Below are 57,671 nucleotides of genomic sequence, written 5' to 3' on the forward strand. Positions count from 1 at the left end.
CGGTACGTTTGGATATGACCCTGTCAAGAAACAGAGTACCCTCAAGATGGTCGGTTTCGTGCTGAAGAAGAACAGCTTCGAAATCTTCCGCCTCGATAACCTTCTGCTCAAGATTCTCGTCCTGATAGCGCAGGAGAATCTTTTTTGCCCTATTCACGTTTCCGGTGTAGTCCGGCACGCTCATACAGCCCTCACGGAACTGTATCATGCCCTCCCACTGGATTATCTCCGGATTTATGAGAACAAGCCTTCCGTGGTTCTTTTCGCATTTCGGGTTCTTTGATGCGTCCGCCAGAACGATACGGACGTTCTCGCCTATCTGGGTTGCGGCGATACCTGTGGAGTGGCCGGAGGCCTCCATTGTGTCGGTCAGGTCTGTGATAACCTGTTTTATATAATCATCAATTACTTCAACATCTTCCGCCATCTCTTTAAGACGGGGATCGGGGTATTTCAAAACTTCTCTGATTGCCATATATTAAAACTCGTATGTTTCAATCTGTCTGATATTAACGTCTGTGCCCATATCTCTTGATATTTTTTTCAGGTCGTCTTCCCATCCGGTTCCCATCATTTTGGGATCGATGATGACCTCAAGCACCATAAGATATATAGGGCTTTTTTCCGAACCTGCAACCTTTGTCTGCAGGTCTAAAATATTTATTTCCCTGTTGGCCAGATACTCAGCCACACGGTTCACTATTCCGGGCTTGTCCGAACCATAGACCGAAATGATGTAATGCTCGCCGATGGGTTTTATTCCGGCCTCGCTCATTTCCTGAACGTTTATATCTATGTTCATGGTTTTTTCCAGATGCGAGAACATTTTTTTAACAGCCTCAGTGTCCACTCCCTCTTTGCTTACAATGAATATCGCAGAGAAGAAGCCCTGAAGCAGGGTTGAGCTGGAGTCCTCTATGTTGAAACTGTTCTCATAGAAAATCTTTGACACCGCAGCAACTATTCCGGGTCGGTCGGCGGCGATAAGTGTTACGGCAAAAAGGTTTTTCTGGTTCATAAATCACTCCGGATATGAGCTATTTTAAGTATTATTGTGTTTACGGGGCGGCATGTCAACTCAATTTTTTCCGCAGAGCAATAAGCATGAATATATTCATGTTTTTCAAGATTCACCTTGATAAACCCGTCCCTCAGAATATAATAAATGTATGCCACTCAAAATCCGTACGTCACCAAGTCACGGATAATTAAAAGATTATAAACCAAGGTTGAAATATATGTTTGAACTATTTACTGACCGTGCAAGACGGGTAATTCTTTTCGCAAGGGAAGCATCGGAAAGACTGATGCAGTCGTCCATCGACACAGAGCATATTCTTATGGGTCTGCTCAGGGAGCGTTCGGGCATCGCAGCGGAGATATTCACCAAGCGGGGTATCGACGTGACCATGCTGATGAACGATGTTAAAAGCGTCAGCGAAAAGGGACATAACCTGATGATAAAAGGCAGTCTGCCTTTCAGCCCGTCGGGCAAGAACGTTCTGGACTATGCGGTGGACGAGGCGAAGATCCTCAACACCAAATACGTCAACACCGAGCACATCCTTCTGGGGCTTCTGAAAGAGAAGAAGGGCAAAGCCTCGATGCTCCTTTCAAAGCTGGGCTTCGAGCTTCTGCCCCTGCGTGACGAGATAGCGGGACTTATCCGCACCTACAGCAAAAAGCAGGGACAGGCCGCAACACCCACCATTGACGAGTTCGGCAGAGACATGACTGCTCAGGCCAGAGAGGGCAAACTGGATCCTGTCATCGGCAGGGGAAAAGAGATCGAAAGGCTTGTTCAGATACTCGGCCGCAGAATAAAGAACAATGCAGTGATAATCGGCGAACCGGGCGTGGGCAAAACAGCTATAGTTGAAGGTCTTGCTCTGCGCATGATAGCCGAGGATATCCCCGATTTCCTGAAAAACAAAAGACTCATCTCGCTGGAACTGGGCAACGTTGTTGCCGGAACTAAATATCGTGGCCAGTTTGAAGAGCGGATGAAAAACCTCATAAAAGAGATTGAGACCGACGGCAATATCATAATCTTCATAGACGAAATACACACCATGGTCGGCGCAGGTGCGGCGGAAGGCTCCATCGACGCATCGAACATGCTTAAGCCCGCCCTCGCAAGGGGTGTTTTCCAGTGTATCGGTGCAACAACCCTGAACGAGTTCCGCAAGAATTTTGAAAAGGACGGAGCCCTGAACAGACGCTTCCAGACGATCCCTGTGGAACAGCCATCTGTTCCCGCAACGGTGGAGATTCTGGAAGGCATCAAACGCTACTACGAGGACTTCCACAAGGTGCTCATAGGTCACGATGTTCTGGAAGAGATCGCAAAACTCACCGACAGATACATCACCGACAAGTTCCAGCCGGACAAGAGCATCGACGTTCTGGACGAGGCCTGTTCAAGGCTGAAACTGGCAGTCCGCCAGACCCCCGAAGCACTGCTTAAGCTCAGACAGAAGCTGAACGAGGCAAAAGCGGCGAGGGATGAAAAACTCAGGATTGCCGACTACGACGACATACAGAAGTTTTCAAAGGATGTGGAGCGTTTAGCCAAAAAGGTTGCCGAATCTGAAAAGACATGGCAGCAGGAGCTTGAGGACAACTGGCCGACACTCCATGTTGACCATATAAGCGAAGTTGTTGCCCATATGACGGGAATACCCGTCCAGAAGCTACAGCTCGACGACATGGCAAGAATAGTCGGCATCGACAAAGAGATAAAGAAACATGTCATAGGACAGGACGAAGCGGTGGACGCTCTGGCAAAAGCAGTCAAGCGGAGTTTCGCAGGGCTTTCGAACCCCAACAGACCCCTTGGCTCCTTCATCTTCATGGGTCCCACAGGAGTGGGCAAAACAGAAGTTGCCAAAAAACTGGCCGAACTGGTTTTCGGTTCGGAATCGTCACTCATCCGTATCGACATGACGGAATACATGGAACGGTTCAACGCATCCAAACTTATCGGTGCGCCCCCCGGCTACGTAGGCTATGAAGAGGGCGGAAAACTTACAGAACTGGTACGCAGAAAACCTTACAGCGTTGTGCTGTTTGACGAGATAGAAAAAGCTCACCCCGAAGTGCTGAATATTCTGCTTCAGATACTGGACGACGGACACATCTCCGACAGTCTGGGGCACAAGGTGAACTTCAAGAACACAATAGTGATAATGACATCGAACCTCGGCACAAAACATACCCTCACCAGAAAGGCCATGGGATTTGAAACTGCCGAAAAGCCCAACTCAATAGACTACGGCACATTCAGCTCCAACGCAAACCGTGAGCTGAAAGACCAGTTCCCGCCGGAGTTCATAAACAGGGTGGACAAACTGATAGTGTTCAAACCTCTAGGAAAAGAGGAGCTTTACCGGATCATCGACCTGCAAGTGGACGAGCTGAACAGACGGCTTGCCGATATAGGCAAGTCCATAACCATAGACGACGAGGTCAAGGAGCATATCTTAAACTCCGACTACGACTTCACATACGGCGCACGCCCCATCAGACGCATTCTCCAGTCCCTCATTGAGGATCCGCTGAGTGATCTGCTTCTGGGAAGCAGGCTCGGAAAACGGAAGAATCTGAAAGCTAAAATGATGGAGAAGGAAATTGTTTTCAAATAAGCGGATACTTATTGCGGGCGCAGGAGCTATAGGCAGTTTTTACGGCGGACTTATGTCCCGTGCGGGATACGATGTGGAACTTATGGCCAGAGGAAAGCACCTCAGAGTCATGCAGGAGAGCGGAGTTCTCACCATTAAAAGCTGGAAATACGGTGAACCGGTTATTCCGGTGAAAGCCGTTTCCGAACCCTCCGGCAGATACGGAGTGATAATTCTTTGTGTTAAATCTCAGGATACCGATACGGCCTGTGTTCAGCTGAAAGACCATCTGGCGGAGGACGGGTGCATACTCTCATTTCAGAACGGAGTGGAAAATCCCGACGTTGTGGCAAAGCACTTCGGCGCAGACCGCACTCTGGGTGCGAGCCTTTTTGTGGGGCTCTGGATCGACCCGGCAGGCACTGTCAACCATACCAGCACGGGTGAATGCGTTTTCGGCGGCTGGAATAAAAAAGCTCAGAAATTCGAACAGCCTTTAAAGGAAATTTTTGACAGAAGCGAGATATTTTCAACTGTCTCTGATGATATAAAATATACCCTGTGGAGCAAACTGGTATGGAATGTGGCCTATAACCCCCTTTCAGCACTCCTTGAGAGCACCTGCGGGCCTATGATGAAAACTCCCCTCATCTTCGAGCTTATAGAGAAGATGGTGCGGGAAACTGTGGCCGCCGCAAAACTTGAGGGTGTAACCATTCCCGAAGAGGAATGGCGTGACAAAATAAAATACCGTGAACAGCTTGAAAAATACAAAACGAGCATGCTTCAGGACATAGAAAAACTCAAGAACCCCGAAATAGACGGCATTCTGGGACCCGTTATCCGTACTCTTGAGAAGCACGGACTCTCTGCCCCCTACTGCGAAACGGTTTTCAGAACCGTTCAGTTCAAATACGGCGGACACTACCTCTACACACCGAAACTCACAGCAGACGTTATCGCCAGAAAGGGCAACTCCATTCTTCTGATAGAAAGGATGAACGAACCCTTCGGCTGGGCTATTCCCGGCGGATTTGTGGACTACGGTGAAAAGGTCGAGGATGCCGCTGTCCGTGAGCTTTTTGAGGAAACAGGGATAAAAACGGACAGTATCGAGCTTTTGGGCATATACTCCGATCCGAAAAGGGACAAAAGAGGCCACACAGCCACAGCTGTCTATTTTACCGATACAGAACAGGAACCAAAAGCAGGGGACGATGCGAAGAATGCGGCTTTTTTTCCTCTGGATTCTCTGCCGGACAATTTAGCATTCGACCATAAACAGATAATTTCTGACTATATTAAAAAAGTTTATATATGATAGCATTTTTCATGTAATTTTTCCCTTGATTTATCATCAGAAATGACGATGATAGTTTCAGAGGGACAACATGAGCCACCTACCAAATAAAGTAGTTAACAGACGCGAACACATAAGAGTTCGTGTCGAACTTGATTTTTGTGTAACCAACGTAAGAAGACCCGACACCCCTGAGGCCGAGACCGAAAAGATATGTTTCCGCACAAAATCTCTGGATATCAGTGCAGGCGGTATATGTTTCGGTCAGAAGAACGTTCTTCAGGTCGGTGATATTGTTGAAATGCGCACAAAAAACAGCCTCACCCACTCCATGTGCCTTCGGTGCGACAGCGCATATTTCATGAGCACCGAAATAGAGCTGCAGCCAATGGAGGGCGTTGTAGTCTGGGCAACAGACAGCATCGCAGGGGTTAAATTCTCAAACCTCTCTCTGCGCAACGAGAACATCATCAATAAGATAGTCTGGGAAAACCACCTGAAGGATGTAAGGAACTCCAAGAAAAAACCGTCAATCTTTTAATTTGACTTCCGTGTTCCACAGGCTATAATTTTCACATGAATAAATATTTAATGCTCATTCTCACTGCGTTCCTTTTTTCCGGCTGTTTCAGCACCATCGACGCCCGCAGAACCATGCAGGCAGGCGTAATGGCTACGCCCGAAGATGCCTTCAGCGGTGTTTACAAAGGCGAAGGAATGCGGGTGGACATGTTCGGAAATACTAAAAGCACCTTCAATGCGACCCTGAAAGCATACAGCGAAAACGGCACAATATACATGCAGGAAACCCTTGAAGACAACACAGGTACACAGCGCAGGTTTACCTACAGAATAACAAAATCCGCAGACCAGACCGGATATGCATGTGTGGATATCGACTCTGTCCGCAGTTGCTCTGTTTCCCGTGCGGGGGATTCCATAGTGCTTAAGTCATGGCTGATGAGCCGATTCAGAGACAGTTTTGACGTTTCAATGCAGAGCGTATACCGTATATTGCCGGACGGAAAAATCTTAAAACGTTCATCTCTCAACAGATTTCTGTTCTTTTTCTCCGAAGAGGAGATAACATCATATAAGAAAGAGTTATAATTATCTGACATTAAAGAGACAATTTTAATCTCATTTTTACTATTGACAACTCCGGAAAAAAAGAATACAAATAATAAAAATTATCTGTAACTCAAATTTAACGGAGGTAATTCAATATGAGCCTGGTAACAAAACAAGCACCCGCTTTCTCCGAGGCAGCAGTCCTCAACAAACAGTTCAAAAACGTTAGCCTGGAAGACTACAAAGGAAAATGGGTAGTTCTTTTCTTCTATCCTCTGGACTTCACATTCGTTTGCCCCACAGAGATAACAGCTCTCTCTGATGCCAACGAAGAATTCGCAAAAAGAGACGCTCAGATAATCGGCGTTTCCACCGACAGCAAATTCAGCCACCTTGCATGGGTAAACACTCCCAGATCAGAAGGCGGCCTTGGCGATATCGCATATCCCCTTGTGGCAGACTTCACAAAGTCAATCTCCACAGACTACGGTGTTCTGCTTGACGGCGGAATGGCTCTTCGTGCAACTTTCATAATCGATCCCGAAGGCAAGGTTCAGTTTGAACTGGTACACGACCTCGGCATCGGCAGAAACGTTACCGAAATTCTCAGAAACCTTGACGCACTCCAGTTCGTCCGCAAACACGGCGAAGTTTGCCCCGCCGGCTGGACACCCGGAAAGGACACTATGAAACCCGACCCCGAAAAGAGCAAAGACTACTACAAAAACAATCCGGAAGGATGGCAGAAATAACACAAAAGGCGGCTCAAACGAGCCGCCTTTTTTTATTTATGAGTTGTCTGATGGCTATTTTATAAGCCCTGATATCTCTTTGAAACCTTCTCTGCCTGCGCCGCCCACAAGCTGGAACAGAACAGTCTCGGTAACGGTGATGACGGCTCCCGCCTTCTCCATGAAACCAAGCCCCGTGTGCCAGTTGAACTTAGCCCTTGAACAGACCGCATCAGCCGCCACATGAACGGTGTATCCGGCCTCAAGAAGGTCTATGGCAGTCTGGAGAACGCAGACGTGGGTCTCCATTCCGGCAAGGACTACGGTCTTGATCCCTGAGGTTTTAAGCTGATCAACAAAGCTCAGCTCGCCGCAGCAGGAGAAAGATGTCTTTTCAATGGCCTCGCATTTAAGATGTTCCGCAAGTTCAGGGATGGTTGCTCCCAGCCCCTTGGTATACTGCTGAGTGACAAGTGTCTTGACCCCCAGAATATTGGCTCCTTTGATGAGTCTTGCAGTGTTGTCGGTAACTTTTTTCAGTACATCAGGATCCATAGCTTTGACCAGCCTCTCCTGAATATCGATAACCACAAACGCTGTCGTCGCTTTTTCAAGTCTGAACATGCATAGTCCTCCTTAGATACTAATAATCGTTTCTATCTCTCTGATGCCATCTGCGGCATCCTTAAACAGCACTGTATTCAGTCCGCATGCCTTCGCACGGCCGATATGTCCCTCGTTGTCGTCAACAAACAGAGCCTCCGCAGGCTCAATGCCCATTTCTGCGCAGACCATGGGGAATATCTCCGGATGTTTTTTACCTATACCCAGACGGTATGAGTTGTACACCTTTTCGAACAGTCCGAAAAATCCGTACATATCGTTGAACTCGTCCAGCCAGTTCACCTGATCGCTCAGTATCGCAGTCCGTAAACCGGCTTCGTTAACCCTCTTTATAAGCTCAATGACCTGTGGACGGATGGCGAACCTGTCAAAGATGACCCTGCGCATTTCATCCCTTGTCATTTTAAATTCGTATCTCTCGGCGAACAGACGCCAGAAGGTGTCTTCATCCGCCCTGCCGTACATGTATCCCGTGCTCCAGAGCACGTCGCATGCATCCTCAAAGAATTTTCCGGGATCAAACCCGTGGATTCCGGCTATCTCAGTTAAACCTTTTTCCCAGCCTTCGTCCGCAATAACTCCTCCGAAATCGAAGAAAACCACTTTAATCATTATAACCTCTCACAATTCTATTAACATACTATAAAAACGGAATAAGTCAAATATCCGCTGTTGAAAAAACCGCTCCGGTGAACTATCTTACTCCATACCACAAACACGGAGCGTCATTTGAAAACAAAGGTTTTAGTGGCCATGAGCGGCGGGGTCGACAGCACCCTCACGGCACATATGATGAAGGAACAGGGATACGAGGTTCAGGGCGTCACTATAAAGTTCTTCGAGGGGCAGGAGCAGGCTCTGGCCGACGGAGAAAAGGCGGCGAAGGAACTCGGAATCCCATGGTATGCGGCCGACTACACACAGTTTTTTAAAGATGACGTTATCTCTTATTTCATAAGAACATATAAACTCGGCAAAACTCCCAACCCCTGCGCATGGTGCAACAGGAACGCAAAGCTGAACTATCTTTTCAGGGAGATGAAATCCAACTGCTGTGAAAAGATAGTAACAGGTCACTACGCCCGCAAAATTCCCTTCGGTGAAGGATTCCGCATTGCAAAGGGGACAGACAGCTCCAAGGACCAGTCTTATTACCTGTCGCTGCTGAAGGCCTGTCAGATAGAGGTTGTTGAGTTCCCCCTCGGCGGGATGGTCAAAACCGATGTTAAGGCAAAAGCGGCGGAGCTTGGTCTCTCGGTTGCCGAGAAGGCTGAGAGTCAGGACATCTGTTTCCTGATGGGCGAGGACTACGGCGATTTCCTCGACAGGCACATCGCACCTGAAACCGTTAAAAAGGGCTGGTTCATCCTGAACGGCAAACGCCTGAAAGAGCATAAAGGCATAATCTACTACACCGTGGGTCAGCGCAGAGGACTGGACATAGGCTATCACGAGCCGCTGTTCGTTAAGTCAATTGATGCCAGAAGCGGCGATATCATCCTTTCGGACAAGGAATCCGTCACAGGCAGAGGGGTTAAACTTGTGGAATGCGAGTTTCCCTCCGACCACGACAGAATATTCCGTGCCGAGGTGAAGGTGCGCTATCGTATGGCTCCCGTCGGCTGTCTGGTGGAGATCCAGCCGTCGCAGACCGCCACAGTTCTGTTCGACAGACCGGAATTTGCTCCCACGCCCGGTCAGGTGGCCTGTATTTATAAAGATGATTCGGTTATCGGAGGAGGATTCATTGGAGACGTATTTTAATAAATTTGACAAGGTTTTCGTAGCCTTAAGTGGCGGCGCGGACAGTGCGGCGGTGCTTATGATGGCTGTTGAATATCTCGGCGCAGACAGGGTAACTGCCTTCACATGCACCGGCAGCCACGTTTTCGGGCATGAAATAGAAACTGCGAAAGAGATTTCCGCAAAGCTCGGAGTTAAGCACGTATGCATGGTTGTTGACATGCCTGAGCAGTTCTACGAGAACGCACCCGACAGATGCTATCACTGCAAAAAAGCAACGCTGGCAAAGATAGTGGAGATGGCAAAAGGCGACACCATCTTTGACGGCACGAATATAGACGACGACCCCAGAAACCGTCCCGGATTCAGAGCTTTGCAGGAGACGGGGATAATCTCTCCCCTGCGTGATCTTGGGCTGGGCAAATCCTTTACTCTGGACAAGGTGAAACCGCTGGACATAGATTTCCACGACGAATCATGCAAGGCGACCCGACTGACACTGCCCATCGACGAAGAGCGCATGGACAGGGTTGAGCGGGTGGAAAGCCTGCTTCGTGACAGATTCAGAGGTCTTCGCTACCGTCTGGACGACAACCGAATAGAATTTAAAAAGCCGGTACGCCTTTCGGCGTCCGACTTTGAAAATATAGTTAACGCTGTCGGGATGATATCCTAGGTCAGCTCTTTTACCTCGCTGGGGATAACGATGCGGAACTTTACGCCCGCCGTGTCCCCGTTCGAGGCGGATATCTCCGCCCCCATGGCCTCTGCAAGAACGGCGCAAACCGCAAGCCCAAGCCCTGAACCGTCGGACTTGGTCGTATAATACGGCAGAAACAGCTTATCCATATCAGCATCCCCGAACCCCGTGCCGTCGTCCTCATAAACCGCTTCTATCCCCTTCTTAACCACCGAAAGGGTTATCACAGCGTTCTTGGCTCCCGCATCCAGCGAGTTGGTCTGCAGTATGGCTATTATCTTCCCGAATTTTGTCTTATCAATACTGACGCTGACATCCTCCGGACAGTGTACGGCGGTTATCAGATTTTTGCGGATATATCTGGCGGATTTCGCACGGATAAAATCAGCAAGCTCCGAAAGGGTCATTTCTGAGATAGCAACCTTTACAGGCATGGAGTACTCCACAAACTCCCCTATCCTCTCCGCCAGCTTAAAGGTCTCGCTGCGGATGGACATTATCTCCTGATTTCTGACACCCTGCCGCTCCAGAGTGTCCGTCAGGCGGTTTATCTCCTCAATAGGCTCCGCAAGCTCCTGCGCAAGACCAAAGGTCAGGTTCTCCATTCTGGTCTCGTGCTTCTGCTTGTTCTCCTCCTGCAGCTTTGAAAAATCCGCTATGGGCTTCGTCATCCTCTGGCTGAGATATACTCCTGTCAGAAGTCCCGCCACTATAATGAGCAGGTTCAGAAGCGCAAGTGCGCTGATATTTTTGACAATGCCTGCTACAATGGACGTTCTGCTGACAAAAAACTCCATAGTGCCGAGGTGTTCGCCTGCGGCATCGACAATTGGCATGCGGAAAACGATATTCGAACTGTCAGGGGTGATGGTGTCCCGCTCAACCCTGCCGTCGGCCATGTAAAGACCTTTAGAATTGTAAACGGCGATATTGTCCAGATGGGGCACAGCACTGGTAAGACGTGTTATTAAAGTAAAGATTCCGAAAGAATTGTCATCGTCCAGATATTTTATCACATCCGACGATATTATCTTCTGCTGTGCTTCCAGAAAGTGCTTTGTGGAACGCACCTCTGCGATATACTGAATATAAACGAACAGGACAATGTTCACCATTACAGCTGTGATCGCCAGAAAACCAATAAGCAGAATGGGTCTGCGTTTCAGACGTTTTACGAGACGCTCAGCTTTTTCACTTGGTGAGTGCATATTCTCCTCCCGTCATATTATACCCCATGATTTAAATTCGGCAACAGTTCAAGGTTAATCCGTTCTTAACGTTTTTTTCATTATTAACGTGGCTATTGACATAATTTTCTGATATCAAAAGAATATGCTAAATATACAAGATTTTATGCTCATTATTTCAGGCACTTTCGCATGGTTCACAGGCATTCTGTCTGCGGGCAGCGGCGGCCTTATTTTCCTGCCGGTCTCTGCTCTTTTTCTCCAGACGGGAATAATAACTCCCGTAACCGCAATAGCTTCGCTCCTTTCTGATTCGGAAAAGATGCTGAGATACGGCAACAACGCCTGCCCTGTGGTTCTGAAAGCCTCCATTCCCTTCACCATCGTCGGTGCGGGGCTGGGAGTTTTTCTGTTCTCCGTTTCCGATCTGCGGGTTTATGCAGTTTTCCTCTTTCTCTTTTATCTCGCCAACTCAGTCTACTCGCACAAATTCTACGGCCTCGGACGCATTCCGGTGTTTTTCGGGTCTGTCATTTCCGGCTATCTCGGAGTAACGGCGCTTAACACCTCAATGACCAGAGAGGAGGAGGGCAGCTTCTTCGTCCTCTGCTTTATGCGTGGAATTACAATGCTCAGCGCATATCTTATGTTCGGGGTACTCACAGCCGATGTCCTGATATACGGGATAATGGCAGGAATTGGTGCTCTTGCTGGCGGGTATCTGGGCAGACGCTACTTCAGCGGCTTTCAGGATCGTTTCCTCCGCTTTTTCGTAAAAGCATCTCTTATTGCCTGCATTGTCATCATCCTCGCCGGACAGCTCTGATCTTTTTTTAATGTTATGTTATTGGTTGTTCCAAGGTTACCGCATTATGAATGTGTGAGACTGCCGCAGCCCTTGCAGGGCTTCGCAGTGACGTGTGCGTGTCTTTCTCTTTGATTTTTAGATACAAGCAGTACAAGGAAGGTTTTTTGAGAGGGCGGCGAGCGTACATACGGGTACGTGAGCTGTTCCGAAAAAAAGCTGACACCGTAATGCGCCGTATATAAAGATCAAAAAAAAAGGCCTGCTCGAAAGCAGGCCTTGTAACATTAACGTTTGGAGAACTGAGAAGACTTTCTCGCCTTCGGTTTACCGGGTTTCTTACGCTCGACTGCTCTGGAGTCTCTGGTAAGGAAACCTTCCTTTTTAAGTGCGGGACGGTTAGCTGCGTCGAATTCGCACAGTGCTCTTGCAAGACCGTGACGAACAGCACCAGCCTGTCCGCTTTTGCCGCCGCCTTTAACAGTGATGTAAAGGTCGAACTTGCCCTCTGCGGCTATTGTTGAGAGGGGCTGCAGGCTTATCATTGTGAGAGTGGGTCTCTCAAAATATGCTTCAGGCTCTTTGCCGTTGATAGTGACAAGACCTTTGCCGGGTTTGATGAAAACTCTGGCACAGGATGTTTTTCTTCTGCCAGTTCCGTATGTATAGTCAGCCATCAATAGTCTCCTTATATCTCAAAAACTTCGGGGTTCTGAGCAGCATGAGGATGCTCTGAGCCGGTGTAGATTTTCAGTTTGCTGATCATAGCTCTGCCCATTCTTGTTTTGGGGAGCATGTTTTTAACAGCCAGTCTGATTACATCTTCGGGTTTTTTCTCAAGCTGTTCTTTAAGAGTTCTCTCTTTAAGACCGCCGAGGTGGCCGGAGTGTCTGTAGTACATTTTGTCGTCCATCTTGGAACCTGTAACTACGAACTTGTCAGCGTTGATAACGATAACGAAGTCGCCGGTGTCGATGGAGGGAGTGTAGATCGGCTTCTTTTTGCCCATAAGGGTCATAGCGATCTCAGTAGCCATACGTCCGAGAACTTTGCCTTTGGCGTCCAGAACGTACCATTTTTTTTCTATTTCGTCGGGTTTTGCCCAATAGCTTTTCATTTGTAAACCTCGTCAAAAATGTGAGCTTTTTAATTTATTTAATCTGCGTGAACGTGTCAAGCGGATTTTAAATTAAAGCCCTTTCCTTCTTTCTTTAATTCTCGCAGCTTTACCGCGCAGGTCTCTCATGTAGAACAGCCTAGCCTGACGTACTTTACCGCTTCTGATAAGCTCTACCTTATCAATACGGGGTGAGCAGTAGGGGAAAGTTCTTTCCACGCCTATGTCGCCAACCATCTTTCTAACGGTGAAAGTTGAGTTGGTAGCGTTTCTGTGGATCTTCATAACAAGACCTTCATATGCCTGAATACGCTCTTTGTTTCCTTCAACAATGCGGAAGTAAACTCTGACTGTATCTCCGGAACGGAAAGCAGGCATTTCTTTTTCAGTTTTAAACATCGCCTCAACGGAAGCGATAAGTTTATTTTTCATGGATGAGCCTCCTAAAAACTATGTATCCTATCCATTATAATGGCCACGGCACTTCTGACCGAAAGGTGGTTGAACTGGCCAACGCCCTTTATGGGTTTAAGCACCCTGTCCGACATTTTAAAAACATCTTCGGTGAAGCCCCAGCCCGTCCCGAAAATTATCAGGCACGGTTTCTGTTCGGCGAGCCTCGCCGTCTCTTCGAAATCGATGTTCGCTCTGGAATCCCTTGCCGTGGTGGCTATCACCACAGGCCTTTCGCCCTCAAGCCTTTCGATCTCTGCTATAACATCAAGAAGTCCCTCTGCGAGCTGTGTACGCTCGAAGGCCTCCTTGCGGTTGACATTGTAAGTTGCGCCGTATCCGTGAAGCCAGTGGTTGATGACCCTCTCAGCGATCCCCCGCTGAGCCTGAAGCGGCGTAACAACGAAATACTTGCGTACGTCGTATGTTGTACAGCTTCTGGATATGTCGTGCAGATCCATGTTGGTAATGGATGTTGCGACATTGATCTTCTCTTTGTCCTTCATCGGATAGTGCAAAAGAGCGACGTATATTTTCTTCTTTAATGCGACGGTGTCAAGATATTTTTTATCTTCGGCACTTAAATTCGCATTTTTCAGTAAATCAGGTCTGTTTTTCGCAGTGATTTCTATGGATTGTTGCCTTCTCCATTTCTCGATCTCTGCGTGGTGTCCCGACAGAAGGATTTCGGGAACCTTCACACCTTCATATTCATAGGGTCTTGTGTAGTGGGGATATTCAAGCATTCCGGAGGTGTGAGAGTCCTCCAGAGGCGAGTTTTCGTCTCCCAGCACACCGGGAAGAAGCCTTGCTATGGAATCTATCATCACCATCGAGGCCAGTTCGCCTCCTGTCAGTACAAAATCGCCCAGTGAGAGCGACTCGTCCACACAAAGACCGACTACCCGTTCATCAACTCCTTCGTATCGGCCGCAGATGAATGTGAGGCTATCATATTCACGGAGCCTTTCGGCGTCCTTCTGGGTGAATTTCTTCCCCCTCGGGTCCATGAGTATGACGTGGGTATCGCCATCCTTTTGTTTCAGATCCCTGACAGCGGTGACTATAGGTTCGGGCTTCATCACAAGTCCCTGTCCGCCGCCGTACTGATAATCGTCCGTGAGTCTGTGTTTGTCTGTGGTGTAGCTTCTTATATCAACGGGGTTTACGGTAAAGAAGCCGGACTCCGCAGCCTTGGACAGAACACCCTGAGAGAAGGGAGCAGTGAACATGTCCGGAAATATCGTAAGGATATTAAACGTCTTCACTTATCAGACCCTCTCTGTTGATCACCAGTTTTTTCTCTTTCACGTTTATCTCTGTAACGTGATCCTTATTGTTGGAGATGAGCCATGTCTCCTTTTCGCCCTGAATGCGGAAAACCTCTGAGGCTCCCGCTTCCATGTAGTCGATAAGGGTTCCGACAAAATCTCCGTTCGTGTCTAACACCTGACACCCCTCAAGCTCATGCCAGTATATCTCGTCATCAAGCTGAGGCAGCATCTCTTCGGGGACAACAACGTCCATCCCCTTATATTTAAGGGCGGAATCAACATCCTCCAGCCCTTTGAAGCCTACGAGGAGCATGCCCTTGTAGTCCTTCATATACTCGATTTCCAGAGATGCCTTCACTTTGCCCTCTTTCGAAAGCATCATATACTGCATCTCTTCCAGAATTTCCGGACTCTCAGTGGTCACCTGCATCAGCAGGAGCCCGTCCAGTCCGTGTGTGTTAACAAGTTTTCCAATCTTTATAAACTTCATGAACCATGCCGCAGGGAATCGTTAAATCTCCTCTGCTCCTTTTCGAAAATCAATCCAGTATCTCAAGAATGACTTTCTTTCCGTTTTTAACGCCGGCCGCATTTATCACTGTTCTGATAGCTTTGGCTGTGCGTCCCTGCTTGCCGATCACCTTTCCGAGATCTGCAGAGTCGACCCTAAGTTCGAGGATTGCGGCCTTTTCGCCCTCAACCTCTTTCAGGCTCACTGCCTCGGGTTTGTCTACCAGAGACTTTACGATGAATTCAACAAGCTCTTTCATGGTTCACCTCATTCCCAGCCGGCTTACTTGGAAGCTGCGTACTGAGCTATAATGCCTTGTTTGGACAGAAGGTTCTTAACTGTGTCTGAGGGCTGTGCACCTTTGTTCAGCCAGTCGAGAGCCTTTTCAGCATCGATCTTCACTTCTGCCTCAGCGGGCATAGGGTTGTAGTAACCGAGAATTTCGATGAAGTTACCGTTGCGTCTTTCCTGTGCGTTGCAAACAACGATTCTGTAGAAGGGTCTTTTTTTACGTCCGAGTCTTACAAGTCTGATTCTGGTAGCCACTTAAATGTACCTCTCTTATTTGTACTGATATATTATATCTGTTATCTCATTTTGAGAAAATCTCTCATCATGGCAGGGTTCAGCTTATTGGAGCCGCCCAGTTTCTTTTTCATCTGCTTCATCATCTTGTTCATCTGATTCAGCTGATTTACCAGTCTATTAACATCGGCAACAGAAGTTCCGCTGCCTCTTGCTATCCTTTTTCTTCTGCCGGAGTTAAGAATTTTTGCGTTCTTACGCTCCTGACGTGTCATTGAGAAGATGATGGCCTCAATCTTTTTGAACTGTTTCTCGTCCATGTCGCCCATGGAGATGTTGTTCAGACCGGGTATCATTCGCATGATGCTCTCAAGGGAGCCCATCTTCTTTATCATTTTGAACTGTTTGAGCATATCGTCGAAGTCGAGGCCGTGTTTTGCCATCTTTTCGGCCATGTCTTCCGCATCGCCGTCTTCGATGGATTCCTGCGCACGCTCAACCAGAGTGACGATATCGCCCATTCCGAGAATTCTGGAAGCCATCCTGTCGGGATAAAAGGCTTCGAACTCGCCCATTTTTTCGCCCGTACCGATGAACTTAAGGGGTTTGCCTGTCACTTCTTTAATAGAGAGTGCGGCACCGCCTCTTGCATCGCCGTCCATTTTGGTAAGGATGATACCGGTTGCTTCAAGGCTTTCGTTGAAGGCCTTTGCAACGTTCACCGCATCCTGACCTGTCATTGCATCGGCAACGAACAGTATCTCGTCGGGGTTAACGGCTTCTTTCGTACGGACAATCTCCGCCATAAGCTCTTCATCGATATGAAGACGTCCGGCGGTATCTATAATAACCACATCTTTTGCGGTCTTTTTTGCATATTCAAGAGCATCCTTTGCGATCTTAACCGCATCTCTGGAGTCTCTGTCGGAGTAAACGTCGCATCCGAGCTGTTTACCCAGTGTTTCAAGCTGGTCTATGGCCGCAGGGCGATAGATGTCGCCTGCAACAAGCAGAACGTTTCTTTTCTGCTTCATCAGCAGTCCGGCAAGTTTACCGGATGATGTTGTTTTACCCGAACCCTGAAGACCCGCCATCATGATAACGGTGGGGGGCTGTGAGTTCAGCCTTATCTTGCCCTCGTCATAATCCTTTCCGCCGAGGATCTCAACAAGCTCGTCGTGCACTATCTTGATGAATACCTGATCGGGTGTGAGGCTTTTGAGAACCTCTTCGCCCATGGCCTTTGCCTGAACGCTGCCTATAAAGTTTTTGACGACCTTATAGTTTACGTCGGCCTCAAGAAGAGCCATGCGCACCATTTTAAGTGCTTCTGTTATATTGCTTTCATCAAGGCGTACCTGTTTTTTCAGTCTCTTAAATACGCCGTTGAGCTTGTCATTCAGAGTCGCAAACATTTTTAAACGCACCTCTAGGACGGTATAAGGGTGAACTAAAGTTTATAGGTTAAAGTGGTAGGTCTGTCAATAAATATTTCCAAAAAGACTCAATGCGGCTGCTCTTCGGTGCCCAGCCTGCTCAGAGCCTCGTCGGTTCTGCGCAGACGGCCGCAGAGAGCTGTTATTATCCGGCGGGAGAGCACCGGACTGTCCTTAAGTATCTCGTCAAATTCATAGGGCGAGAGAGCCAGCAGTTTTGTATCGGATTCGGCCTGAAGGGTTGCCGTTCTCTTCTCTCCGGTGATGTGCGCCATCTCTCCGAAGATCTCCCCTTCGCCGACACTGCCAACCTGCTTGCCGTCAATTATTATACGCATCCTGCCGTCCTGAACATAATATATGTCACAGCCTTCGTCGCCCTGTCTGAAAAGAACCTCGCCGCTTTTCAGCCTTTTGGCGAATCTGTCCAGAAGGCGGCCGTTCATCCGCATGAAAAGGGCAGAAGGCCTCTCCGCACTGAACAGCATGTTAAGAATGAGGATATCCGCACGGTAGCAGACGAAAACGAACTGGGCGCAGTATAGGTACAGCATGAAAACCACATATGCCCAGACCAGAACAACGATGATAGACCCCACGATGCCGTATGCCGTGCTGACGCTGAACATGTTGAACATGCCGAACGCCGCAAACTTGACTGCGGAATAAAGCAGAATGAAAAGCACGGCCCCTTTGGCGGCGCTCTTCGAATCGGGCTTCTTGACAGGGATGTATCTGAAACTCATAAACACCAGCATAAAGCTGAGCAGAGCCGAAATTACAACAGAAGCTATGGATATGGAGTGGATCACAAGGATCCCGGTCATATTAAAGAATGTAAGGTATTGTATGATAAGCCCTTTAACGGCACTGAAAACGGTGAGCATGAGCACGAGCGCAAAGACCACAGGGAGAATTATAAATGCTATTCCATTCTCCATAAAGAAGTTGCGCTTATTCTCAGAGGGGAATATGACGAAAAACGCCCGCTGGATTGACACCAGAATAAGGCGGCTGGACCACACAAGGTTCAGAAGACCGAATATCCCCAGTGCACTTCCCGCACTGCCTGAAATGCCCAGATCCTTGAACATCTGCGGGGAAATGTTCTCGTTGAAGGTTGAGAGCAGATAGAAAAGCTCCTCGGAAAAGTTGGGGTACTTAGCCAGAAAAGTATCAAATATATAAAACAGAAAGAGCACCAGCGGAATGAGTGACAGAAGCATGTAATACGCCGCCGCCGCCGCATGGTTTCTCAGTTCGTTGCTTATAAAATAGCTGTAGCTTATGGTGAGACGCTGAAAAAACTCAAGGACGTATCTTTCAGCCTGCCTGTAGAACCTCATTTCAGACCACTTTTACATGCCACGGTTCAAACCGCACGCCGTAGGGGTTCTTTTCGTCATATCGGATCCGCATGTATCCGCCTTCGATGAGGCTTGCATACTCTTTTGTGGTGGCGAACCTGTCGGTGAAGTTGTCCGCACCCCAGCCTCTGATGCCCACATCAAAATCGCCTATGCCATGAAACGAATAGCCCACGGGAGCGAGGGAGCGGGAGGCCATTGAAAGGTTGCCTCTGGTCTGAACAGCCTTGTTCAGAAAAAGATAGAGCTGTTTTACGGTTCCCCTGATGCCGGATGTCAGCGTGAGGCTTTTCATGTCCTTCATTATCTTGTCGTGTGTGGAAACCGCATCCTTATATATATAATGTCCGGTACGGGGTATTCTGACTATATCATTGCGCCTGATGTTGTCTGTTAGCGAGGTCATTACCTTTTCGCCGAAAAACCCGTAGTCGGCGGCATCTCTGGCAAAAATCTCCTCAATATAATCCAGTTCCTTCTGGTCGAACCTGCGGAGTGAGGAATACTGCTTCATAGCCCTGAGAAGGTCGTCGTAGTTTATCACGTTGAAGTTGACATAGCCCACGTGGTTCATCACCGAGCGTATCTTCGCCGATACGGAGCGGATGAGAACAAACTCTTCGGGTGTTGCCATGTAGTCGTCGGGGAAACTGCGGTCGAATTCCTTTATCTTGCGGAAGTAGTCCTTGTTGAAAAACAGGCTGTCCTTAACTTCGGGTTCGTTGTCGAATCTATGCAGAATCTCCCCGAAAGATTCGGGGGCGGCAAGCGAGATGGAGGCTATGCAGGATAATCTTAAAAAATCCCTTCTGGACAGCATATTGGTTTAAGTCTCCGTCGTTCATTTTGACGAATATAATAGCGGAATTACCGTTCAAAGAAAAGAGGAAATACCCGATTCACTGCGTTCGCAGAGACGCTGTGCATTTATATTCATTTGCTTTTCAGATGCGAGCAGTTCAAGGCGGAGGGCAAAAAATAGGCGCAGTGTACGTATGTGTACATGAGCATTATTTTTTGAACTCCAACGAAGAAATGCGAAGCATATGGAAAGCATATGAGCATCAAAAAAAGGGGCGGTTAAACCGCCCCTCGTAATTTAGAACTTATAAGAAACCGTAACTCCGAAACTCCAGATATGTCCGCCTGCCGTAGCTGCAACATCAGCGTCGTGCATGCCGGGTCTGGAATAGCTGTCGTCAAGGTTGTGGCTTGCGCCGGAAGCTACGCTTACCTCTTTGATGAGGATGTACTGAATAACCGTGTCAACATCAACTCTTTTGAAGTGAACACCAACACCGCCGGAGAAGACGTGTTTGTCAGAGTCGGGCCACAGAACGTCGAATGTATCTTCGGGAACAACTGTGGGGTCATAGTAGTAGCCTGCTCTCAGGTCAACCCTGTCGTTGAGTTTGTACTCAGCGCCAAGTCTGTACTGCCATGTGTCTTTCCAGTTTCTTTTGAAGTACTCTTCGTTTGCTCCGGGGATAAGAGTGGGAGCGATTTCAGACTGAAGGAGGTAGTCGTCAAGTTTTACAGTGTAGGAATCGATGCGGCTCCAGAAGGTGCGCACGAGGTCAGCTTCAACTTTAAGCTTGGGAGTGACCTGATACTGAACGCCGAGCTGGATAGTATCGGGAGTGTCCACAGCCGTTGTGGTGTCCAGATGCTCGTTTTTCCAGTACTGCATTTCGGGATTGACGTTAGCATCGCCGTCGTCAAACTTGATTTTGGAGTAGCTGCGGTATGTTAAACCGGCTGTCCATTTATCGTTGAACTTGTAGAGTGCGCCGAGGTTGTATGAAAGGTTGAAGTTATCTTCATATTCCATTTTGATGTGCGCACCGTCAAGCTCGGTGTAAGCCGCCGCAAGGGCAGCACCCACAGCGGGAGCCTGAGCAGAGGGAATGCCGTTAGCCTGTGCGACAGCCGCCATAACCTGTGCGTTTTTCATTTTTTCGGGCACGTATCTTTTTCTTTCGTTGCCCGCTTTCGCTTTACCGATGGAGATGCCTGCACCCAGTGAAAGTTTGTCGTTCACTTTGTAAGACAGAGAAGGAGTAAGAACCTCTCTCAGATACCATGAGTGGAAAGTGTTGTAGGCAGCGGGGTTTTCATTTTCGTTGGGGTTCCACTTCAGGTCGAGTCCGTAGGGAACGTAGAAAGCAACACCGAAGGTCAGTTTGTCGTTGAGGGGGTGCACATAGCCGAAGTGCGGAACAACGAGCAGATCTGACTCGTCTTTAATGCCGTCGACGTTTATGTCGCCGTCAGCAAGAGTGCCGGAGTTTTTCACGTTAAAGTTTTTAATTGTAAGGTGCGGATCGACAAGATGAGTACCGATGGAAAGTGTAGGCCTTTTGATGTTTACCATGGCCGCAGGGTTGTAGTAAACAGCATAGGGATCGTCTATCCCTGCTGTAACCGCTCCGCCCATCGCAGTTGCTTTTGAGCCGATACCGTAGGTATCAACGTGTCCTGCAAAAGCTGTCAGAGCTGATGTAAGAAGCAGTGCGGAACTTAATAAAAATTTCTTCATAAATCCTCCACATTAAGAATCCAAGAGAGATTATTATATCGCAAAGGATTTATCAACAAGAAAGTTTACAGATTAATTAAACAGAATAATCAATTAATATGCTAATAATTATTCATAATTCTGTTAAACATATGACAGAAATATGTATTAAAGCTCCATATCCCTGCCGTATACCGCATGAATAATTTCCCGTGCCGTCTCCTCGATGGATTTATTTGTTGTGTTAACCATGTTCCATCTGCGGTGTTTGCGCACCAGTTCATAACAGAACTCGACCTCTTCAAAAATCTTGCTGAGGCTGTTGTATGAGCTGGTGGTTTTATAGTGTCTCAGGCGGGCACTTCTTATCTTCTGCAGAACCTCAGGCTCCATCATAAGAATGACGACCTTGTTCTGGTCGATCTTGAAAATATCCTCAGAAATCGGCACTTCGGGCACAAGGGGAACGTTTATCACCTTGAAGCCCTGCTGAGCCAGATAGAAGGATGTGGGGGTTTTTGATGTTCTGGAAAGCCCCAGAATAACAAGGTCGGCCTCGTGTATGCCTTTCAGCGTCTTGCCGTCGTCGTGGGTCAGGGTGAACTCCATTGCCTCGATACGCTTGAAGTATTTCTCGTCCACCTTTCGCAGAACACCGGGCAGTTCCATCGGCTCCTTGTTCAGATGCTTTGACAGAGCATCCAGCGAAGGCCCCAGAATGTCCACATGGGACAGCCCGTTCTCCTCGCAGAATCTTTTGACAATATCCCTCTTCTCCCTGCCGACCATTGTGCAGGCCACCATGGAATTCTCTATCTTCGCATGCTCAAGGATCGAGAGCAGCTGGGTATCGTCCTGCACCATTGCATAGACGGAAAGTTTCATGTTGGGGTCTGAAAACTGGAGCAGAGCCGCTTTCATTATATTCACCGCACTCTGGCCGGTACCGTCGGATATGATATAGATTTTGTCAGACATTAAGCATCTCCATCAGTTGTTCTTCGCTGATAACCGCAACACCCAGTTTCTGCGCCTTTTCCAGTTTGGAACCGGCACTCTCGCCCGCAAGAAGATAATTCAGGTTCTTTGAGACCGACGACAAAAGTTTGCCGCCGTTGTCCTTTATAAGCTGATGGAAGTGCTCTCTGGGCCTGCTGAGTGTTCCCGTAACAAGGAAGGTCTTCCCGCCAAGGGCATCCGAAGCGTTCTGAGCCTTTTCAAACTCAAACCTAAGCCCGGCCGCTTTCAGCCTTTCCACCAATTCTATCACTCTTTTATCCTGAAATGCCGAAGAAATGGCCTTCGCCGTCTCTTCGCCCACATCGTTCACCGAAACAAGCTCTTCAACCGTTGCCGACATCAGCCTGTCGATATTGCCGAAATGCTCTGCCAGCAACTGCGCAGTGCGCTCGCCGACGTGTTTCAGCCCTATTCCGAAAAGAACTTTGTCAAATGCTTTCTTTTTGGATTCCTCTATGGCCGCCTGAATATTCGTAACGGATTTCTCGCCGAAACCGTCCAGTTCTTTCAGGAAGTTCAGGTCTTTCTCGTAGATGTCCGCTGCGTCTCTGATGTGCCCGCCGTCAACCAGCAGTTCCACCAGCGCCTCGCCGAAGCCCTGAATGTCCATGGCCTTTCTCGATGCGAAATGCAGGATGGACAGCTTTACCCTTGCGGGGCAGTCTATGTTCGGGCATCTGGCCGAAACGTCCTCTTCGTCTTTAACAAGTTCAGTAGCACAAACGGAACAGACTGAAGGATAGGAAATCTCCCTTTCATCTCCTGTGCGAAGGTCTTTAACAGCCATAACAACCTTGGGGATAACATCCCCTCCCTTGCGGATGATCACCCTGTCGCCTATGAGAAGCCCCAGCCTTGATACTTCGTCGTAGTTATGAAGGGTGGCATTGGAAATTGTTGATCCTGCAAGAAAAACAGGTTCAAGCTTTGCCACGGGAGTGATGGTTCCCGTGCGTCCCACCTGAAAATCCACATCCAGAAGCGTAGTTGTCGCCTCCTGTGACGGATATTTGTAGGCAATTGCCCACTTGGGGGCTTTTATGGTTACGCCCAGAATATCCTGAGCCTCTTTTGAATCGACTTTTATAACTGCGCCGTCTATATCGTATTCCAGTGAGTTCCTTACACTGCCTATATGCTCAACCAAAGCCCAAACTTCCGAGAAATCTGCACACTGCTTTATGAGCGGGTTCACCGGAAAACCCAGTTTCCGCAGAAACTCAAGGTCGTCGTGATGAAACCTGCTTCCGCCGAAGTCCACTCCGTAAACGAATATATCAAGCCCTCTGGCCGCAGTTATCCTGCTGTCGAGCTGTCTGAGTGTGCCCGCCGCACAGTTGCGGGGGTTGGCAAACAGTTTCAGCCCCTTCTCCGCCTGCTGACGGTTCAGCCTCTCAAACGCCTTAACGGGCATGTAGACCTCACCCCTTACGGTGAGTTTCTCTTTATAGTCAATGCTTAACGGCAGAGACAATATCGTTCTGGCATTATGGGTGACGTCCTCTCCAGTGACTCCGTCGCCGCGGGTGGCCGCACGGACAAGCACTCCGTTCTCATAGGTCAGAACCACCGCCAGACCGTCGATCTTAGGCTCCACGACAAATTTCAGCTCCCGCTCCGCCTCTTTCAGGCAGGTGTTTATGAAGTGCTGAAGCTCTTCCTCGTTATAAGCGTTTGACAGTGAAAGCATCTTAACCTCATGGGTCACGCTTTCAAGGTCGCTGACGGGTCTGTCACCCACCCTTTGTGTGGGTGAGTCGGGTGAGATTACGGACGGGTCTTCTGTCTCCATCCGCACAAGCTCATTATAGAGCCTGTCGTATTCCGCATCGGAAACAAGCGGATCGTCCTCTGTATAGTATTTTCTGCTGTAAAGATTAAGAAGGTTTACCAGTTCTTTGTATTGCATATTGTCCTTTGATAACTGCTTTATGTTATGAGATTGCCGCACCTGCTTCGCAGATTCGCAATGACAAAAAGTCAGGCGTCACTGCGAGGGCTATCAGCCCGTGGCAGTCTCATCCATTAACTATTTCTCGTATCGTCTTATTATGCTTCCTGCCGGAAGTTTCAGCCCTTTCAGGATACACTTTATCCCCGGCTTGGTGAACTCCAACGGCTTACCGTTTGGTTCGGTGATTGCACCGGTCAGAATATGTGTCTCCTCCATGTCGGGAGTGAGCACGCTGACAGCTTCGTCCGCCGCAAACTTGCCCTTGGCCTCAATGAGGGTTCCGTCTTCGGCGTCACCCAGAACCTGCCCAAGATATTCACATCCCCTTATATAGCTTGATGTGCCGTAGTTCATGCTCTTGTGGTCGGCCTCGCTGTCGTAGAAAGCCTCTGTATATTCCCTGTGGCTGACGCTTTGTAGCATCTCCATCCATCTTTTGTCTGTGATGTAATTGCCTTGGATGGCTTTTTCGATGGCCTGCCTGTACACACCCGTAACAACGGAAACGTACATGACGCTCTTCATCCGCCCCTCTATCTTAAGGCTCTTCACGCCCGCATCGGTGAGCTCACCGATACGGTCTATCAGACATAAATCCTTGCTGTTGTAGAAATATGTGCCCCTTTCGTCCTGCTCCACAGGATAATACTGTCCTTCCCTGCTCTGTTCCACCAGAGCATAGTTCCAGCGGCAGGGCTGTGCGCAGTCCCCTGCGTTTGCGTCCCGTCCGGTCATATAGTTGCTGATGAGACAGCGTCCGGACATGGATATGCACATTGCTCCGTGGACGAACACCTCTATCTCGCATGAGGTGTTTTTGCAGATATGCCGTATCTCTTCGCCTGAAAGCTCACGGGCGAGTATCACCCGCTCCGCTCCCATTTCGTGCCAGAACTCAACGGCGGCAAGGTTTGTCACGTTTGCCTGAGTGCTGATGTGTATGGGGATTTTCGGTGCATATTTTTTTGCGTAGTGGAAAACTCCGGGATCGGAGACTATCACCGAGTCGGGCTTTATCTCCGAAAGCAGACCGAAATACTCTTTCAGCCCTTCAAATTCTCCGTTTTTAAGGTATGCGTTAACCGTCACATACCCTTTTTTGCCGTTGGCACGCAGAAAAGCGAAGGCTTCCGCCATTTCGTCCGCTTCAAAATTGCCCGCACGGGCACGCAGGCCGAAGCCGCTTCCGGCAAAATAGACCGCATCCGCACCAAACTGCACAGCGGCCTGCATCTTTTCAAAACTCCCTGCGGGAGCAAGCAGTTCCGGTTTGTTCATCATTTCCTCTTGGCGGCAACGACAACGCCGCCCGTCAGCGGCAGAACACTGCACACTGTTGTATTTTTGATATGGGCGATAAGCTCCCTGAGAGCCGTTGTCGCCCCGATATATCTTTTCGGTATCTCGCAGTCCTCGTCAAATATGTGACCGTACATGAACATATCGTCCAGAACGATGAAACCGCCGTCGTTCAGCAGTTTTTCCGCATAGTAATATGCGATGGGGTACTGCCTTTTCATGGAGTCTATGAATATCATGTCATAGGTTTCGGTGCAGTTTTTCATAAACTCAACGCCGTCGGCGTTTATGAACGTTGTGTCGGGAAATTTTGCGCAGATTCTTCTTGCCTGTTCCAGCCGCATCTCGTTTCTGTCCAGACAGGTCATCTTCGCCCCGCCTGAACCTGATGCCATATAATAGCTTGAAACGCCTATTCCGCAGCCTATCTCCAATATGCTTTTGGGTCTTAAAGCCTTTGTAAAAGTTTCCAGAAATTCGCCTACGTCAGGCTCAACGGACGGTGTCTGGAAGGTCACCGCCTCTTCGTGCAGGTGTGGATACATCAGTTCTGCACGCCCTGAATTTTTTCGGGTGTCAGTTTTTCCGATATTTTTGCCGCAAAGGCGGGGTCGAGGGTTCCCATGGCCGAAAGAATCTTTCCGGCGGTCATGGAGGGAAGTCGCTGAAACAGCTGAACGGCCTTGTCCAGATCCATCTTAACGATCACCTGAGCCGCACTCTTGGCTTTGGCCGAGTTGTAGTCCTTGGCCAGCTTGTCCAGATTTGCATCCTCCTGAACCTTAATCTCTTTCAGGCGGGCGTTGACCGCCTCCTGCATCTTGCGGATGTCTATCTCTTTCTGGATGAGGTTGTCCTCCAGAGCTTTCAGCCTGTCCTCTTTCTGGCGGACGGCCTTCTCTCTGTTGTCCAGTTCTTTCTTTCTGACGTCCAGCTGTTTGGAAATGGCCTGCAGATCCGCCAGATTTTCCCCGTGGACAGGCAGCACGAACGCCGCCGCTATAACAGCTGTAATGATAATCTTATTCATCTGATCTCCCGCTCCTTGAGATTGCCAGCTCGTCGATGAGCTTCATCTCCTCTTTGTTCAGAAACGCTCTGAAATTTTCGATATGCTTGTCTTTCAGCTTCTCCATCACCTTGTGACGCTCGATGGATTCCAGAACCTTCTTCTTCTGAATTTCGATTCCGGTCTCAATCTGCCTTTTAACCTTGATGAGCTGCTGTTTGTCTTCGTTCAGTTTTTTAATGTATTTTTCGAAAAGAACCCGCATTGCGGAGTTTGCGCTGTCGCTTTCGGCAATTTTGGTCTCAATCTCAGCCTGAACAGCCATAATGCGGTTTCTGTTTTCCAGAAGTCTGGTGTTAAGCACCGAGAGCTTGCCCTTTTCTATCTCGACAACCCGCTCTCTGTATTCAAGGACTTTCTGTAGTCTGAACTGCCGCTTCATGAGATGCCGACTATTTTATCTATCATGCCCGCACTCTCATCCAGAGTGAAGGATTCGTTTATCCTCTGCCTTAAAAATCCGTTAATATCGTTTATCTTCGAAATGGATTCGTCAATCTTCGGGTTGCTGCCTTTAACGTATGCGCCGATGTTAACAAGGTCTTCCGCCTCGTTATATGTGGCCAGAAGGTCACGGAAACGGCCGGCGTTGTCATACTGCCTGTCGGTGACTATCTCTTTCATGAGTCGGCTTGCGCTGTTGAGAACGTCTATTGCGGGATAATGGTTTTTCCCCGCCAGTGCCCTTGAGAGCACAATGTGTCCGTCGATGATTGAACGGACGGTATCACCTATGGGGTCGTTCATGTCGTCCGCCTCAACCAGAACAGTGTAAAGCCCTGTTATTGAGCCGGGACCCTTCTGTGTGCCTGCCCTTTCAAGAAGTTTCGGCAACAGACCGAAAACCGAAGGCGTGTAACCTTTTGTGGTGGGCGGTTCGCCGACAGTCAGACCTATCTCCCTCTGCGCCATGGCAAAACGGGTTACAGAGTCCATCATAAGCATTACATTAAGCCCTTTGTTGCGGAAATACTCGGCTATGGCCGTTCCCACGAACGCACCGAGTTTTCGCACCAGAGCCGACTGGTCGGAGGTTGCAACCACCACCACGCTGCGCTTAAGCCCCTCTTCGCCCAGATCTCTCTCTATGAACTCACGCACCTCACGTCCACGCTCGCCTATTAGGGCGATAACGTTTACGTCTGCGTTTGTGTTTCTGGCTATCATACCCAGAGTGACGGATTTACCCACGCCGGAACCCGCAAAAATACCGACCCTCTGTCCCATGCCCACAGTGATAAGGTTGTCGATGGCCTTTATGCCTGTTGCGATCGGGTCCTTTATTATCTCTCGTTCGAGAGCCTGCGGGGGGCTGTTATACACGTTGATGAGGTCGAAATCCCGTATGGGGCCTTTGCCGTCCAGCGGGTTTCCCAGTCCGTCGAGCACTCTGCCCAGCAGACCGTCGCACACCTTGACCGTGTTTCCGTATGATTCGTTTGTGACGGGTGCGCCGGGTGCGATCCCCTCGCTCTCCCCATAGGGCATAAGCACTATCCTGTCGTCCTTAAAACCCACTATCTCCGCCAGGATCTCGTTTCCGCCGTATCCTTCGATTCGGCATCTCGTACCGATACCCAGCAGAGGGCCGTCAGCCTCTATTGTGAGTCCGACAATCTTTGTTACCCTGCCCTTGATCTGAACCGAGGGCTTATGGTCAACTGCCTTCAGGCGTGCCAAATTCTTCATGTATCCTTTCCGCAAATTCGTCCAGCATCCTTTCAATACAGAAATTCAGCTCTCCGACATTTGTCTGCACTTTAAGACTTCCCTTTGCGACATTTCTGTCGGGCTGGGTTTCGTAATCGGGGAATACCACAGACATGGTGGCAACGTCGTCCGGATTCACCAGAAAAACTATCTTCTCCATATCCCGCAGGGAATCGAGACTCTTTCTGGTAACCGACACCACAAGGTCATTGTTTATCTTGCGCTCGGTTCCGATGATATCCGTCACCATAGACGTGACTATATCGGGCAGCTGGGCATCCAGCTGATCAACGGCACTTCTGAAAACCGCCGCCTGAGCTATAACTTCGTTGTAAGTGGCCTGAAGTTTGGCCAGATAATCCGCCTGTTCGGCATCATAGGCTTTTTTGGCCTTTTGTTCGCCCTCAACAAGTCCTCTGTTCATTCCGTCGGCCATACCCTTCTGATATGCCTCCCTGCGGATGGCTTCCAGTTCCTCTTCGGTGATGGATGGCTTTTCCGGTTCCGCATCGGCCTCCGTCTGAACGGCCTCTTCGGAATGAACGATAAGCTCTTTCGGAGCGCTGTCGAATGATTCGGGGACAAATTTCTTAGGGCGGACAGCCCCCGCATCCTGAACCACAACGGCTCTGTGCAGTTCAACTTCCTCATCAAAACTGGCGACCTTCATCTGAGTTTCGCCGGGGACATAGTCCATCTCGCCGACCTTAATAAGGTCGAAAGGACGCTGACCTCGCTCCACCTCTTCATACACGGTGAAGTCGAAACTGCGCAGTTTTTTAGGATTCAGTTTGCTGTCTTTAATGATTCTGGACATAAACCACCGTCATTAAACGTACTGGTCTTCGTCACCGCCGCCGATGCTGACGATGCCCTCTTCCTCAAGCTCACGGACAATGGAGACTATCTCGTGCTGAGCTTTCTCCACCTCTTTCAGCTTGACGGGGCCCATATATTCCATCTCCTCTTTCATGGTCTCAACTGCACGTTTGGACATATTTTTGAAGAAACGCTCCTGCATCTCCTCGTCCGTACCTTTGAGAGCCATTGTGAGGGCTTTTTTGTCGGCTTTTTTCAGGATCTCCTGAAGTGCAACGTCGTTGAGAGTTTTGATGTCCTCGAAAACGAACATCATATCCCTGATGGCAGCAACAAGCTCCGGACTCTCCTTTTCCAGTTTTTCCAGAGTGTTTTTGCTGGTGGTTCTGTCCATACGGTTGAATATCTCCGCAACGGATTTTACGCCGCCCACCTCAACGTTGTAAGACGAAAGGGATTCGAACCTCTCCTCCAGAACCCTTGCAAGGGTCTTTACCACCGAAGGCGAGATATCCTGAAGATTTGAAATACGCAGGGTAATGTCCGCCTTCATATCTTCGGGAAGCTGTGCCAGCGACTCCGCCGCCTGCGACGGGTCGAGGTGGGCAAGGATCAGTGCGATGGTCTGGGGATGTTCGGTCTGTATGAATTTTGCAAGCTGTTTCGGGTCGATCTTCGCAAGAAAGTCGAAGCCCGAAGACTGCTCCAGCATTTTTGTAAGTCTGTCGATGATCTTTCTGGCACGCTCAGGCCCCAGAGACTTCACCAGAACGCTCTTGGCATATTCAAGACCGCCCTTTGCGATGAATTTTTTGGCGAGCATCATGTTGTAAAAATCTTCGATGTACTCGTCCATCTTTTCAGGAGACACAACTCTGGTGGTGGCTATCTCTTTTGAAAGTTCCGCCACCTCGTCCTCGTCAAGAAATGCCAGAACGGGAGCCGTAATCTCTTCTCCCAGAGCAATCATTATCGCTGCGGCTCTTTTAAGTCCCTCGTCAGACATCATATGACGCTAGTCTCCTTTCAAAAGTGTTTTCACAAGGTTTGCCATGGCTTCGGGATCGTCGGAGGCAAATTCCTCTATCTTCTTAAGCATGACTTTGGATTTGACCGTTTCAACATCAAGCGGCGCACCCTCGTTCAGCTCGTTCTCAATCTCTCTTTCAAGCTCTTCCAGTGACTTGGGATATCTGTCGTTCATGTTAAGTTCAAGTCCGACATCGTCACGCCCCAGATCGCCGTAGGTGATGGAGCCGTCCTCGTGAACCGTGACAGGTTTGTCCATCTTCTTGAGGATCCTGCGGATAACGAGGAAATAGAACAGAAGAACTATCACAAACGCCAGAGCATATTTGGAAAGCATGGTGACAAGCTCCATAGTCTTCTCCCGCTTAAGCTCGGTGTCCTCCTGATCCTTTGCCGTGGTGTCAAAGGAGATGTTGGTCACCTCTATCTGGTCTTTTCTCTCTGCGTTGAAACCAACCGCCATTGAAACAAGGTTTTTGATGGACTGTATCTCGGCGGCTGTTCTGGGTTTTCCCACCAGAATGTCGGCACCCTTGTCGTCCTTGCCCGGTTCTTTCTTGTCGTCGACAACAACGGCAACGGTTATCCTGTTTATGGTTCCATAGGGCTTCTGCTCGACCGTAACGGTCTTGCCCACTTCAAAGTTCTGTGTCTCTTCGCTCTTGGTATATTCCTGATTCTGCCCTGCGGGGGTTATCTCCGGTTCGGCAAGGTTGCTCTGAACACCGGGAACGCCTTCGGGTGTCTGGGGGCTGTTTGAACTGTTTATCTCCATCGACTGCTGAGAACGGAGAACGGGGTTCGGGTCGAACTCCTCTTTGGTCACGTCCCTTTTGGCAAAGTCGATGTCAGCGGTGACTTTCGCAACTGCGCTTCCCACTCCCAGAGTTCTGCCGAGGATCTCGTTCACCTTGTTCTCAAGATCCTTTTCAACCTTGCGCTGATACTCAAGCTGTGTCTGGGTGAGCATAAGCGGTTCGGCGGAATCCGTCAGGAACTCGCTTAAGAGCCTGCCGGAGGTGTCGACTATCTGGACATTCTCAGGCTTAAGCCCTTTAACGGCTCCCGAAACTAAAGAAGCAATGGCTTTGACCTCTTCCCTGCCGAGGTTTTCATTGTTTCTGAGGCGCAGGACGACAGATGCTTTTGCATCCTCCTCATCGGAGATGAAAAGTCTGTCTTTGGGAAGTGTCAGGTGGACTCTGGCCTCGGCCACCTCTTTTATTGAGGAGATGGTTCTGGCAAGTTCGCCCTGAAGTGCACGCTGATAGTTGATGTTCTGCATGAACTCTGTCATGCCGAATGATGATTTGTCGAAAAGTTCAAGACCTGCGCCGCCGCCTGTGGGTATCCCCTCTTTGGCAAGGTTCAGCCTTGTTTCATAAACGTATTGTTCCGGAATGGTTATCTTTCCGCCGTTCTCCTCTATTTTGTAGGGGATCTTGCTGCCTTTCAGGTTGTCAACGACAGAAGCCGCATCCTCCTGACTGAGACCTGCGAAAAGTACCTTGTATGTCGGGCGGTTAGCCCAGTAGACAATTACGATGACAGAAATAACAACCGCCGCAACCGCAGCCGCAACAGATGCTTTCTGAAGAAGAGTCAGTTTTTTAAAAGTTTCCTGAAACTGGGAAACCATGTCCCCAAGAGCCATACACCCTCGCACATTTGATTTCCGGAATAAATGCAGTTACTCCGGTGTCAGTCATTAAACTTGAGTGCGGAGTATCTCCTGATATGCGTCCATAATTTTGTTACGGACTTCAAGCATCATTTTAAGAGATACGTCTGCTTTTTGCAGGGCGATCATGGTTGAATGTATGTCTTTGTTCTCTCCGCTCAGCATCTTCTGCACTGCGTCGTCAGCTGTCAGCTGTGCATTGTTAACGTCTTTAAGGGCGTCTTTGAGCAGCGCAGAGAAATCCACTTTGTCTTCAGACTTTTCGGCCTGAGATGAAGTAGCTGTCTCCAGTCTGTTGGGCAGTAAAAAATTCAACTTGTTAATCTCGGACATACCTGACCCCTGCTCCTACTACTATAATATACTAAGCCCTTATTTTACAACCTAATTTATCTAAACCGGAAATATGTTCCGCTTATTTAAACCGGGCTGTTCCGCCTGCGCCGTCCTTTCTGAGCGAATGTTTCCGGACGGCCGCCTATCTATCTAATATATACTATGCTTTACCTATTTCAAGTGCTCTCAGCGCAAGCTGTTTTGCCGTGTTGAGAACCGTTGTGTTCGCCTCATAGTTTCTGGAGGCATCCAGCATGTTCACCATCTCCTCAATGGGGTTCACATTGGGGTAGGCAACGTAGCCCTCTTCGTTTGCGTCCGGATGCTCCGGCTCATATTTAAGAAGGGGCGCTTTCTGGTCGGTCACCACACGGTCAACCTTAACCCCGCCTCTGTTCTCGCCTTCCATAAGAGTCTGAAAAACAACGTCTTTACGCTTATAAGGCCCGCCTTCGGCTGTTTTGGTGGTCTGCGCATTGGCAAGGTTTGCGGATATGGTTGAGATCCTTATCCTCTGTGCGCTCATTCCTGTTGCGGATACACCCATTATGTTAAAAAAGCTCATGGCGACCTCTTATCTGCTCTGGAGAATTTCTTTCAGCTTGGTGAACTTGCCCGCTGTCATCTGGGAAAACATCTGATAGCGAATGCTGTTTTCCGCCATCTGGCTCATCTCGTAGTCCTGATTTACGTCGTTTCCGTCGTTGCGGACAGAGGGGTTGTTCTGATCGTAAACATATTCGGAGGGGTCAATTTTGCTCATGGCCGTGGGAAGATGTTTCTCGTCTGTTCTGGCGAGGGGTAATTTTTTCCCGTTTCCAAGATATTCGTTCATGACGTTAAAAAACTTCAGGTCTTTCGCTTTGTATCCGGGAGTGTCAACGTTGGCAATGTTTTCGGCTATCACATCGTTTTTTACCGATGCGGTGTTCAGCGCAAGTGCCAGTTTGTCGACTCCCATTCTTGTGAAGATACCGTCCATTTTTTCCTCCGTGCAGTATTATAAGCAATATACATGCCGAAAGAGTCACATCACAAGGAACGGGTCGGACTATAGGGGATTATTCGGAAATTTTGAATTTGCCCGAACGGGGCTTTCTGCAAACGATCTTGTCGTCAGATATCTGCCAGCACAGTTTGCTGTCCCTGTTCACATAGACCAGGGGGATATTTTTGGATTTCAGGTCTTCCTGAGCCTGAAAAACTGCTTCTCTGAAAATTCTGTCGGCCTCTGCTGCCAACTCGTAGACACTATTTTTCACATCTCACCTTTAGCATTTCGTAGCGTCTGGTATCGAAAACCTGCGAAACACTGCCAAGTTTTTCAGCCACCTTCAGTGGTTCCATACCGCCATTATAGTACATAAACCAGAGATCCGCCAGAGTTTCGTACACCCTGAAGAAATTACAGATGCTCTTACGGGTTCTGGTTCTCACCACTTCGTCGGGAATGTAGTGTCCGCCGGCCTTCACACGCCCCTGTATCCTTTCGATGGAAACATCCGGACTGTCAACAAACAGATAGAAAAGGACAATTCTGTATCCCATCCCCTTCGCCTCGTTCAGTCTTCTGGCATAAGCAAGTCCCGAAAGGGTGGTCTCAAAAGCAACGGTCTTACCCGAATGAACGTAGCCCGAAAGATGCCTGAGCAGCTCTTTTCCCGCCGCCAGATTTCTGGTTCCGAAACCGCCACGCTGATATTCCGCAGCGATATCGTCGGCATTAAGAAATGGTATATCTTTCGCAGCACAGTATTTTCTGGCAAATGTGGTCTTGCCTGAACCGTTCGCCCCCGCTATCACATAGAGAGTCTTCATTTTCAGTCGCCCGAAACGTCGATTCCCATCTCACGGTATTCGTTCAGCTTGTTGCGCAGGGTGCGCACGGTAATACCCAAAAGCTCCGCCGCACGGGTTCTGTTGCCGTCGGTCTGCTTAAGGGTGTTAAGGATCAGCTCACGCTCCATATCGGCGATTGTACCGCCGAGAGTAAGCCCCGCCGCAGGCTTTTCCGCCTGCACGGAAACCGGCTCTGCTGTCTGGCAATCTCCTGATGCGGCTGAGATTTCCTGTTTATCCAGCAGAAACTGATTTATAGTTATCCCATGAAGGAAAAGATTTTTTTCGTTTATAACGTCATCACGGCAGAGAACCACGGCACGCTCGATGGTGTGCTCCAGTTCACGGACGTTGCCCGGCCAGTCGTAGTTCAGCAGTGCGTTTTTTGCATCGTCCGCAAGCCTGCACTGATTCTTTCCGTTTATCTGACAGTATTTTTCTATGAAGAATGAAACAAGTTCCATGATGTCGTCCTTGCGGTCACGCAGGGGCGGAAGCTCGATTGATATCACATTCAGACGGTAGTAGAGGTCTTCACGGAAGTTATTGGCCTCCACCTCTTTTTTAAGATCCCTGTTGGTGGTTGCCAGAATACGCACGTTGATGCGCACAGGCTTTGTACCGCCCAGCCTCTCTATCTCTTTTTCCTGAAGAACACGAAGCAGTTTTGCCTGAAGATGAAGGGGTATCTCTCCCAGTTCGTCAAGGAGTATTGTTCCGCCGTCCGCCAGTTCAAACTTGCCCGGCTTGCGGTTCACAGCTCCTGTGAAAGCTCCCTTCTCGTAGCCGAAAAGTTCTGATTCGATAAGATTATCGGGCAGTGCCGCACAGTTGACCGCCACAAAAGGGCCGTTCTTTCGGTTTGAGTTTTCGTGGATATAGCGGGCAAAGACCTCCTTACCCGTACCGGATTCTCCGGTGATAAGCACTGTGGCCTCGCTTGCGGCGACATCCCTTGCCAGTGAAAAAAGCTGTGCCATGAAGGCACTGCGGAATATTGCGGTATTCTTTTTCCGTTTGGATGAAGGAGCCACGTCCTCCAGCTCAAGCACCCTGCGCACCAGTTCCTCTATGACCTCCGGCGCAAAGGGTTTCAGTATATAGTCAAAAGCCCCCAGTTTAAGGGCGTCAACAGCATTATTAACGGTTCCGAAGGCAGTAACAAAGCAGACGGGAGCGGTCACGCCGGAACCGGTCAGAAGATTCAGCATACCCATTCCGTCCACAACTGGCATCCTCATATCGCTGATTATCAGGTCATACGGCAGTCTTGAGGCCTTTTCAAAACCCTCCTGCCCGTCGGTTGCATAGTCCACGGAAACGCCCATCCTGCGGACGGTCTCAACCATGGCCTCACGCATGTTGTCGTCATCATCAACAATCAGGATCTTTTTAGATGATAAATCCATAACAGCCCCTTATGCTGGAAATTCAACAATAAATTTAGTATAGGTTGCGCCGTCGCTGTCCACAGATATCTGGCCTCCGTGAGCCTTCATGATCTTATAAACGATGGCAAGCCCCAGTCCGGTTCCCTTGGCCTTCGTGGTCTGAAAGGGAATGAACAGTTTTTTCCGCATGGATTCGGTTATGCCGCTTCCGTTGTCGGTCACCGTAAAGCCCGACCTGTCGGCCTCCGAAAAGGATTCGATGACGATCTGCCCGCCCTCGCCGACGGCTTCTATGGCGTTGTGGACAATGTTCATCACAACCTGCTTGCAAAGCTCCGTGTCGCACCTGACGGTGTGCTCCTCGTCTATCCTGTTTATGAACCTGATACTCTTCTCTTTCATGAGATGCTGAAGATAAAGCACAACATCATCAATAATATCCGCCGTGAACCTGTTCTGAGGCTCCAGCTTTATCTCCTTAGTGAAAAGAAGTATATTGGAAATTATAGAATTTATCGTCCGCACACCCTTGACAATGGAGCGGGTCAGCTTAGTGCCGGACTCGTCACCCTTGAGGTCACGCTCCAGAAGCGAAGCGAAAAGCTCTATACTGCCCAGCGGGTTGCGTATTTCATGGGCGATGTTCGCCGCCATCTCGCCCATCAGCACCAGCTTTTCATCACGCTGGCGTTCGGCTTCCAGATGCTTAATGTGGCTCACATCGTCTATTATGTATACATATCCTTTCTGTTCAAGGTTTTCCAGACGTCCCACCGAAATGCGGAAGGTTCTGCCGTCCGCTTCCTGATCGAATATTCCCGGCTCTCTGTGCCCTGCCAGCATAGCGGCGAAAGCCTCTATGCCTATTTCGCTCAAAAGACTTTCGGCGGTGGGGTTTTTAACCAGAATGTTCCCTGCGGAATCAAGAGCCAGAACACAGCTGTTTGAGTTGTTCAGAACCGATTCCAGAAGACTGCTCAGTTTTGAAAGCTGAAGGTTCTTGTCTTCGACTTCCTCACGGAGCTTTTTGGCCTCTTCCTCTATGATGGCGTACTGCTGTTCCAGTTTTGCGGAGGCTTCGCTGAAAGCGGAGAAGGCCTGCGCCAGCATCTCCATTTCGCCTGTTTTGTCTAGTTTTTCAGGGAATTCCGCCACTTGACATCCTCCAGCTCGGCTTTTGCTGCAGATGCGTACACCGATTTGGGCACGCTCTCCATCAGCTCCATGAAAGCATTTCTGCTCTGGTCGGCCTTTCCCATCTTCTGATAGGCCTTGCCGAGGTAATAGAGTCCTTCCGCCCTTTTGTCGTCACGGGCGGCGTGTATCAGCTTGAACTGCTCCAGCACCTTTACGGAGCTGTCGAAGTTGTTCCTTTTAAAGAAGGATATACCCGTATCCAGATATATCTCGTCGTAGCCTTTGAAGCGTGATTTCGGATCTGAGTCCACCTTCATATAAAGGTCGAACAGCATCTTTTCACGTTTTATATCGTCAAACACGCCCTTGCTGAGAGCATAGGTCTCTTTTGCCGCATAGGCGGGGTCTTTCTTATATTTCGACAGCAGGTGGATGAGCAGATCCGGATTCTTTTTCTCAAGCTCCAGAACCAGATAGTCCATCATTTCAGCAGAGAAGATGTTCGGATCGACGTTCTGCACCTCTCTGCCCAGAAGCAGCGAAGTAAGCACGAAATAGGGATTCTTGCCGTTTTTGTTCCTGTCCAGAATCCTCTGAGCCTTGTCGCCCATTCCCAGCTTATAGAGAGCAAAGGCGGCGTAACTGTTCATTCTGTCTCTGAAATCAGCATTCGCACTGGTGATTATCGTTGTCTGATTCTTATCGTATACGCCAACAAGCTGAATGTAGGCCTGCTTTCTGTAATGTCCGCCTATCACGTTTGATATGGAGGCCTCAAGCATCTTGCGCACGTTATCTCTGTTTTTGCCGTTAGGGAACGATGTCAGATATTCACCGGCGATAACTATTGTTCCGTTGTAGTTTTTCGAGTCAAATACCTGCTTGGTATAGAAATATTTTGCTTCTTCAAGCATGGCGAGCCATTTTCCGGGGCTCACAAGGTCGGCGTTTTCAGCCAGATATTTGTTCAGGCTGTCCACAGTCTCTTTATATTTTCCGGCCTTGAACTTGTCACGGATCCCGCCAAAGCTGATATCCTGAAGTATCTCCAGAGCGTTCTTTTTATATACCGTGTCCGGATATTCCCTGAGCAGTCCTTCGGTTATACTCTTCGCCTGAGCATAGTTAGACTTCTTATATGCATCCCTCGCCTTGCTCAGAAGTATCTGCTGGCGGATGTTGTAAACTTCCGGCAGATGCTCGGAGGTGTAGTTGCGCTTTATGAACTCGCTGACCTTCCTGTCGGCCTCGTCAAATCTTTTCTCGCTGAAAAGTGCTCTTATGATAAGCATTTCCGCTTCGGAGCGTGTCTCGATGTCCTGAGATGTAAGAGGCCCTTTCAGATAGTCGCTCCACTCCTCGGACGATTTTTTGCCCAGATGTCTCTCTGCGTATGCAACAGAGCAGAGCATCCCGCCCTTTTTCCTCTGGAAGGTCTTTGCGCAGAATTCCAGCCTGTTGTCCACACTGAGGGGACTTCCGGTCTTTTTAAGGATCATGGCCGAGCGGTAAGCCGACATATCGGCTTCCTTGCTGGACGGGAACACTGAATATACCCTTTCGTAAAGGGCTCTGGCGGTGTCGTCCTGCGATTTGTTTTCAAAAACGTCCGCCATGGTATACAGAACCTCTGGTCCAAGCTTGTTCAGCTCGACACCGCTGTTCATCACGGTCAGGAATGACGAATATGCAAGGTCGTAGTCCTTCATTCTGGCCTGCAGCATGCCTATACGGGAGTTCTGCGGCCCCTCTTCCGACCTGAACTTTTCAATTATCTGCCTGCGGGTCTCGATTGCGTCCTTATATTTACCCATTTCGGTGTAAATGTCGGCTATGCGCTCGTATGCGGTCTTAATCACATCCGGCGCCCGCAGAGACTTTATCACGTTGTTGTATGCGAATATCGCCTCGTTATAGAGCTGAGCCAGCTCCTTTGCCTCGGCGGATTTTATCATTGCGTCCTTTTTGCGGAAGGAGTCGGGATATTGTTTCAGGAAATTGTCGAAAAGCTGTGATGCAAAAACGTAATTGTTGTAGTTATCCTTTCCGGTGTAGAGATATATAAGTCCCTGACGGAACATGGCTTCCTGTTTGTAGTAGTTGTTCTTGCCGGATTTTACTATACTCTCTGCCAGATTCATTGCATCGGTGTAGTTTCTGGACGCTATCAGACCGTCCAGCCTGCCGAGCGCCGCCTCCATCTCCGTATCCTCTATCTGCACCATATCCTTTGAGGCCACGGGCTGTTCTATTCCGTATCCGGTTTTTATATTGTCCGTCTGCTTCTTTTTGGCCACCACCAGTTTAAAATCCTTTCCGCTGGTGTTGACCGTGTAGTCGTTTCCGGGGAAAAGCGAGATGGTGAGTATGCGGCCGTTAACCGCTATAGAGCGGATGAACGGGTCGTTTATCCTGCCGCCGTCGATGCCTGAGAGAGGGGTTGACGATTCCACGGCGAGCATGTCGCTTCCCTTGCTGACGGATATTATCCTGTCGGCTATTCCGGTTATGACAAGCTCGCTGAAGTGCCCTCTGCCCCGCAGGTATATCCCCGCCGCAAAGGCATCGGCACATATCAGTGAAATCAGAATTATGACAAAGAATCTATGCATTTTATAATATTACATCATAAGGATGCATTTGGGCAAGTTTTACATTTTGGAGCGTAAATGAAAATCCACCCCAGCCCTCCTTTATAAAAGGAGGGAGCTCGTTTTGGGAAATTGCCGTTTAGATGCGAGCCAGACGAGGCGGGCGAGAAAAAATATGCGGAGTGTAACCATGCATCTGTCTCCATTCACCCATTAGATGCAAGCAGTACAAGGAAGGTGAGTTGAGCGGACTGTGAGCATACATAAAGTATGTGAGCAGTTCCGAGACGAAACTGACGCAGTAATGCGATGCATATAAACGGCAAAAAGCAAGAATTCATTGAATAACTTCAATATTCATGCTAGCCTAGAACAATATGAGAGGTCGAACATGGCACTAGATCACGGCATACTCCTTGAAACCGGAACGAACGAATTTGAAATAGTCGAATTCATAATCCGCACTGAAAGCAAAGAACACCACTTCTGCATAAACGTTGCGAAGGTGAGAGAGGTCATACGCTTTCCCCAGATAGTCCGTGTTCCTGATGCGCACCCTTCGGTGGTCGGCACGGCAAACATCCGCCAGAAGCTTATCCCCATAATCGACCTTGGTCAGTGGCTCGGCCTTAAATATGACAACGAATACACCGACAAAAAGATAATCGTCACCTTCTTCAACCACGAATACAACGGATTCGTAGTTGACGAGGTGGTACGCATCCACAGGATCACCTGGGCGGATATCAAAGATTATTCATCCATGACGGATTTCAGCCTTGTTGAAACCGTTCTGGGCGTTATAGACATAGGCGGAAACCTTATTCAGCTTCTGGATTTTGAAAAGATAGTTCTTGAGCTGAACCCCGACACCGCCCTGAAAGACGTTAACATAGACTTCTCCCTTACAGACCAGAGAAAGGGAAAGATAGTCTATCTTGCTGAGGATTCATCTGTTATCAGACGCTTCCTCGCATCCCACCTTGAGCAGGCGGGTTATTCCGTGTTCGCTTTTGAAAACGGAAAACTGCTGCTTGATCAGGTGGCCAGAAAAACACCCGACCTTGTAATAACCGACCTCGAAATGCCCGTTACCGACGGCGCTTTCGTGGTTAAAACCATCAGAGCCCGTGAGGACACCAAAACAATTCCCGTAATCGTTTTCTCCTCGCTGGCATCGGAAGAGAACGAAAGAAAGGTTCTCGGCGTCGGCGCAAACATTTTTATCGGAAAGCCTGACACCGACATTCTCGTTCAGAAAGTAGATCAGTTTCTGCTGTAACAAAAAGGAGGAGTAATGAAAAAAGCTGCCGTGGTCATCCTCGCAGGATTGGCACTCACCGCATGCGGTAATGACGACCTGTTGATTCAGAAGAGCATGAACAACATCAAGGACGAAATGCTGGGCATCCAGTCGACAATGGGCGACATGCAGATTAAGATTCAGGATCTTGACAAGAACATCAGAATAAACTCAGAAAACATCAATAAAAACTCCGAGGCTCTGACACAGCTGCGTGAAGAGATGACTGTTATGAACACAGACATCATTGAGCTGAAAGACAGAGTGGGCGCACTTGAAAAAGGCGGATCCTCAACATCCAAAACAGCTCCGCTGCCCTCCCCTGCGGACGACATGCCCTCAATGAAGGCTGCCGCACCCGTTAAGGACACTTCCGGAGTGATCATCATCGAAGACAACATGCAGGACAAACTCAGCCTGTACACATATGCATACGAACTCTACCGCAACGGAAAATATCCCGAAAGCGAGGCGAAGTTCAACGAGTTCATCAAAAAATATCCCAACGATGAGCGTGCGGACAACTCACTCTACTGGATAGGCGAGATAAGATACGGCACAAAGGACTTTAACGGCGCCATAGCAAAGTTTAAAGAACTGATGGCCGACTATCCCAACGGCAACAAGGTTCCCGATGCAATGCTTAAGCTGGCCTACAGCTACGGAAGCATCTCCGACAAAGAGAACAGCATCGCCACTCTGCAGAAACTGGTGGCCGAATATCCCGAATCGGAAGCGGCCAGACTGGGAAAACAGAAGCTGGCGCAGTGGAAATGATCCTTTAAACGGTAATTTCGAAAAGCACCCGCCTGAAACGGGTGCTTTTTTTTCGCTTTATACAGAAATGACTGCACATTAAATGGTCATTTGACCCACAAGGTGCAATTAGTTCTGTTGCTTATTTTTTCATCAAGGTATATAATAGCAAAATGAGAAAGATACGTGTTTTGGCCGTGGATGATGAAACCAACATCCTCTGGCTCTTAAAAGAAGGACTTACTGACGAGAAAATAGACGTTCTCACCACAGAAGACCCTTATATGGCAGAGAATTATCTGTCGAAGGGAGTGGATATCTGCTTTGTGGATATTTTTCTGGGGGAACACAACGGTATCAGACTGACCGAAAAATGGGCAGCAGCATATAAAGACACCCATTTCATAATAATGACGGCTCAGGACACAGGCTCAAACGTCATAGAATCCATCAAATCCGGCGCAAAGGACTTTTTTCCGAAACCTTTTGATCTTAACCAGCTCAAAAACAAAATCATAGCCCTTTGCGGAAAAATTGACCAGCACCCCATAGCTGACATCAAAGAATATGACTTTGAAACAAAAAACAAAAAGATGCTTGAGATATACAAGCTCATCGGCAAAATATCCAAGACAAACATAAACGTGCTTATCCTCGGCGAATCAGGAACAGGAAAAGAGGTTGTGGCCAGAATGATACACCGCCAGTCCGCCCGTTTCGACAAGCCGTTCATCCCCATAAACATGGCGGCAATCCCCAACGAACTGCTGGAAAGCGAACTTTTCGGCCACGAAAAGGGTTCGTTCACAGGCGCTGTCACCGACAAAAAGGGCAAGTTTGAAGAGGCACACACGGGAACCATCTTCCTTGATGAAATATCGGAGATGGATCTGGGGCTTCAGTCTAAACTGCTCCGTGTCATTCAGGAAAAAGAGGTCACCAAGGTCGGCTCCAGCCGCACCCTGAAACTGGACACAAGGATAATAGCCGCCTCAAACCGCAATCTGGAAGAGCTTGTGGCGCAGGGCAAATTCCGTGAGGATCTTTACTACAGACTGAATGTGGTCTCGATAGAGCTGCCTCCCCTTTACGAACGCAAAGAGGACACTGCATATCTGACAAACCACTTCCTCCATAAACACAAAACCATCAAGGACAGGGTTCTCACCTGTTCCGAAGAGGCTCTGGAAGCCCTCACCGCATACAGGTGGCCGGGCAACATCCGTGAGCTTGAAAACACAATACAATATGCAATCGTGAACGCAGAAACGGACATAATCATGCCCGAAAACCTGCCTTCCAAGATATTTGAACATAATCCCGCCGCAGGCTCAAAGAGCACGTCCAACGACCTCTATAAACTTGCGCTGGATATTATAGAATCGGAAACCTTATCAGACGGAAACAATGCATACGAAGAATATATGAAAATCGTGGAATTCCCTCTCATGAAAGCGGTTCTTGACAAAACAGGAAATAACAAGTCGATTTCCGCAAAAATCTTGGGTATAAACAGGAATACGTTCCGAAAAAAAGTGAGGGAACACGACCTTGAGCAGGATACTTAAAACCATAAAGAGTGCGGGCAAGCCCCTCACCTTCAAACAGATACTCTCCATGACGCAGGAAGACCCCAAACAGCTCAAACAGGAGCTGAAGGAGCTTACCCGCAAACGCAAAGTGAGAGCCAACCGCAACGGAACCTATTCTGTTCCTTCGGAAAAAGCCGAGTCAAAAACACTCACAGGAAAGATGGATCTGCATCCTGACGGCTACGGATTTATGTCCGTTGACGGCGGCGGGCGTGACCTTTTCATCCCCCGCAACAAAATGGGCGGCGCACTCCATGGCGACCGTGTGCGTGTTTCGGTGGAAACTTTCAGAGGCAAGCCAGAGGGCAAGGTTCTGGAGATCACCGAGCGGTCGGTTCAGCAGATAATAGGCAGGGCGGAGAACCTCGCAGGCATTCTGCGTGTGGTTCCTATGACCAAGAAATTCAACTCATACATATACGTTTCCGCCGCATCGGCAAAGGGCATTGAGAACGACGACATCGTCATGGTGGAGCTGACTTCCTATCCGGATGGTCAGAAAGCGGGCAGAGGAATAATCAAAAAACGCCTCGGAAAGCTCACCGATCCCAGAATCGAAGACCTCATAGTGCTCAACCGGTACAACATAGAGCGGGAATATCCGCAGGCGGTTGAGGAATACGTTAAATCCATCGCACCGAAACTGCTGAAAGAGGCGGGAAAACGCACCGATTTCAGAGACCTTACAACTGTCACCATCGACGGCGAGACCGCAAGAGACTTTGACGATGCCATCTCGGTTAACGTTACCGACACGGGATATGAGCTTTACGTCCACATAGCCGACGTGAGCCACTTCGTCCATCCGGACACCCCCGTGGACAAAGAGGCTTTTTCCAGAGGAACAAGCTTCTACTTCCCCGAATTTGCAGTGCCAATGCTCCCCGAAATGCTGTCGAACAACCTTTGCAGCCTTCGCCCCGACGAGGAGAAATTCACCCTTTCCGCCAAGATAACCTACGACGAAAAGGCACAGAGAAAACGCACCGATCTCTACCGCTCCATAATCAAGAGCAACCGGAGACTCACATATACATATGTTCAGGCAGTTCTGGACGAAACGGAAAAGGAGCAGGACAAAGAGATTCTGCGCCTGCTGAAAGATTCCGAACGTCTGGCTCTGCTCATCATGAAGCGGCGCAAAAAAGAGGGGATGCTGGATTTTGATTTCCCCGAAACGGAGTTCGATCTGGACGAAAACGGCGAAGTTGCCGCTGTGCGCCCCTCGGAAAGACATCTGTCACACCGGATAATCGAACATTTCATGATAGAGGCCAACGAGGTTGTGTCCGAGTTTCTGGAAAAACACGTCCAGAAGTCAGTATACCGGATACACGATAAGCCCGACCCCATGAAGCTTAACGATTTCTCACAGCTCGCAGAGAGCTTCGGAATAGCGGTCACAATTAAAGACGTAACCCCCAAAGAGGTGGCAAGAGCCAGCGAAGCGGTGGGAAAATCGCCCTACGGCGACATTCTGGGACCTGCACTTGTTCGCACCATGGCAAAAGCCGAATACAACACGAACAACATAGGCCACTTCGGTCTGGCCTCCGAATCATACACGCATTTCACCAGCCCCATCCGCCGATATCCCGACCTGATGGTGCACAGGCTGATATGCAACAGACTGTTCAACGCACACTACGAAGTTACAACCGACCTCGACACCGCCTGTCAGAAATCCACAGAAAATGAACAGCGGGCTGAGAATGCAGAACGTGACATCGAGCGTTTCAAAAAGGTAAAATACCTGATGAAGCATATGGACGAACCGTTTGCGGCAATAATAACCTCCGTGGGGCCTTTCGGTCTTTCTATCTATCTGCCAACGCTGATGATGAAAGGAACCATCACTCTGGAAGCCATTCAGGGGGACGTGTACCAGTATATCAAGAAAGCCCAGTTGGTTAAAGGAAAGCGCACCGGAGTAATGTACAGAGCGGCCGACCCCATCGAAGTGATGGCGGAACGTATAGATTATGACATTCAGGAAGCGTATTTTTACCCTCTGTAATAATTATCAGTTGCTTATATACCCGAATGGGTTATTATTGGTTATACATATAAATCGGGAAGTAATATGCTCGGCAAGTACTTAAACGAGAACAACATAGGGCGCATAAGCCTGATGAACATGGTTCTTGTGATTGTTATAATAACTGTTGCCATGATACTGTTCATCGCAAAACAGACAAGAAACGAATACGAAACCGAGCGGTCACAGCTTGTCAAAAATTATATTGACTCCAAAAAGCAGGTGGTCAACGGCGAGCTGGACAGAATGTTCAATATGGTGGACTACTACACCGGCAGGAACGAAGAGGTGCTCTCCGATGTGGTCAAAAACAGGGTGGACAAGATAGTCGAGCTCACCCGTTTCATAAGCGAAACCCTCAACAGACAGGGCAAGCCGCAGCTCCTTAAATACGAACTCGCCGAATATATAACCAAATACAGCTCAAACGAAACACCGGGTAACATCTATGTGATAGACAGCACAGGAAACGTTATCTACCATCCCCTTTTCCCCAGAGGCACAAACCTGTTCAATCTGAAATCCCCTTACGGCTCATACCCCATCCGTTCCGAACTTGAAGCCGTTTCCGAGAAGGGCAAATTCGTCGACACAACAATGCAGTTTGAAAAGGACAGCTCCAGATTCATACAGCAGACCACATACATCCGCAAAATCCCCGGCACAGACTGGTACGCCGGAGCGGCTTACAGCAGCTCAGAGCTGAAAGAGGTCGTTAAAAAACAAATGATGAAGCGGGTGGAGACAGTTCGCTTCGATAACTACGGTCACTATTTCATAATCAACTCCGACGGGACAGGCATTGCGCTTCCCGGCAACTCCAAACAGGAAGGAAAACTGCTGACCGACATAGGCGATTCGGCAGGAGTCAAATTCTACAAAGAACTCATGTCAGGCTCCATAAAAGAGAACAATTTCTACCTGTTCCACAGTCAGAACTATACCGACTGGAACAAGGTTTCACAGGTTATATCAAGCTGCCGCATGATGGAACAGTGGGGCTGGCTGATGTGCGCTTCAGTGTCCATCGACGACCTGACGCCCATAATCAACGAAAGGAACGCCGCACTTAATGAGAAACTGAGCAGAAACACACGCTATTCCCTTATTCTGTTCATAATATCTGCCACTCTGGCCGCCGGCATATCATGGTATTTCTCAAGACACGTTCAGCTGATATTCTCCAAATATAAAAAAGATATGGAAAACAGAAACAAAGACCTCGAAGAGCTGAACATAGAGCTTACCAATCAGCTCTACACAGATCACCTCACCGGACTGCCCAACCGGAACAAACTGGTTAGCGACCTTAACAATGTCAAAAATCCCATACTGATCCTGCTGAACATAGACTCATTCAAAAAGATAAACGAGACCTACGGGTTTATCATAGGCGACTTCGTGCTCATAGACGTTGGCGAGCGCATAGCATCCTTCAGCACCGACGTACATATGGAATGCTATAAGTTCCACGGCAACGAATATGTGATTCTGGCGGATTCGGACATGGACAGGGAAGAACTGGACAGACTGCTTGAAAAGCTCAGCAGTCACCTTGATTTCACTGTTAAATACGACGAACTGGAAATTGAAATAGACATAACCCTCACAGCGGGTGTGTCTGCGGAAAAAGGAAACGTTTTTGAAAAGGCCGGAATGGCAATGCGTCTGGCAGAGAAAAAGAAACAGCCGTTCATAATCTACGATTCCGCAATAGACATGGTGGATGAATACGAAAAGGATATCCGCTGGACGAAGATAGTCAAGCGCGCACTGAACGAGAACAACCTCGTTCCCTTCTATCAGCCCATCGCAAACTCCAGAACCGGCAAGGTGGAAAAGTTCGAATGTCTGGTGCGTATCATAGACAACGGAGAGGTGATAACCCCCTTCCAGTTCCTTGATATCATTAAGAAAACAAAGCTGTATCAGCATATTACCAAACGGGTTATCACAAAATCGTTTGAGACCTTCGCAGACAACAACTTCATCTTCACCATAAACCTCTCTATTGAGGACATCATGGACGAGACCACAGCCAGATTCATTCTGGACACCCTCCACGCAAGCGGCATAGCTGAGCGGGTGGTGTTTGAACTTCTGGAATCCGAAGGCATTGAAAGCTTTGCGGTTGTTAACGACTTCATAAAAGAGCTTAAAAAGACGGGAGCCATGGTGGCCATTGACGACTTCGGTTCAGGCTATTCAAACTTCGTCTACCTGTCCGAACTGAACGTTGATATCATCAAAATTGACGGCTCACTCATAAAGAACATTGACCACGACAGACAATCCCAGATCATCGTGGAAACAATAATCAAATTCGCAAACCAGCTGAACATCAGAACCGTGGCTGAGTTTGTCCACTCCGAAAGCGTCCGCAGAAAGGTCATCGACATGGGCATTGACTACATTCAGGGCTACCACGTCGGCAAACCCACAGCCAGCATCAAAGATTATCTGAACTGATAATAAGAACTCAGAGTGACGGCGTTTGTACAGCCTGCGTCATTCTGAACGCAGTGAAGAATCTCTCTGCAATGAGACTCTTCGCAAGCTCAGAGTGACGAAAAGCATTGTAAGCGACCGGAACTTGGTCGTTAGATGCAAGCAGTACAAGGAAGGGATTTAAAAAGGCTTTGAGCGTACACAGATGTACGTGATAAGGCTTTTTAAATCACTGACACCGTAATGCGCCGCATATAACGGCCAAAACTATTGATTGAAGATTTGTGTGTCTTTCGGGACACTGAGACTAAACACACTCTCCGCAATCTCAGGATCCGCCTTAACGTTTGTCAGCAGAATGCTTGTGTTGTTGCCGTTCTGGTCTTTGGTGGTAATACCTGTGACCAGTCCGTTCTTAACTGTAAAGGTTATGGCGTTTATGCCGGAGTTTTTCACCGCAGGGGTAAGTGTCAGCCTGCCTGTTGATTCGTTATATGCTACGTTGAAATCCTTTTTCATGTCTGCGGGGCTGAGCATCAGTCTCATGAAAGCGTTTGCTGTAGGGTCGAGCTTCTGCTTGATGAGCTGTTTTGTCTCGCTGTCGTAGAACTGCATCATCTTTGTATCGAACAGATAGAACTGCCTGTAGGGTTTCTGGTAGTCCCAGAGAGCTTTTGTTCTGCTTTTGATATAGAGTCTGCCTGAATATGTATCTGCTCCGAAACCCTCCAGCTCAGTTTTCTGGGTGAAGTCGGCGGAATAGCTCTTTATTTTGTCAAGCTGTGCCAGCACATCCGCAACGGAATCCGCATAGCACACAGCTGAAATCATCATTACCATAATAAAGATCAACTTTTTCATAATAAGCTCCTTTAACTATATAGAATATATAACCAAACTTTAGTTCTGTAAAGACAATAAGACTTTTTATCCATAGGATATTTTTAGTCATATTATCAATATTATACAAAATTAAAGTATGGCATTATTATATTATTCAATATGCATACCAAAATAATTATAAACCATTGTGTTAAATTGAATTTTGATATCATATGCAAATAAAAAGTGTATACAATATACAAACCAAACGCTTATTCATCCCAAAACTACTGCTAATAGCCGATTTTATACTATTGACAATTTAGATATGCTGTTATAATATCCGAAAATAAGGACACCAACGGGGAGCTAATATGAGAATTAAAAAACTTATGTCTGCCAACAGGGGCGAAATCGCCATCCGCACCTTCAGAGCCTGCACCGAGCTGGGAATCCGCACGGTTGCAGTCTATTCCGATGAGGACAAATACTCTCTGCACAGATACAAGGCGGACGAAGCCTACCTGATAGGCAAAGGTCTTGACCCCGTTGCAGCCTACCTTAACATGGACGAGATAATCCAACTGGCCATCCACAAAAAAATCGACGCAATCCACCCCGGATACGGATTTCTCTCCGAAAACGCAGTCTTTGCCGCAAAATGCAGGGAAGCGGGCATAATTTTTGTCGGCCCCTCACCTGAAACAATTGAGATGTTCGGCGACAAAAAGAACGCCAAAACACTGGCAAAGGAGTGCGGAATCCCCGTTATCGAAGGTTCCGCAGGAATAGTCCCCACCCTGAAAGAAGCCCTTGCAACATCCGAAGCAATCGGCTATCCCGTTCTGCTCAAGGCAGTTGCCGGAGGCGGCGGACGCGGGATAAGAGTGGCTTTCAACCCCAAAGACGTTGAAGACAACTTCGAATCCGCCAGAAGCGAAGCCCTTAAGGCGTTCGGCAACGGCGATGTCATAATAGAAAAATATATCGAACAGCCCAAACACATAGAAGTTCAGCTGATGGCCGACAAACACGGAAACATCGTGCACCTCTTCGAGCGTGACTGCTCAATCCAGAGACGTCACCAGAAGCTCATTGAGATCGCCCCTTCGGTCAACGTCGCCCAGAAGACACTGGACAGAATGTACGAAGCGGCAATAGCCATAGGCAAGCGTTCAAACCTCATAAACGCCGCCACCGTAGAGTTTCTCGTAGACAAGAATCAGGACTTCTACTTCCTTGAGGTCAACCCCAGACTTCAGGTCGAACACACCATAACAGAAAACATCACCGGAATAGATATAGTCCAGTCACAGATATTCGTAAGCTCAGGCGAACCCCTGAGCACAGCAAACACCGACATGGCCTCTCAGGAGACCATCCGCAAAAACGGATATTCCATCCAGTGCCGTGTCACCACTGAAGACCCCGAAAACAACTTTTTCCCCGACACAGGGGAGATCGAAGCATACAGAGTCGCCACTGGGTTCGGCGTGCGGTTGGATGCCGGAAATGGTTTTGCAAACGCCAAAATATCACCTCACTATGACTCCCTCTTGGTGAAGGTGTCCACCCACGCCCACTCATTTCAGCAGTCGGCGATGAAAATGACCCGTGCCCTGAGCGAATTCCGCATCAGAGGCGTAAAGACCAACATCCCCTTCCTTATGAAGGTGCTGACCCACAGCACGTTTATTGACGGCAAGGCATCGACAACCTTTGTCGATTCGTCCAAAGAACTTTTCGAATTCAAAAAACCCATGGACAGGGCATCAAAATCCCTGAAATTCCTTGCAAACAATATAGTTAACAACCCCTCAGGCTCAACACTGAGCAGAAGCATGGTTCTTCCGGCCATCAACCCGCCGCAGGTTCCCTTCGGAACCCCCATGCCCACAGGAACAAAAGATATCCTGAACCGCAAAGGGGTTGAAGGCGTGCTGAAACACCTGCGCACATCAAAAGAAGCTCTGTTCACCGACACAACATTCCGAGATGCCCACCAGTCACTTCTGGCCACCCGCCTGCGCACAAAGGATATGCTTGAGATAGCAGACCTTTACGCACACAACATGAGCGGACTCTTCTCTATGGAGATGTGGGGCGGAGCAACCTATGACGTGTCCTACAGATTCCTGAAAGAATCCCCGTGGGACAGGCTGGCACAGCTTCGTGAGCGTATCCCGAACATTCTGTTCCAGATGCTTCTGCGTGCGTCAAACGCAGTGGGCTACACAAACTACCCCGACAACGTGGTCAAACAGTTCATAAAACTGGCCTGCGAGAACGGAATGGACGTGTTCCGCATCTTCGACTGCTTCAACTGGACAGACCAGATGAAACCCGCCATCGAAGAGGTTAAGAAGCACGGACGCATTGCCGAGGCGGCAATCTGCTACACCGGCGACATCACCGACCCCAAACGCACCAAATATTCACTTAAATATTACACATCTCTTGCTAAAGAACTTTCCGAAGCCGGAACTGACATAATAGGCATCAAAGACATGGCAGGACTGCTGAAACCCTATGCGGCCAAGGCGCTCATAAAGGCCATTAAGGAAGAGACAGGCATGCCCGTCCACTTCCACACCCACAACACCAGCGGAAACGCCGAAGCGGCGGCTCTGATGGCTTTTGAGGCGGGTGCGGACATTATCGATGCGGCGGTCAGCTCAATGAGCGGACTCACCAGTCAACCCAGCATGAACTCCATCATGGCGGCTCTGGACGGTCAGCCCAAATCATCTTCACTCAGCAAAGACACCACCCAGCAGGTATCCGACTATTTCGACAGGGTGCGCAGATACTACTTCCCGTTCGAATCAGGGCTGAAAGCCTCCACAGCAGAGGTTTACATCCATGAGATACCCGGCGGCCAGTATTCGAACCTGATAGTTCAAGTAGAGGCCATGGGGCTCATCGACAGATGGGAAGAGGTTCGCAAGATGTACACAGCGGTGAATGCCGAGCTGGGCGACATCATAAAAGTAACCCCATCCTCCAAAGTTGTTGGCGACCTTGCGCTGTTCCTTGTCCGCAACAATCTGACAGTGGACGACATCTACACCAAAGGGGACACGCTTAACTTCCCCGATTCGGTGGTCTCATTCTTCAAAGGAATGCTCGGCCAGCCCTACGGCGGATTTCCCAAAGAGCTTCAGCGCATAGTCCTTAAGGGCGAAAAACCTCTGGAGTGCCGCCCCGGCGACCTCCTTGAGCCTTACGATTTCGAAGCGATGCACGGCGAACTTAAAGCCAAATTCGGCAGAGAGTTCACCGCCGAAGAGCAGATATCAAACGCTCTGTGTCCGGCTGTGTTCAAAGAATATGTAATGTTCGCAAACGAATACGGCGATGCCTCCATTTTCGACACGAGAGCTTTCTTTTATCCCATGCATCAGGAAGAGGAGATCGAGGTCGACATAGAAGAGGGAAAAACACTCATCATCAGATATATAAACATCAGCGAACCGGACGAAAAGGGACGCAGAAAAGTATATTTCGAACTGAACGGCCAGCCCCGCTCGGTCACAGTTAAAGACGAAAAGCTGTCTTCGGTGATAAAGTCCAACGCCAAAGGGGACATATCAGACCCGAAAGACGTATGCGCAACCATGCCCGGCAAGATAACCAAAATGAACGTGAAGAAGGGCGACAGTGTTAAGAAAGGTGATATCCTGCTCATCACAGAAGCCATGAAGATGGAAACCAAGATTGCGGCAGCCATCGATGCTGAGGTGGGAGATATCCTGCTTCAGGAAGGGGACAAAATAGAGTCGGGCGATCTGCTCATCCGCCTGACCTGATAACTGCAACTGCTCAAACAGAAGCCGCAAGTTTTTTATAGGAAAGCCCGTCAGAAGTGACGGGCTTTTTCATTTTTTCCGTCATTCTATTTGACAATTAATTATAAATAGACTCATACAGCCTTCGGCTAGCGAGGTAAAACGAAGAATCTAATCATGAGACCCTTCGCATCCGCTCAGGGTGACTCTATTTTTCCGTCATTCTGAACCCGAAGGGTGAAGAATCTCACCAACGAAGAGCTTACGACACAAAAAAGCCCGTCTTTTGACGGGCTTTTGACACATGCTTAGAATGACCAGCCTAAGTTGAACGTAAATCCGTCCGCATCATCAGCAGTCATATAGGTTACACCGCCTCTGAGACTGCTCAGATAGCCTTTTGTTTTGCCGCCCTTCTCCTTAACGGTCACTTTTGTGAATCCGTATGAGAAGCCTATTTCATTGTACTGGTCAATATACAGATCGGAGCCGAAATATCTTGTGTCGGTAACAAACAGTTCCAGCGATGTGGTTTTTGCCTCGCCGAAGGGCAGAGAAAGCCTGAGACCGTTGCGCAGAACCGTGTTTTTGATATCGGGGTCGATATCGTAGTCATCCCTTGAGAAGGGGATTGTTTTATAATAACCCGCCATGTTGCCCAGTGTCAGGTCATATTTGCTGACGTGGAAAACATATGAGCTGGTGAGTGAACCTGAAACTATCTGTCCCACTGAGCCGAGATCTATTGAACCCACTGCGCCGTAGCCGATAGCAGGAGTGAGTCTCCAGTCGTCGTTGACCTGATATCCCAGAGCAATTCCGAGGCCGAGGTTGTATGCAGTTGAATCCTCAACCGTCACCTGCGACATGGGGAGTCTGATCGCCAGAGAGTTCTTTGAGCCGTTGAAACGGATGGTATATGCCAGAGGCAGAGCATATTCCTTGCTCTTAACGCCGTTGACAGTGTAGTTGCTGTATTTTGCGAACACGGAGATCAGGTTTGCGTTCAGCTCGGGAGCCTGCTGTGCGTTGATCTCTATCACACTTGCTTCGGGGCTGACAGCCATGTCATAGTCCATGGACGACATACGGCTCATCAGAGACGAAGGGTTGCCTGCGATTGGGTCTGAGGGGGTGTCGGACGCCAGTTTCTGCATAACTTTTGTCAGTGCGCTCTGTCCGTCCTTCTTAAACCAGTCTTCGAGCTTATCGGAGCTTTCGTCCCTGTCTGCGCCGTCAAATTCCTCGTAAACACCGGCGGAAGGGATGCTCAGAATATACTTGTTAGAGTTGGGGGCAATGGTGAGTGTTGCGGGCAGACCTCTGAAATTGATGGTGAGGTCGGCTCCGGAAGTATTCTCATCGAATCCGGGAAAATAGGGAGATATCTTTTCCACATCGAAGTTATCGAAAAGATCCTCAACTTTTGAGAAGTTAAGACTGTAGGAATCGCCTCCCGATTCCACTGTGAGGTCAAACAGTCCTGCAAAGGCCGAAAAAGGCAGCATAAGCGTTAATGCCGCAGCTAATATCAGTTTTCTAACCGACATACTATCCTCCTGTTATGGTTCTCCATAATTTTACCACAACACAAGGGATTATCAAATGCCACTGAAAATATAACACACGGGGATTAAAAGGATATATTGTTGAAATTAAACGAATTTTATAAAACCGACAACTTTCTCCGCCAGCGGCAAAGGTATTTTGCACATTGATGAAAGCTTCTGCGGCGTAAGTGTCTTTTCGTTGTGGATATCCGGATAGACCTCAAGAATTTTTTTAAGGGATTTTTCGCCCATACCTTCGATATCCAGAAGGGGCGATTTTTTGAAGTCTTTCAGGGCGATTTTCCGGCTGTATGTGATGGCAAATCTGTGCGCCTCGTCCCGTATCTTCTGTACGAACAGCAGAACGGGGTTGTTCTTTTTCAGGTTCAGGGCGTTCTTTCTGCCCGGCAGATGGATGGATTCGATGGAGTCCTCCTGCCTGTCCTTCATAAATTTTATTGAGCGACCCTTGGAGATGGATATGAAATTGACGCTCATCCCCTGCTCCTCCATGGCTCTCAGAGCACTGTTCAGCTGACCTATGCCGCCGTCAACGATATACAGGTCAGCCATAGGCTCGCTGCCCTCTTTTATGTTCTCGAACTTACGGCTGAAAAGCTCGTAAATCGATACGAAGTCGTCGTTCTCTGCGGATTTTATGCGGTATTTTCGGTATTGCGGCGGCGCAAATTCACCGTCCACCGTAACAACTGAAACGCCCACTGTGCCCTTGCCGCCCAGATGGGAAATGTCCACGCATTCCACCCGTTTTATCTCGCCCTCATAGTCGGTTATCTCTTTCAGGCGCAGGCTGATATCCTTTCTGCGGCTGAGTTTTTTCATATAAAGTTCGGTCTGCACCTTGCCGTTCTCAAGCCCCAGAGCATAAAGCTGGGAGAAGCCCCGCTTTCGCAGAACAACCTTGCGGCCTGCGCTCCGCTCCACTGCATCGTGGAGGGTTTCGGTCTCTTCAAGGCCGAACACTGATATCATCTCCGGAAAGCTCACAACGGACGAGTAGAGCTGTAATATGTATGATTCCAGCACCTCTTCAGGGTTCTCATCCTCAAATATATCCGTGCGGCTGCCGATCAGTTTTCCCCCACGGACAAAAAGAACTGTGATGCCCGATACGTTTTCAAAAGTATGGGGCACGAACACGTCGATGCTCCGCTTGTCCTCCGCCAGAACCACAGTCTGCTTTATGAACAGCTTTTCTATGTTGCGTATCCTGTCCCTGAGTTTCGCCGCCTCTTCAAAATCCATCCGGTCGGACAGGCGCATCATCTCCGCCGTCAGACGCTCTTTTATGCCTTCGTAGTCGCCGTTGAAAAAGTCCCGAACCTCTTTCACCATGTCCGAGTATCTGTTGCGGCTGATGAGGTTTTCGCAGGGACCCAGACACTGCTTTATCTGATATTTCAGGCAGACCCTGCCCTCTTTGAACTTGGTGTCAGTACAGGTGCGCAGGGGAAACGCCCGCAGAATCTCCTCGGTTATGCCTCTCAGGGCGGCAACCTCAGTATAAGGCCCGAAATACTCTCCCGCATGCCCTGATTCACGGGTGATAAGCAGTTTCGGAAATTCGCCGTCGGTTATGCGGATATATGGATAGCTTTTGGAATCTTTAAGCCGGACATTGTAGCGGGGTTTTTCGGTTTTTATGAGATTGTTTTCCAGCAGAAGGGCTTCGGCCTCGCTGGTTGTGACCACAAACCGGAAGTCCCTTGCGGCTTCCAGCATCTTCAAAGTTTTCAATGGTTTGTGTTCTAGATCGGTAAAGTATGACGAGACCCTGTTCTTGAGATTTTTTGCCTTGCCGACATACAAAATCTCGTCATTCCTTCCGATGTAGAGGTAGATTCCGGGGTTCTCCGGAACGTCTTTCAGCTCAGGCTTGAACATCAGCCGTTACAGTCGCATTTGCCCTGATCGTAGCCATAGACGCTAAGGCAGCCCTTACGGTAGTTCTCAAGGTCGTTCTCAACGATGCCGTCTTTCGCCTGAAAAACGTGCACTCCGTGATCCATAAGTTTGTGGAGTGCGCCGGGGCCGATTCCGCCCGTAATAACCACTTCCACACCCTGATTCGCAAGCTCTATGGAAGGGTTGCAGGAGCCTGATGTCTGAAGATCCTGAGCATATATCAGTCCGGCCTCGTTTGTGTCCGTTTCATAGGTTATGAAACAGGGAGCCGCACCGAAATGGTGTGTGATGACGCTCTTCATGCCCTGAAATGCGTCAACAGGAAAGCATAACTTCATAATTAACCCCCTCTGAGGTTCAAAATTACTCAAAGGGGGTGATTTGTCAAGAAATAACCAATATTTAAAGTGCCTGAACTGTCAATGCCCGCAGGAGTGAGTACCGCCGCCGCAGAGATTTTCATTTCCGCCGAGCTTTGTCAGCCTGTTCTGCATAAAGTTCTCTGCATCCATTTTAACGGCACCGTCCTTCGCCTGATAAACACTGACTCCGCCGTCCATAAGCCTCAGCATTGCCCCATGGCCTATGCCGCCAACAATGACCGCATCCACACCTGCCCCTGCAAGAGCCGCCGCAGGGTTACATGCCCCATGCTCGTGCACAGCATTTCTGTTATTGATGAACCCTGTCCGCTGTGTGTCGGTATCAAATGTCACAAAACCCGGCGCAGAGCCGAAATGTCCGTAAATAGGGCTGTCCAGCCCACCGTCCTCTTCTACAGGAAAGCAAATTTTCATAGTCCACCTCGTTGGTTTCATTCACAACCTACAAGATATGGGCATATGCCAATAAGTCAAGTATTTATTTAATTTACTTAACTTTAAACCTCTCCATACTTCTTTTCAGCGAGTCCGAAATCTCTGCCAGTCCTGAAGAATTTTCAGCTATATGATCCGCAGTGTTCTTAACTTCAGATGAAATGTTGGCAACTCCTCTGATGTCGTTGTAGATCTGGTCGCTGGTGGCTGCCATCTCATGGGTGGCGGATGATATGTTGCCCACCATGCTCTGAAGTTTTGCGACCTCCTGCTCCAGCTCGCTCAGAATCTTTGCGACATGCTCGGAAGAGGTAACTCCGGTGCTCACCTGACCTGTGACCCCGCCCATGGACGACGTCACCCTGCCCACCTCCGTTCTGGTTCCGGCAACGAGGGATGATATCTCCGTTGTGGCCTGCTGTGTCCTTTCGGCCAGCTTTCGCACCTCGTCCGCAACAACAGCGAACCCTCGCCCGTTCTCTCCTGCTCTTGCCGCCTCTATCGCCGCATTGAGAGCAAGGAGGTTTGTCTGGTCGGCTATGTCGCTTATCACACCCACAATGTTGTTTATCTCTTCCGACTTCCTGCCAAGTCCCTGAACCAACTCAGCTGACTCATCCACTGTGTCTTTTATTCTCATAACGCCGCTGAGTGATTCCTCAACGGCTCTTTTACCTGAGTTCACTTTTTCCCATGTGAGTCTGGCGAACTCTGATATATCGCTGAGGTTCTTTGCTATATCGTTAGTGGTACTGTTCATTTCCGTTGCCGCAGTGGCTATGACGGCTGTGCTTCCGGACTGCTCCGCCATTCCCGCCGAAAGCTCCAGAGCACCGGATGAGAGGTCACTGCTGGACGTTCGGAGAGTATCCGCTGTCAACTTAAGCTCCCTTATCATCCTGCTGAGGCTTTCGGTCATCTCTTTCACCGAATAGACCAGACTGTCACTGTCCTTTGCAGAAGTGCTTATTTCAGCCGTAAAATCACCTCCGGCAACCCTGCGCATAACGCCTATGACATCATCCGGCTCGCCGCCGAGGCTTTTGACAAGTTTGTTAACCGTTACAAAAACTATGATTATTATAGCCGCCGTGGCCAGAACAGCTATGATGAAAATCGTTGATTTGAGCACATCGAGCACCGAGAATATCTCCGAAAAGGGGATCTCCGCACCCAGAAGATATGTGTAGTTAAGTTCGTCAATTTTAAGAGGTGTGTAGATTATGAAATGGTCACTGTCAAAATCGCTCACGGACACACCCTTTTCCAGAGCCTCTCCGGCTTTGGGGGATTCCAGAGGTTTGCCCTCCAGTTCCTTATCTTTATGGGCAAGAAGTGTGAGATTTCCGGAAGCGAGGAACGCAAAACCTGTGTCATAGATACTGATTGCAGATACCATATTCTCAACATCATCCAGAAGCAGGTCGACACCCGCAACACCCACAACCTTCCCGCCGGACTTGAAAGGATAGGCCACAGTGACCGTCATTATGTCCTTTCCGTCAAATGAATAGGTGGCGGGTTCGGCAATATACGGCTGTCCGGTTTTCAGCGGTTTCTGATACCAGTCGCTTACCGAACCGCTCTCATACATTGAAGTGGTGAACGATCTTGCTATTTTGCCCTTGTCCCTGTAAGGCATGGGGCAGAACTGCCCCTTCTCGTTTGTTCCGTCGGCCTGTGTTCCTGCCAGTTCGGCATCTTTTCCGTCATAGGCGTTCGGTTCCCAGACTATCCAGACATCAAAGAACTTGGGGTTCTTCTGCAATA

Annotated in this window: 54 protein-coding genes (2 of these 54 running past the window's edge); 14 read left to right on the plus strand and 40 right to left on the minus strand. The window is 48.8% G+C overall.

Going from position 1 to position 57,671, the window contains the following annotated elements; all coding sequences use genetic code 11:
- Together def and C8D98_RS10655 are read right to left on the minus strand one after the other, a co-directional pair.
- Window positions 1–475, minus strand: the 5' portion of a protein-coding gene (gene def, locus C8D98_RS10650) for a peptide deformylase (protein ID WP_132874130.1). 29 nt of this gene lie to the left of the window's left edge; only the first 475 of its 504 coding nucleotides appear in the window; it begins with the start codon at window positions 473–475; its stop codon lies off the left edge, out of view.
- Window positions 476–478: 3 nt separating this feature from the next.
- Window positions 479–1,018, minus strand: a complete 540-nt coding sequence (locus C8D98_RS10655; protein ID WP_132874131.1) for a glycine cleavage system transcriptional repressor — start codon at window positions 1,016–1,018, stop codon at window positions 479–481.
- Window positions 1,019–1,238: 220 nt separating this feature from the next.
- Here C8D98_RS10655 and C8D98_RS10660 point away from each other — a divergent pair, with 220 nt between their 5' ends.
- The 5 genes from C8D98_RS10660 (at window position 1,239) to C8D98_RS10680 (ending at window position 6,746) form a co-directional block, all read left to right on the plus strand.
- Entirely contained in the window at window positions 1,239–3,644 is a 2,406-nt protein-coding gene (locus C8D98_RS10660) for an ATP-dependent Clp protease ATP-binding subunit (protein WP_132874132.1), read from the plus strand.
- Window positions 3,631–4,944, plus strand: a complete 1,314-nt coding sequence (locus C8D98_RS14005) for a 2-dehydropantoate 2-reductase (RefSeq protein WP_132874133.1) — start codon at window positions 3,631–3,633, stop codon at window positions 4,942–4,944. Before C8D98_RS10660 ends, C8D98_RS14005 begins: the two co-directional genes overlap by 14 nt.
- Window positions 4,945–5,014: 70 nt before the next feature.
- Entirely contained in the window at window positions 5,015–5,464 is a 450-nt protein-coding gene (locus C8D98_RS10670; protein WP_132874134.1) for a PilZ domain-containing protein, read from the plus strand.
- A 35-nt stretch (window positions 5,465–5,499) separates the two neighbouring features.
- Window positions 5,500–6,033 (plus strand): DUF3833 family protein, encoded by a 534-nt coding sequence (locus tag C8D98_RS10675; protein WP_132874135.1) that lies wholly within the window; start codon window positions 5,500–5,502, stop codon window positions 6,031–6,033.
- A 116-nt stretch (window positions 6,034–6,149) separates the two neighbouring features.
- Window positions 6,150–6,746, plus strand: a complete 597-nt coding sequence (locus C8D98_RS10680) for a peroxiredoxin (protein WP_132874136.1) — start codon at window positions 6,150–6,152, stop codon at window positions 6,744–6,746.
- A gap of 54 nt (window positions 6,747–6,800) precedes the next feature.
- On the opposite strand, the gene C8D98_RS10685 is transcribed toward C8D98_RS10680, so the two are convergent.
- Together C8D98_RS10685 and C8D98_RS10690 are read right to left on the minus strand one after the other, a co-directional pair.
- Window positions 6,801–7,349, minus strand: coding sequence for a hydrolase (locus C8D98_RS10685; protein WP_132874137.1), 549 nt, complete (start codon window positions 7,347–7,349; stop codon window positions 6,801–6,803).
- A gap of 12 nt (window positions 7,350–7,361) precedes the next feature.
- Window positions 7,362–7,961 (minus strand): HAD family hydrolase, encoded by a 600-nt coding sequence (locus C8D98_RS10690; protein ID WP_132874138.1) that lies wholly within the window; start codon window positions 7,959–7,961, stop codon window positions 7,362–7,364.
- Between the two features lie 117 nt (window positions 7,962–8,078).
- On the opposite strand from C8D98_RS10690, the gene mnmA reads away from it, so the two are divergent.
- Together mnmA and C8D98_RS10700 are read left to right on the plus strand one after the other, a co-directional pair.
- Window positions 8,079–9,113 (plus strand): tRNA 2-thiouridine(34) synthase MnmA, encoded by a 1,035-nt coding sequence (gene mnmA / locus C8D98_RS10695; protein ID WP_132874139.1) that lies wholly within the window; start codon window positions 8,079–8,081, stop codon window positions 9,111–9,113.
- Window positions 9,097–9,768 (plus strand): asparagine synthase-related protein, encoded by a 672-nt coding sequence (locus C8D98_RS10700; protein ID WP_165871288.1) that lies wholly within the window; start codon window positions 9,097–9,099, stop codon window positions 9,766–9,768. Before mnmA ends, C8D98_RS10700 begins: the two co-directional genes overlap by 17 nt.
- Here C8D98_RS10700 and C8D98_RS10705 read toward each other — a convergent pair.
- Entirely contained in the window at window positions 9,765–11,000 is a 1,236-nt protein-coding gene (locus tag C8D98_RS10705) for a sensor histidine kinase (RefSeq protein ID WP_132874141.1), read from the minus strand. The genes C8D98_RS10700 and C8D98_RS10705 overlap by 4 nt on opposite strands.
- Window positions 11,001–11,145: 145 nt before the next feature.
- Here C8D98_RS10705 and C8D98_RS10710 point away from each other — a divergent pair, with 145 nt between their 5' ends.
- Entirely contained in the window at window positions 11,146–11,805 is a 660-nt protein-coding gene (locus tag C8D98_RS10710; RefSeq protein WP_165871289.1) for a hypothetical protein, read from the plus strand.
- A gap of 266 nt (window positions 11,806–12,071) precedes the next feature.
- Here C8D98_RS10710 and rpsI read toward each other — a convergent pair whose 3' ends face one another.
- From rpsI to C8D98_RS10855, 29 genes are all read right to left on the minus strand, one after another.
- Window positions 12,072–12,461: a 30S ribosomal protein S9 gene (rpsI, locus tag C8D98_RS10715; RefSeq protein ID WP_132874143.1), complete on the minus strand. Its 390-nt coding sequence runs from the start codon at window positions 12,459–12,461 to the stop codon at window positions 12,072–12,074.
- An 11-nt stretch (window positions 12,462–12,472) separates the two neighbouring features.
- A complete protein-coding gene (gene rplM, locus C8D98_RS10720; RefSeq protein ID WP_132874144.1) occupies window positions 12,473–12,901 on the minus strand; it encodes a 50S ribosomal protein L13 in 429 nt (142 codons plus the stop codon).
- Between the two features lie 72 nt (window positions 12,902–12,973).
- Complete coding sequence (gene rplS, locus C8D98_RS10725; RefSeq protein ID WP_132874145.1) at window positions 12,974–13,333, minus strand: 50S ribosomal protein L19; 360 nt, start codon at window positions 13,331–13,333, stop codon at window positions 12,974–12,976.
- Between the two features lie 11 nt (window positions 13,334–13,344).
- Window positions 13,345–14,622 (minus strand): tRNA (guanosine(37)-N1)-methyltransferase TrmD, encoded by a 1,278-nt coding sequence (trmD, locus tag C8D98_RS10730; protein ID WP_132874146.1) that lies wholly within the window; start codon window positions 14,620–14,622, stop codon window positions 13,345–13,347.
- Window positions 14,609–15,118, minus strand: a complete 510-nt coding sequence (gene rimM / locus C8D98_RS10735) for a ribosome maturation factor RimM (protein ID WP_132874147.1) — start codon at window positions 15,116–15,118, stop codon at window positions 14,609–14,611. The genes trmD and rimM overlap by 14 nt, the downstream gene beginning before the upstream one ends.
- 49 nt (window positions 15,119–15,167) lie before the next feature.
- Window positions 15,168–15,398 (minus strand): KH domain-containing protein, encoded by a 231-nt coding sequence (locus tag C8D98_RS10740; protein ID WP_132874148.1) that lies wholly within the window; start codon window positions 15,396–15,398, stop codon window positions 15,168–15,170.
- Window positions 15,399–15,421: 23 nt separating this feature from the next.
- Window positions 15,422–15,685 carry a 30S ribosomal protein S16 gene (gene rpsP / locus C8D98_RS10745; RefSeq protein ID WP_132874149.1) on the minus strand — a complete coding sequence of 88 codons (264 nt, stop codon included), beginning with the start codon at window positions 15,683–15,685 and terminating at the stop codon, window positions 15,422–15,424.
- Window positions 15,686–15,726: 41 nt separating this feature from the next.
- Window positions 15,727–17,079, minus strand: a complete 1,353-nt coding sequence (ffh, locus tag C8D98_RS10750; protein WP_132874150.1) for a signal recognition particle protein — start codon at window positions 17,077–17,079, stop codon at window positions 15,727–15,729.
- Window positions 17,080–17,168: 89 nt separating this feature from the next.
- Window positions 17,169–18,446 (minus strand): YhjD/YihY/BrkB family envelope integrity protein, encoded by a 1,278-nt coding sequence (locus tag C8D98_RS10755; RefSeq protein ID WP_132874151.1) that lies wholly within the window; start codon window positions 18,444–18,446, stop codon window positions 17,169–17,171.
- A gap of 1 nt (window position 18,447) precedes the next feature.
- The gene (locus C8D98_RS10760) at window positions 18,448–19,287 is read right to left on the minus strand and encodes a M15 family metallopeptidase (protein ID WP_132874152.1); all 840 of its coding nucleotides are present in this window, start codon (window positions 19,285–19,287) and stop codon (window positions 18,448–18,450) included.
- Window positions 19,288–19,566: 279 nt separating this feature from the next.
- A complete protein-coding gene (locus tag C8D98_RS10765; protein ID WP_132874153.1) occupies window positions 19,567–21,006 on the minus strand; it encodes an OmpP1/FadL family transporter in 1,440 nt (479 codons plus the stop codon).
- 147 nt (window positions 21,007–21,153) lie between these two features.
- Window positions 21,154–21,963 carry a pyruvate, water dikinase regulatory protein gene (locus tag C8D98_RS10770; RefSeq protein ID WP_132874154.1) on the minus strand — a complete coding sequence of 270 codons (810 nt, stop codon included), beginning with the start codon at window positions 21,961–21,963 and terminating at the stop codon, window positions 21,154–21,156.
- Window positions 21,956–23,914: an NAD-dependent DNA ligase LigA gene (gene ligA / locus C8D98_RS10775; protein WP_132874155.1), complete on the minus strand. Its 1,959-nt coding sequence runs from the start codon at window positions 23,912–23,914 to the stop codon at window positions 21,956–21,958. Before ligA ends, C8D98_RS10770 begins: the two co-directional genes overlap by 8 nt.
- 120 nt (window positions 23,915–24,034) lie before the next feature.
- On the minus strand, window positions 24,035–25,237 hold the full coding sequence (locus tag C8D98_RS10780) for a peptidase U32 family protein (protein WP_132874156.1): 1,203 nt from the start codon (window positions 25,235–25,237) through the stop codon (window positions 24,035–24,037).
- Window positions 25,237–25,803 carry an O-methyltransferase gene (locus C8D98_RS10785; protein WP_132874157.1) on the minus strand — a complete coding sequence of 189 codons (567 nt, stop codon included), beginning with the start codon at window positions 25,801–25,803 and terminating at the stop codon, window positions 25,237–25,239. The genes C8D98_RS10780 and C8D98_RS10785 overlap by 1 nt, the downstream gene beginning before the upstream one ends.
- Window positions 25,803–26,288 carry a MotE family protein gene (locus C8D98_RS10790; RefSeq protein ID WP_132874158.1) on the minus strand — a complete coding sequence of 162 codons (486 nt, stop codon included), beginning with the start codon at window positions 26,286–26,288 and terminating at the stop codon, window positions 25,803–25,805. Before C8D98_RS10790 ends, C8D98_RS10785 begins: the two co-directional genes overlap by 1 nt.
- Complete coding sequence (locus C8D98_RS10795) at window positions 26,281–26,709, minus strand: flagellar export protein FliJ (RefSeq protein ID WP_132874159.1); 429 nt, start codon at window positions 26,707–26,709, stop codon at window positions 26,281–26,283. The genes C8D98_RS10790 and C8D98_RS10795 overlap by 8 nt, the downstream gene beginning before the upstream one ends.
- On the minus strand, window positions 26,706–28,016 hold the full coding sequence (gene fliI / locus C8D98_RS10800; protein ID WP_132874160.1) for a flagellar protein export ATPase FliI: 1,311 nt from the start codon (window positions 28,014–28,016) through the stop codon (window positions 26,706–26,708). Before fliI ends, C8D98_RS10795 begins: the two co-directional genes overlap by 4 nt.
- On the minus strand, window positions 27,985–28,854 hold the full coding sequence (locus C8D98_RS10805; protein ID WP_132874161.1) for a FliH/SctL family protein: 870 nt from the start codon (window positions 28,852–28,854) through the stop codon (window positions 27,985–27,987). Before C8D98_RS10805 ends, fliI begins: the two co-directional genes overlap by 32 nt.
- 12 nt (window positions 28,855–28,866) lie before the next feature.
- On the minus strand, window positions 28,867–29,865 hold the full coding sequence (gene fliG / locus C8D98_RS10810; protein ID WP_132874162.1) for a flagellar motor switch protein FliG: 999 nt from the start codon (window positions 29,863–29,865) through the stop codon (window positions 28,867–28,869).
- Between the two features lie 6 nt (window positions 29,866–29,871).
- The gene (gene fliF / locus C8D98_RS10815) at window positions 29,872–31,539 is read right to left on the minus strand and encodes a flagellar basal-body MS-ring/collar protein FliF (protein WP_132874163.1); all 1,668 of its coding nucleotides are present in this window, start codon (window positions 31,537–31,539) and stop codon (window positions 29,872–29,874) included.
- A 54-nt stretch (window positions 31,540–31,593) separates the two neighbouring features.
- Window positions 31,594–31,899, minus strand: coding sequence for a flagellar hook-basal body complex protein FliE (gene fliE, locus C8D98_RS10820; protein WP_132874164.1), 306 nt, complete (start codon window positions 31,897–31,899; stop codon window positions 31,594–31,596).
- Window positions 31,900–32,062: 163 nt separating this feature from the next.
- Window positions 32,063–32,467: a flagellar basal body rod protein FlgC gene (flgC, locus tag C8D98_RS10825; protein WP_132874165.1), complete on the minus strand. Its 405-nt coding sequence runs from the start codon at window positions 32,465–32,467 to the stop codon at window positions 32,063–32,065.
- A 9-nt stretch (window positions 32,468–32,476) separates the two neighbouring features.
- Window positions 32,477–32,884, minus strand: coding sequence for a flagellar basal body rod protein FlgB (gene flgB / locus C8D98_RS10830; RefSeq protein WP_132874166.1), 408 nt, complete (start codon window positions 32,882–32,884; stop codon window positions 32,477–32,479).
- 79 nt (window positions 32,885–32,963) lie between these two features.
- Window positions 32,964–33,164, minus strand: a complete 201-nt coding sequence (locus tag C8D98_RS10835) for a hypothetical protein (RefSeq protein WP_132874167.1) — start codon at window positions 33,162–33,164, stop codon at window positions 32,964–32,966.
- Window positions 33,154–33,720 carry an ATPase gene (locus C8D98_RS10840; protein WP_132874168.1) on the minus strand — a complete coding sequence of 189 codons (567 nt, stop codon included), beginning with the start codon at window positions 33,718–33,720 and terminating at the stop codon, window positions 33,154–33,156. The genes C8D98_RS10835 and C8D98_RS10840 overlap by 11 nt, the downstream gene beginning before the upstream one ends.
- Before the next feature lie 2 nt (window positions 33,721–33,722).
- Entirely contained in the window at window positions 33,723–35,150 is a 1,428-nt protein-coding gene (locus tag C8D98_RS10845) for a sigma-54-dependent transcriptional regulator (RefSeq protein ID WP_132874169.1), read from the minus strand.
- A gap of 9 nt (window positions 35,151–35,159) precedes the next feature.
- On the minus strand, window positions 35,160–36,287 hold the full coding sequence (locus tag C8D98_RS10850) for a sensor histidine kinase (RefSeq protein WP_243640963.1): 1,128 nt from the start codon (window positions 36,285–36,287) through the stop codon (window positions 35,160–35,162).
- Entirely contained in the window at window positions 36,263–38,881 is a 2,619-nt protein-coding gene (locus C8D98_RS10855) for a tetratricopeptide repeat protein (protein ID WP_132874170.1), read from the minus strand. Before C8D98_RS10855 ends, C8D98_RS10850 begins: the two co-directional genes overlap by 25 nt.
- A gap of 370 nt (window positions 38,882–39,251) precedes the next feature.
- Between C8D98_RS10855 and C8D98_RS10860 the strand changes: the two genes are divergently transcribed.
- From C8D98_RS10860 to C8D98_RS10880, 5 genes are all read left to right on the plus strand, one after another.
- Window positions 39,252–40,142, plus strand: a complete 891-nt coding sequence (locus C8D98_RS10860; protein WP_132874171.1) for a chemotaxis protein CheV — start codon at window positions 39,252–39,254, stop codon at window positions 40,140–40,142.
- Window positions 40,143–40,157: 15 nt separating this feature from the next.
- Window positions 40,158–40,940, plus strand: a complete 783-nt coding sequence (gene ybgF / locus C8D98_RS10865; RefSeq protein ID WP_132874172.1) for a tol-pal system protein YbgF — start codon at window positions 40,158–40,160, stop codon at window positions 40,938–40,940.
- Between the two features lie 152 nt (window positions 40,941–41,092).
- Window positions 41,093–42,487, plus strand: coding sequence for a sigma-54-dependent transcriptional regulator (locus C8D98_RS10870; RefSeq protein ID WP_132874173.1), 1,395 nt, complete (start codon window positions 41,093–41,095; stop codon window positions 42,485–42,487).
- Window positions 42,471–44,528, plus strand: a complete 2,058-nt coding sequence (rnr, locus tag C8D98_RS10875) for a ribonuclease R (RefSeq protein ID WP_132874174.1) — start codon at window positions 42,471–42,473, stop codon at window positions 44,526–44,528. Before C8D98_RS10870 ends, rnr begins: the two co-directional genes overlap by 17 nt.
- A gap of 66 nt (window positions 44,529–44,594) precedes the next feature.
- Complete coding sequence (locus tag C8D98_RS10880; RefSeq protein ID WP_132874175.1) at window positions 44,595–47,018, plus strand: EAL domain-containing protein; 2,424 nt, start codon at window positions 44,595–44,597, stop codon at window positions 47,016–47,018.
- A 246-nt stretch (window positions 47,019–47,264) separates the two neighbouring features.
- Here the strand turns inward: C8D98_RS10880 and C8D98_RS10885 are convergent, their stop codons facing one another.
- Window positions 47,265–47,858 (minus strand): LolA family protein, encoded by a 594-nt coding sequence (locus C8D98_RS10885; RefSeq protein WP_132874176.1) that lies wholly within the window; start codon window positions 47,856–47,858, stop codon window positions 47,265–47,267.
- A gap of 335 nt (window positions 47,859–48,193) precedes the next feature.
- On the opposite strand from C8D98_RS10885, the gene C8D98_RS10890 reads away from it, so the two are divergent.
- Window positions 48,194–51,628: a pyruvate carboxylase gene (locus C8D98_RS10890; RefSeq protein ID WP_132874177.1), complete on the plus strand. Its 3,435-nt coding sequence runs from the start codon at window positions 48,194–48,196 to the stop codon at window positions 51,626–51,628.
- 287 nt (window positions 51,629–51,915) lie between these two features.
- On the opposite strand, the gene C8D98_RS10895 is transcribed toward C8D98_RS10890, so the two are convergent.
- The 5 genes from C8D98_RS10895 to C8D98_RS10915 form a co-directional block, all read right to left on the minus strand.
- Window positions 51,916–53,157 carry a hypothetical protein gene (locus C8D98_RS10895; RefSeq protein ID WP_132874178.1) on the minus strand — a complete coding sequence of 414 codons (1,242 nt, stop codon included), beginning with the start codon at window positions 53,155–53,157 and terminating at the stop codon, window positions 51,916–51,918.
- Window positions 53,158–53,262: 105 nt separating this feature from the next.
- Entirely contained in the window at window positions 53,263–55,062 is a 1,800-nt protein-coding gene (gene uvrC, locus C8D98_RS10900; RefSeq protein WP_132874179.1) for an excinuclease ABC subunit UvrC, read from the minus strand.
- The gene (locus C8D98_RS10905) at window positions 55,062–55,421 is read right to left on the minus strand and encodes a NifB/NifX family molybdenum-iron cluster-binding protein (RefSeq protein WP_132874180.1); all 360 of its coding nucleotides are present in this window, start codon (window positions 55,419–55,421) and stop codon (window positions 55,062–55,064) included. Before C8D98_RS10905 ends, uvrC begins: the two co-directional genes overlap by 1 nt.
- Before the next feature lie 81 nt (window positions 55,422–55,502).
- On the minus strand, window positions 55,503–55,880 hold the full coding sequence (locus tag C8D98_RS10910) for a NifB/NifX family molybdenum-iron cluster-binding protein (RefSeq protein ID WP_132874181.1): 378 nt from the start codon (window positions 55,878–55,880) through the stop codon (window positions 55,503–55,505).
- 73 nt (window positions 55,881–55,953) lie between these two features.
- Window positions 55,954–57,671, minus strand: the 3' portion of a protein-coding gene (locus tag C8D98_RS10915) for a methyl-accepting chemotaxis protein (protein ID WP_132874182.1). Its footprint extends 283 nt past the window's final position; 1,718 of the gene's 2,001 nt are visible here — the last part of the coding sequence; the start codon falls outside the window, past its right edge; it ends in the stop codon at window positions 55,954–55,956.

Source organism: Seleniivibrio woodruffii (assembly GCF_004339245.1).
GTDB lineage: Bacteria > Chrysiogenota > Deferribacteres > Deferribacterales > Geovibrionaceae > Seleniivibrio > Seleniivibrio woodruffii.

What these genes read in the sequence shown, in the direction of transcription:
- C8D98_RS10680 (WP_132874136.1), top strand. Translation starts at nt 6,150, where the DNA reads ATGAGCCTGGTAACAAAACAAGCACCCGCTTTCTCCGAGGCAGCAGTC.
- C8D98_RS10690 (WP_132874138.1), bottom strand. Translation starts at nt 7,961, where the DNA reads ATGATTAAAGTGGTTTTCTTCGATTTCGGAGGAGTTATTGCGGACGAA.
- C8D98_RS10685 (WP_132874137.1), bottom strand. Translation starts at nt 7,349, where the DNA reads ATGTTCAGACTTGAAAAAGCGACGACAGCGTTTGTGGTTATCGATATT.
- rplS (WP_132874145.1), bottom strand. Translation starts at nt 13,333, where the DNA reads ATGAAAAATAAACTTATCGCTTCCGTTGAGGCGATGTTTAAAACTGAA.
- fliG (WP_132874162.1), bottom strand. Translation starts at nt 29,865, where the DNA reads ATGATGTCTGACGAGGGACTTAAAAGAGCCGCAGCGATAATGATTGCT.
- C8D98_RS10795 (WP_132874159.1), bottom strand. Translation starts at nt 26,709, where the DNA reads ATGAAGCGGCAGTTCAGACTACAGAAAGTCCTTGAATACAGAGAGCGG.
- uvrC (WP_132874179.1), bottom strand. Translation starts at nt 55,062, where the DNA reads ATGTTCAAGCCTGAGCTGAAAGACGTTCCGGAGAACCCCGGAATCTAC.
- C8D98_RS10655 (WP_132874131.1), bottom strand. Translation starts at nt 1,018, where the DNA reads ATGAACCAGAAAAACCTTTTTGCCGTAACACTTATCGCCGCCGACCGA.
- C8D98_RS10780 (WP_132874156.1), bottom strand. Translation starts at nt 25,237, where the DNA reads ATGAACAAACCGGAACTGCTTGCTCCCGCAGGGAGTTTTGAAAAGATG.
- C8D98_RS10740 (WP_132874148.1), bottom strand. Translation starts at nt 15,398, where the DNA reads ATGAAAGAGCTTGTTGAATTCATCGTAAAGTCTCTGGTAGACAAACCC.
- ligA (WP_132874155.1), bottom strand. Translation starts at nt 23,914, where the DNA reads ATGCAATACAAAGAACTGGTAAACCTTCTTAATCTTTACAGCAGAAAA.
- C8D98_RS10805 (WP_132874161.1), bottom strand. Translation starts at nt 28,854, where the DNA reads ATGTCCAGAATCATTAAAGACAGCAAACTGAATCCTAAAAAACTGCGC.
- C8D98_RS10860 (WP_132874171.1), top strand. Translation starts at nt 39,252, where the DNA reads ATGGCACTAGATCACGGCATACTCCTTGAAACCGGAACGAACGAATTT.
- C8D98_RS10870 (WP_132874173.1), top strand. Translation starts at nt 41,093, where the DNA reads ATGAGAAAGATACGTGTTTTGGCCGTGGATGATGAAACCAACATCCTC.
- C8D98_RS10755 (WP_132874151.1), bottom strand. Translation starts at nt 18,446, where the DNA reads ATGAGGTTCTACAGGCAGGCTGAAAGATACGTCCTTGAGTTTTTTCAG.
- ybgF (WP_132874172.1), top strand. Translation starts at nt 40,158, where the DNA reads ATGAAAAAAGCTGCCGTGGTCATCCTCGCAGGATTGGCACTCACCGCA.
- C8D98_RS10710 (WP_165871289.1), top strand. Translation starts at nt 11,146, where the DNA reads ATGCTCATTATTTCAGGCACTTTCGCATGGTTCACAGGCATTCTGTCT.
- C8D98_RS10895 (WP_132874178.1), bottom strand. Translation starts at nt 53,157, where the DNA reads ATGTCGGTTAGAAAACTGATATTAGCTGCGGCATTAACGCTTATGCTG.
- C8D98_RS10675 (WP_132874135.1), top strand. Translation starts at nt 5,500, where the DNA reads ATGAATAAATATTTAATGCTCATTCTCACTGCGTTCCTTTTTTCCGGC.
- fliI (WP_132874160.1), bottom strand. Translation starts at nt 28,016, where the DNA reads ATGAAGAATTTGGCACGCCTGAAGGCAGTTGACCATAAGCCCTCGGTT.
- ffh (WP_132874150.1), bottom strand. Translation starts at nt 17,079, where the DNA reads ATGTTTGCGACTCTGAATGACAAGCTCAACGGCGTATTTAAGAGACTG.
- flgC (WP_132874165.1), bottom strand. Translation starts at nt 32,467, where the DNA reads ATGAGCTTTTTTAACATAATGGGTGTATCCGCAACAGGAATGAGCGCA.
- C8D98_RS10880 (WP_132874175.1), top strand. Translation starts at nt 44,595, where the DNA reads ATGCTCGGCAAGTACTTAAACGAGAACAACATAGGGCGCATAAGCCTG.
- C8D98_RS10905 (WP_132874180.1), bottom strand. Translation starts at nt 55,421, where the DNA reads ATGAAGTTATGCTTTCCTGTTGACGCATTTCAGGGCATGAAGAGCGTC.
- C8D98_RS10845 (WP_132874169.1), bottom strand. Translation starts at nt 35,150, where the DNA reads ATGGATTTATCATCTAAAAAGATCCTGATTGTTGATGATGACGACAAC.
- C8D98_RS10890 (WP_132874177.1), top strand. Translation starts at nt 48,194, where the DNA reads ATGAGAATTAAAAAACTTATGTCTGCCAACAGGGGCGAAATCGCCATC.
- rpsI (WP_132874143.1), bottom strand. Translation starts at nt 12,461, where the DNA reads ATGGCTGACTATACATACGGAACTGGCAGAAGAAAAACATCCTGTGCC.
- C8D98_RS10855 (WP_132874170.1), bottom strand. Translation starts at nt 38,881, where the DNA reads ATGCATAGATTCTTTGTCATAATTCTGATTTCACTGATATGTGCCGAT.
- C8D98_RS10910 (WP_132874181.1), bottom strand. Translation starts at nt 55,880, where the DNA reads ATGAAAATTTGCTTTCCTGTAGAAGAGGACGGTGGGCTGGACAGCCCT.
- fliE (WP_132874164.1), bottom strand. Translation starts at nt 31,899, where the DNA reads ATGTCCGAGATTAACAAGTTGAATTTTTTACTGCCCAACAGACTGGAG.
- C8D98_RS10885 (WP_132874176.1), bottom strand. Translation starts at nt 47,858, where the DNA reads ATGAAAAAGTTGATCTTTATTATGGTAATGATGATTTCAGCTGTGTGC.
- fliF (WP_132874163.1), bottom strand. Translation starts at nt 31,539, where the DNA reads ATGGCTCTTGGGGACATGGTTTCCCAGTTTCAGGAAACTTTTAAAAAA.
- rimM (WP_132874147.1), bottom strand. Translation starts at nt 15,118, where the DNA reads ATGAAGTTTATAAAGATTGGAAAACTTGTTAACACACACGGACTGGAC.
- C8D98_RS10790 (WP_132874158.1), bottom strand. Translation starts at nt 26,288, where the DNA reads ATGAATAAGATTATCATTACAGCTGTTATAGCGGCGGCGTTCGTGCTG.
- C8D98_RS10765 (WP_132874153.1), bottom strand. Translation starts at nt 21,006, where the DNA reads ATGAAGAAATTTTTATTAAGTTCCGCACTGCTTCTTACATCAGCTCTG.
- C8D98_RS10760 (WP_132874152.1), bottom strand. Translation starts at nt 19,287, where the DNA reads ATGCTGTCCAGAAGGGATTTTTTAAGATTATCCTGCATAGCCTCCATC.
- C8D98_RS10770 (WP_132874154.1), bottom strand. Translation starts at nt 21,963, where the DNA reads ATGTCTGACAAAATCTATATCATATCCGACGGTACCGGCCAGAGTGCG.
- C8D98_RS10785 (WP_132874157.1), bottom strand. Translation starts at nt 25,803, where the DNA reads ATGTATCCACACCTGCACGAAGAGGCGGTGACCTTCCAGACACCGTCC.
- C8D98_RS10705 (WP_132874141.1), bottom strand. Translation starts at nt 11,000, where the DNA reads ATGCACTCACCAAGTGAAAAAGCTGAGCGTCTCGTAAAACGTCTGAAA.
- rplM (WP_132874144.1), bottom strand. Translation starts at nt 12,901, where the DNA reads ATGAAAAGCTATTGGGCAAAACCCGACGAAATAGAAAAAAAATGGTAC.
- C8D98_RS10840 (WP_132874168.1), bottom strand. Translation starts at nt 33,720, where the DNA reads ATGAAGACTCTCTATGTGATAGCGGGGGCGAACGGTTCAGGCAAGACC.
- C8D98_RS10670 (WP_132874134.1), top strand. Translation starts at nt 5,015, where the DNA reads ATGAGCCACCTACCAAATAAAGTAGTTAACAGACGCGAACACATAAGA.
- flgB (WP_132874166.1), bottom strand. Translation starts at nt 32,884, where the DNA reads ATGGACGGTATCTTCACAAGAATGGGAGTCGACAAACTGGCACTTGCG.
- C8D98_RS10660 (WP_132874132.1), top strand. Translation starts at nt 1,239, where the DNA reads ATGTTTGAACTATTTACTGACCGTGCAAGACGGGTAATTCTTTTCGCA.